General features: G+C 71.4%; 36 protein-coding genes and 1 pseudogene (1 of these 37 only partly in view). 21 read left to right on the forward strand and 16 right to left on the reverse strand.

Annotated elements, in window-relative coordinates:
* A protein-coding gene (locus OV207_RS16360) for an EamA family transporter (protein ID WP_193428430.1) crosses the window boundary here: on the forward strand, nucleotides 1-33 show its 3' end. It extends 852 nt beyond the left edge of the window; the window shows 33 of its 885 coding nt (coding positions 853-885); its start codon lies off the left edge, out of view; its stop codon occupies nucleotides 31-33.
* A gap of 17 nt (nucleotides 34-50) precedes the next feature.
* On the opposite strand, the gene OV207_RS16365 is transcribed toward OV207_RS16360, so the two are convergent.
* Nucleotides 51-680 (reverse strand): TetR/AcrR family transcriptional regulator, encoded by a 630-nt coding sequence (locus tag OV207_RS16365; protein WP_267556133.1) that lies wholly within the window; start codon nucleotides 678-680, stop codon nucleotides 51-53.
* A 68-nt stretch (nucleotides 681-748) separates the two neighbouring features.
* Here OV207_RS16365 and OV207_RS16370 point away from each other — a divergent pair, with 68 nt between their 5' ends.
* Nucleotides 749-1,177 carry a VOC family protein gene (locus OV207_RS16370; protein WP_267556134.1) on the forward strand — a complete coding sequence of 143 codons (429 nt, stop codon included), beginning with the start codon at nucleotides 749-751 and terminating at the stop codon, nucleotides 1,175-1,177.
* 14 nt (nucleotides 1,178-1,191) lie between these two features.
* Here the strand turns inward: OV207_RS16370 and OV207_RS16375 are convergent, their stop codons facing one another.
* From OV207_RS16375 to OV207_RS16385, 3 genes are all read right to left on the reverse strand, one after another.
* On the reverse strand, nucleotides 1,192-1,662 hold the full coding sequence (locus tag OV207_RS16375) for a hypothetical protein (RefSeq protein ID WP_267556135.1): 471 nt from the start codon (nucleotides 1,660-1,662) through the stop codon (nucleotides 1,192-1,194).
* Complete coding sequence (locus tag OV207_RS16380; RefSeq protein ID WP_267556136.1) at nucleotides 1,662-2,852, reverse strand: cysteine desulfurase-like protein; 1,191 nt, start codon at nucleotides 2,850-2,852, stop codon at nucleotides 1,662-1,664. Before OV207_RS16380 ends, OV207_RS16375 begins: the two co-directional genes overlap by 1 nt.
* A gap of 184 nt (nucleotides 2,853-3,036) precedes the next feature.
* The gene (locus OV207_RS16385; RefSeq protein ID WP_193428425.1) at nucleotides 3,037-3,651 is read right to left on the reverse strand and encodes a CAP domain-containing protein; all 615 of its coding nucleotides are present in this window, start codon (nucleotides 3,649-3,651) and stop codon (nucleotides 3,037-3,039) included.
* Nucleotides 3,652-3,812: 161 nt separating this feature from the next.
* On the opposite strand from OV207_RS16385, the gene OV207_RS16390 reads away from it, so the two are divergent.
* From OV207_RS16390 to OV207_RS16405, 4 genes are all read left to right on the forward strand, one after another.
* Entirely contained in the window at nucleotides 3,813-4,277 is a 465-nt protein-coding gene (locus OV207_RS16390) for a putative toxin-antitoxin system toxin component, PIN family (protein WP_267556137.1), read from the forward strand.
* A gap of 284 nt (nucleotides 4,278-4,561) precedes the next feature.
* The gene (locus tag OV207_RS16395; protein ID WP_267556138.1) at nucleotides 4,562-5,797 is read left to right on the forward strand and encodes a LysM peptidoglycan-binding domain-containing protein; all 1,236 of its coding nucleotides are present in this window, start codon (nucleotides 4,562-4,564) and stop codon (nucleotides 5,795-5,797) included.
* Nucleotides 5,798-5,812: 15 nt separating this feature from the next.
* Nucleotides 5,813-6,526, forward strand: a complete 714-nt coding sequence (gene deoD, locus OV207_RS16400; RefSeq protein ID WP_193428423.1) for a purine-nucleoside phosphorylase — start codon at nucleotides 5,813-5,815, stop codon at nucleotides 6,524-6,526.
* Nucleotides 6,527-6,535: 9 nt separating this feature from the next.
* Complete coding sequence (locus OV207_RS16405) at nucleotides 6,536-7,423, forward strand: alpha-ketoglutarate-dependent dioxygenase AlkB (RefSeq protein WP_193428422.1); 888 nt, start codon at nucleotides 6,536-6,538, stop codon at nucleotides 7,421-7,423.
* A gap of 46 nt (nucleotides 7,424-7,469) precedes the next feature.
* Here the strand turns inward: OV207_RS16405 and OV207_RS16410 are convergent, their stop codons facing one another.
* Nucleotides 7,470-10,031 carry an RIO1 family regulatory kinase/ATPase gene (locus OV207_RS16410; RefSeq protein WP_267556139.1) on the reverse strand — a complete coding sequence of 854 codons (2,562 nt, stop codon included), beginning with the start codon at nucleotides 10,029-10,031 and terminating at the stop codon, nucleotides 7,470-7,472.
* A gap of 295 nt (nucleotides 10,032-10,326) precedes the next feature.
* On the opposite strand from OV207_RS16410, the gene OV207_RS16415 reads away from it, so the two are divergent.
* Together OV207_RS16415 and OV207_RS16420 are read left to right on the forward strand one after the other, a co-directional pair.
* Nucleotides 10,327-11,058 carry a L,D-transpeptidase family protein gene (locus OV207_RS16415; protein WP_193428420.1) on the forward strand — a complete coding sequence of 244 codons (732 nt, stop codon included), beginning with the start codon at nucleotides 10,327-10,329 and terminating at the stop codon, nucleotides 11,056-11,058.
* Between the two features lie 48 nt (nucleotides 11,059-11,106).
* Nucleotides 11,107-12,606, forward strand: a complete 1,500-nt coding sequence (locus OV207_RS16420; RefSeq protein WP_267556140.1) for an amidase — start codon at nucleotides 11,107-11,109, stop codon at nucleotides 12,604-12,606.
* Between the two features lie 7 nt (nucleotides 12,607-12,613).
* Here the strand turns inward: OV207_RS16420 and OV207_RS16425 are convergent, their stop codons facing one another.
* A complete protein-coding gene (locus OV207_RS16425) occupies nucleotides 12,614-13,528 on the reverse strand; it encodes a TonB C-terminal domain-containing protein (protein WP_267556141.1) in 915 nt (304 codons plus the stop codon).
* A gap of 606 nt (nucleotides 13,529-14,134) precedes the next feature.
* On the opposite strand from OV207_RS16425, the gene OV207_RS16430 reads away from it, so the two are divergent.
* The 4 genes from OV207_RS16430 to OV207_RS16445 all read left to right on the forward strand — a co-directional run bounded on the left by OV207_RS16430 (nucleotide 14,135) and on the right by OV207_RS16445 (nucleotide 21,936).
* A complete protein-coding gene (locus tag OV207_RS16430; RefSeq protein WP_267556142.1) occupies nucleotides 14,135-17,227 on the forward strand; it encodes a tetratricopeptide repeat protein in 3,093 nt (1,030 codons plus the stop codon).
* 94 nt (nucleotides 17,228-17,321) lie between these two features.
* Nucleotides 17,322-18,188, forward strand: a complete 867-nt coding sequence (locus OV207_RS16435; protein ID WP_193428417.1) for an NAD-dependent protein deacetylase — start codon at nucleotides 17,322-17,324, stop codon at nucleotides 18,186-18,188.
* A gap of 147 nt (nucleotides 18,189-18,335) precedes the next feature.
* On the forward strand, nucleotides 18,336-20,369 hold the full coding sequence (locus OV207_RS16440) for a protein kinase domain-containing protein (protein WP_267556143.1): 2,034 nt from the start codon (nucleotides 18,336-18,338) through the stop codon (nucleotides 20,367-20,369).
* 10 nt (nucleotides 20,370-20,379) lie between these two features.
* Nucleotides 20,380-21,936 carry an adenylate/guanylate cyclase domain-containing protein gene (locus OV207_RS16445; RefSeq protein WP_267556144.1) on the forward strand — a complete coding sequence of 519 codons (1,557 nt, stop codon included), beginning with the start codon at nucleotides 20,380-20,382 and terminating at the stop codon, nucleotides 21,934-21,936.
* A 3-nt stretch (nucleotides 21,937-21,939) separates the two neighbouring features.
* Here the strand turns inward: OV207_RS16445 and OV207_RS16450 are convergent, their stop codons facing one another.
* From OV207_RS16450 to OV207_RS16480, 7 genes are all read right to left on the reverse strand, one after another.
* Nucleotides 21,940-22,620, reverse strand: a complete 681-nt coding sequence (locus tag OV207_RS16450) for a Crp/Fnr family transcriptional regulator (RefSeq protein ID WP_120540318.1) — start codon at nucleotides 22,618-22,620, stop codon at nucleotides 21,940-21,942.
* Nucleotides 22,621-23,037: 417 nt separating this feature from the next.
* Complete coding sequence (locus OV207_RS16455) at nucleotides 23,038-24,432, reverse strand: MFS transporter (protein ID WP_267556145.1); 1,395 nt, start codon at nucleotides 24,430-24,432, stop codon at nucleotides 23,038-23,040.
* Nucleotides 24,433-24,504: 72 nt separating this feature from the next.
* The gene (locus tag OV207_RS16460; RefSeq protein ID WP_267556146.1) at nucleotides 24,505-29,538 is read right to left on the reverse strand and encodes a type I polyketide synthase; all 5,034 of its coding nucleotides are present in this window, start codon (nucleotides 29,536-29,538) and stop codon (nucleotides 24,505-24,507) included.
* Between the two features lie 26 nt (nucleotides 29,539-29,564).
* A complete protein-coding gene (locus OV207_RS16465) occupies nucleotides 29,565-34,226 on the reverse strand; it encodes a type I polyketide synthase (protein WP_267556147.1) in 4,662 nt (1,553 codons plus the stop codon).
* A 37-nt stretch (nucleotides 34,227-34,263) separates the two neighbouring features.
* The gene (locus tag OV207_RS16470; RefSeq protein WP_267556148.1) at nucleotides 34,264-39,687 is read right to left on the reverse strand and encodes a non-ribosomal peptide synthetase; all 5,424 of its coding nucleotides are present in this window, start codon (nucleotides 39,685-39,687) and stop codon (nucleotides 34,264-34,266) included.
* A gap of 236 nt (nucleotides 39,688-39,923) precedes the next feature.
* Nucleotides 39,924-40,103, reverse strand: coding sequence for a hypothetical protein (locus OV207_RS16475; RefSeq protein ID WP_267556149.1), 180 nt, complete (start codon nucleotides 40,101-40,103; stop codon nucleotides 39,924-39,926).
* Entirely contained in the window at nucleotides 40,103-40,705 is a 603-nt protein-coding gene (locus tag OV207_RS16480) for a hypothetical protein (RefSeq protein ID WP_267556150.1), read from the reverse strand. The genes OV207_RS16475 and OV207_RS16480 overlap by 1 nt, the downstream gene beginning before the upstream one ends.
* 246 nt (nucleotides 40,706-40,951) lie before the next feature.
* Here OV207_RS16480 and OV207_RS16485 point away from each other — a divergent pair, with 246 nt between their 5' ends.
* Both OV207_RS16485 and OV207_RS16495 read left to right on the forward strand, forming a co-directional pair.
* Entirely contained in the window at nucleotides 40,952-41,380 is a 429-nt protein-coding gene (locus tag OV207_RS16485) for a FixH family protein (protein ID WP_267556151.1), read from the forward strand.
* A gap of 358 nt (nucleotides 41,381-41,738) precedes the next feature.
* Entirely contained in the window at nucleotides 41,739-42,536 is a 798-nt protein-coding gene (locus OV207_RS16495) for a hypothetical protein (protein ID WP_267556152.1), read from the forward strand.
* On the opposite strand, the gene OV207_RS16500 is transcribed toward OV207_RS16495, so the two are convergent.
* Nucleotides 42,479-43,647 (reverse strand): IS3 family transposase gene (locus OV207_RS16500; protein WP_267552771.1). Its coding sequence is split into 2 segments (ribosomal slippage): nucleotides 42,479-43,392 and nucleotides 43,392-43,647, totalling 1,170 coding nucleotides; the frame shifts between segments, so codons are not numbered across the junction. The genes OV207_RS16495 and OV207_RS16500 overlap by 58 nt on opposite strands.
* A gap of 316 nt (nucleotides 43,648-43,963) precedes the next feature.
* Here OV207_RS16500 and OV207_RS16505 point away from each other — a divergent pair.
* The 5 genes from OV207_RS16505 to OV207_RS16525 all read left to right on the forward strand — a co-directional run bounded on the left by OV207_RS16505 (nucleotide 43,964) and on the right by OV207_RS16525 (nucleotide 47,802).
* A complete protein-coding gene (locus OV207_RS16505) occupies nucleotides 43,964-44,701 on the forward strand; it encodes a DUF6310 domain-containing protein (RefSeq protein ID WP_324291533.1) in 738 nt (245 codons plus the stop codon).
* Nucleotides 44,698-45,453, forward strand: coding sequence for a DUF5953 family protein (locus tag OV207_RS16510; protein WP_267556160.1), 756 nt, complete (start codon nucleotides 44,698-44,700; stop codon nucleotides 45,451-45,453). The genes OV207_RS16505 and OV207_RS16510 overlap by 4 nt, the downstream gene beginning before the upstream one ends.
* Nucleotides 45,454-45,546: 93 nt before the next feature.
* Nucleotides 45,547-46,263 carry a DUF1775 domain-containing protein gene (locus OV207_RS16515; RefSeq protein ID WP_267556154.1) on the forward strand — a complete coding sequence of 239 codons (717 nt, stop codon included), beginning with the start codon at nucleotides 45,547-45,549 and terminating at the stop codon, nucleotides 46,261-46,263.
* Between the two features lie 23 nt (nucleotides 46,264-46,286).
* Nucleotides 46,287-46,490: a hypothetical protein gene (locus tag OV207_RS16520; RefSeq protein ID WP_267556155.1), complete on the forward strand. Its 204-nt coding sequence runs from the start codon at nucleotides 46,287-46,289 to the stop codon at nucleotides 46,488-46,490.
* A 169-nt stretch (nucleotides 46,491-46,659) separates the two neighbouring features.
* Nucleotides 46,660-47,802 carry a serine/threonine-protein kinase gene (locus OV207_RS16525; RefSeq protein ID WP_267556156.1) on the forward strand — a complete coding sequence of 381 codons (1,143 nt, stop codon included), beginning with the start codon at nucleotides 46,660-46,662 and terminating at the stop codon, nucleotides 47,800-47,802.
* A 9-nt stretch (nucleotides 47,803-47,811) separates the two neighbouring features.
* Here the strand turns inward: OV207_RS16525 and OV207_RS16530 are convergent, their stop codons facing one another.
* Nucleotides 47,812-48,159, reverse strand: coding sequence for a helix-turn-helix domain-containing protein (locus OV207_RS16530; RefSeq protein ID WP_267556157.1), 348 nt, complete (start codon nucleotides 48,157-48,159; stop codon nucleotides 47,812-47,814).
* 156 nt (nucleotides 48,160-48,315) lie between these two features.
* Between OV207_RS16530 and OV207_RS16535 the strand changes: the two genes are divergently transcribed.
* Together OV207_RS16535 and OV207_RS16540 are read left to right on the forward strand one after the other, a co-directional pair.
* A complete protein-coding gene (locus OV207_RS16535; protein ID WP_267556158.1) occupies nucleotides 48,316-50,139 on the forward strand; it encodes a serine/threonine protein kinase in 1,824 nt (607 codons plus the stop codon).
* Nucleotides 50,140-50,183: 44 nt separating this feature from the next.
* Nucleotides 50,184-51,083 carry a DUF2381 family protein gene (locus OV207_RS16540; RefSeq protein WP_193428403.1) on the forward strand — a complete coding sequence of 300 codons (900 nt, stop codon included), beginning with the start codon at nucleotides 50,184-50,186 and terminating at the stop codon, nucleotides 51,081-51,083.
* A 19-nt stretch (nucleotides 51,084-51,102) separates the two neighbouring features.
* On the opposite strand, the pseudogene OV207_RS16545 reads toward OV207_RS16540, so the two are convergent.
* A pseudogene (locus tag OV207_RS16545) lies at nucleotides 51,103-51,704 on the reverse strand (di-heme enzyme); the annotation flags it as partial.

Raw genomic sequence — 51,704 nt, forward strand, 5'->3', positions numbered from 1 at the left:
GCGAAGCGTCCACCCCCGCCCATCGAGGCGTGAGGCTTCAAGGCTCCACGTCAGCGGCGCCGGGCCGGGCGCGCGGGTGACGGCCCGGGCGGTGGCGTGGCGAGCCCGTCGAGGAGGGCCTTGAGCACGACGCGCCACTCCGCTGGATCCGCGCCCCCCTCAATGGCAAGCGCCGCCCGGTCGTAGGCCGCGCCCAGCAACTGGGCGGTGGCGTCGAGCGGCAGCGCGCGAAGGGCGCTCACGCGCATGGCGGCGGCCACGCCCTCGCGCAGCGTCCGTCCTCCGTGCAACGCGTCGATGGCGTCCAGCTCCCGACGTCCGAGCACGGCCGGTGCGTCGATGAGGAGCAGGCGCGTGCGGCCGGGGCTCGCCATCGCCGCGAGGAAGGCCTCGCCGCCCTGGACCAGCGCGTCGATGGGCGGGAGATCCTCCGGCGCCGCGCGTTCAATCTCCTCCGCGACGGCCTGGGACTCCGCTTCCACCACGGCCCGGAAGAGCGCCTGCTTGTCCGCGAAGTGGTGGTACAGCGCGCCCCTCGTCACCTCGGCTGCCGCGACGAGTTCGGGCGTCCCCGTCCCCGCGTACGAGTGCTCGATGAAGAGCCTGCGCGCGGCTTCGAGCAGCGCCGTGCGCGTCGTCTCCGAGCGTTCCTTGTTGGTGCGGCGTCCACCGTCTTGCATGCATACAGTCTGTATGTTACCTGTGATGCATACAGCCTGTATGTTTCTTGGATGGAGAGGAAAGACCCATGAAAACGACCAGTTACTACCCGGTCCTGATGACGAACGAGGTCGCCAGGACCGCCGCCTTCTACGTCTCCCACTTCCGCTTCCGAGCGCTCTTCGAGGCGGACTGGTACGTCCACCTCCAGTCGACCGAGGACGAGCGGGTGAACCTGGCCATCCTCGATGGGCGCCACCCCACGGTGCCGGAGGTGGCCCGGGGGCGGCAGGTGTCGGGTGTCCTCCTGAACTTCGAGGTGGAGGATCCGGATGCCGAATACGCCCGGGTAAAGGCGGCGGGGCTGCCCATCCTGTTGGAGCTGCGTGACGAGGACTTCGGGCAACGTCACTTCATCACGGCGGATCCGAACGGCGTGCTCATCGACATCATCAAGCCCATCCCGCCGTCGGCCGACTATCAGGCGCAATACGCGGAGACGGCGACGCCGAAGTAGGTGGCTCGCTGGCGTCAGTCGTGGACGACGAGGTCGAACCGGCAGCGCCGGGCCATCAGGTCCAGCAGGTCATCCAGGGGGGCGTTCAGCCGGTGTCTGTAGAGGTCCAGCCCAAGCAGGGACTGGTCCGGCTTCCGTTGATCGGACGCATCCAGCATGGGGTGCAGCCGGGTCGTGAGCCACGCCCGGGTCCAGCGTCCTTCAATTCGTTGCACGAGGGGACGCCGGTCCCGCACGACCAGCTCCACCCAGAGGTGGCCCGCCGTGGCGAGGGTGGAGCGAAAGTCCTTCATCAGGTGGCTGACCGCGTAGGTCTTCTCGCGCCAGCCGTCGGGGTGCCGCTCCATGGCGGGTGTCAGGCCAATGAACTCCAATTCCTCCCACGCGATGGGGATGGGTTGGAGGAACAGGGGGCGCAGCACGACGCCCGCCTCATCGAAGTCCACGCGCAGCGGCAGGCCGCGATGGGTGAGCGCCGTCGGCATCAGGGCAGCGAATCCAATCCCGCCATCAACCGGTCCACGTCCGCCTGCGTGTTGTAGTGCAGCAGCGAGGCCCGCACGGCGCCGTCGGGCATGAGGCCCAGCGCCTCCGCCGCGAGCGTGGCGTAGTAGTGCCCCGCCGCCACGCCCACGTCCTGTGCGGCCAGGTGCTCCGCCACCGCGCGCGGAGAAACGCCGGGCACGTTGAAGCAGAAGGTGGCCACGCGCCCCGTGGGCTCCTTCGGTCCGTAGAGCGTCACGCGGGGATGCCGGGACAGCCGCTCCAGGGTGCTCTCCAGCAGCGGCCGCTCCAACTCCTCGATGCGCTGGAAGGCACGCACCAGCCCTTCGCGCCCCGGCTGTCCTCCGCCCAGCTCCTCGCGAAGGTAGCGCAGGGAACCCAGCCATCCGGCCCACCCTTCATGGTTGGTGGTGCCCGGTTCAAACTTCTGCGGACTGTCCTCCGGGATGAACCACAGCTTGTCCGCCGGCAGCCCCGCGAGCAGCTCCCGCCGCACATACAGACAGCCCAGGTGCGGACCGAAGACCTTGTAGGGAGAGAACACCGCGAAGTCCGCACCCCAGGCCTTCACGTCCGGCAGGTGGTGCGGACTGGAGTGCACCGCGTCCACGAACACCCACGCGCCCACGCTGTGCGCCATCTCCGCCGCGGCGGCCACATCCGGCGTTGCCCCCACGGAGTTGGCGGCCGCTGTCACCGCGACCAGCCGCGTGCGAGGGGTGACGAGCGCCCGCAGGTCCGACGCCTCCAGCCGGCCTTCAGGCCAGCGCGCGCGCCAGGTCTTCACCTTCACGCCCTGCGCCTCCAGGGCCCGCCACGGGGCCGCGTTGGATTCGTGCTCCAGCTCGGAGATGACGACCTCGTCCCCCGGCTTGAAGAGACGCGACAGGGCCCGGCCCACCAGGAAGGTGAACGCGGTGGCGCTGGGGCCGAGCATGACCTCCTCGGGCTGACAGTGGAGGAACTCCGCCGTCTCCGCTCGCGCGCGGGCCTTGAGCGTGGTGGCCACCTTCGACGCGGCGTAGGGCTGGCCCACGTTGCAGCTCCCCGTGGTGAGGAACTGGCTGATGGCGTCGATGCAGTGCGAGGGCACCTGCGCCCCGGCGGCGTTGTCCAGGTAGCTGAAGCCGGACCGCAGGGCGGGGAATGACGATGCGAACGGGGAGTTCATGGGCCGCGAAGCATAGCCTTCCGCCCGGACGTTTCAGGAGCGGCTGACGGCCCTTCGGCGGCCGGCCTCCAGCCCTTCTACGCCTTCATGTCCGCGTGGCTGCCGCACCCCGCGAGCGCCACGCTGGATGGCGCCATGAGGAGCCGCCGCCCCTGAACGCGGGACGGCGGCCCGGTGCTGGTGACTACGGCGTGCCGAAGTCCTGCGTCCAGTAGGAGCGGTAGGTGCTGGACGGCCCGTTGAAGTAGCCGATGCCCACCTGCTTGAGCCCGCCATTCATGATGTTGTTGCAGTGGCCCGTGCTGGTCATCCAGCCGTTCACCACCGCCGCCGCGGTGCCGTAGCCCGCGGCGATGTTCTCCGCGGCCGAGCGGTAGGTGTAGCCGGCGGACGCCATGCGCTGCCACGGCGTGGTGCCGCCAGTGCCCGTGTGGCTGAAGAAGTTGTTGGTGCCCATGTCCTTGGAGTGCTTGCGCGACGCACAGCGCAGCTTCGTGTCGAGCGTGAGCGCCGCCACCGCCGGCTTCGCCACGCCGCCACAGGTGGCCCCCGCCGCGCGGCGCTGGTTGATGAGCGTCAGCACTTCGTTCTCCAGCGCCACCCACGCCGGGTCCCACGTCGTCACGTCATCGCAGTACGCGGCGCTCGCGGTCACCCCTTCGCTGGCAACCTCTGACTGGACGGGCGGCACGACGACGCCCTCGCCGACGGGCTCAGGGAGCTGCTCACCACCGCAGCCACCCAGCAGGGCGGCCGCGCTCAACAACGTCAGACACAGCGAACGGGGGGAGGCGTTCATGGACAGACCTTTCACCGGCAGGAACCGGCGGGGGAGGGGAACGACAGGAAACATCTTTGTCCTTTATTCCAGGTTTTCGCCATGAACGCGCCGTGTATTGTGATTGACTGCTCGGCGAGCGTGTTGAATTGGCGGCGCTGCTGGCGGAAAGTTCTGCTTCCGTGAGCACTCCTTCCGCTGGGCCTGATGTTCGTTCGGTGGTGCTGGACACCAACGTGGTGCTGGACCTGTTCGTCTACGACGACGCGTTCGCGCGACCGTTGAAGGAGGCGCTGCTCGCGGGGGCGCTGACGGCGTGGGTGGACCGGCACACGCTGCGGGAGCTGGAGCTGGTGCTGGCCTACCGTTCGTTCGCGCTGACGGCGGAGGCGCAGCAGGCGGTGCGCGAGCGGTATGGCGCGCTGACGCGGTGCTCGGAAGCAGGGGACGCGGTGGTGGAGCTGCCCGTGTGCCGGGACCGGGATGATCAGAAGTTCCTGGTGCTGGCCGCGCGCGTGGGGGCGGCGTGGCTGGTGAGCAAGGACAAGCGGGTGTTGTCCATGGGCGGTGGGCGGCGGCTGCCGTTCGACGTGCTGACGCCCCGGCGCGCTTCGCTGCTTCTGGAGAGTCCCGTTTCGCCTGGCTGAAGGGATTGGAGCAGGCAGGCAGGGGTGCGTACGCAGAGTCAAAATCGCGGTCGGCGCTTTGTGGAGTGGGCTTTCTCGGGCCATCCTTCGGCCCGGTGCGTTCCTCACTCCTGATCCTCCTGTGCTGCGTCGGCTGTGCCGCGCGTGTCGTCACCCCCGTTCCGGCGTCCGCCCCGGCTCCGACGCAGGCCGCGCCACCCGGCGAGGCTCCCTCGGCCCCGGCGCCCGCGCCCACCGGTGCGCAGGCTCCGGCCCCAGTCCCGGCGAAGGAGGGGACCCAGGTCGTGGCGCCCGCGAGCGTGTCCGCCGCGCCCACCGCGATGCCGTCCCCGGCGGAGGTCGCCGCCGTCGTCACCGACGCCGCGATGCGCGACAACCCGTGCCCCGTGGGGACGGAGGCCGAGGAGGAGGACGACGACGCTTCCGTGGCCACCGAGGACGAAGGCGTGAGCGAGGAGGGCGAGCTGCAGGCGCCGCTCGCGCCCGCCGCGCCCGCGGGGCCCCTGTACACGGCAGACCTGTCCGACGAGGCGCTGGCCGAGGCGTGGAAGAAGGACCCGGCCACGCTGGGCTCCATGTCCATTGGCTTCGTGGAGAGCGGCCGGCAGCTCAACAGCCACCGCGTCCCGGACGACAAGGACTGGATGGTGGTGTCGCCGGAGAGCGCCTGGGGCACCGAGGAGACCGTCAACTACGTGATGGCCGCCATCCGCGCGGTGCGTGAGCAGTACCCGAACGTGCCCCCGCTGCGCGTCAACCGGCTGTCCACCAAGGACGGCGGCTACATGCGTCCGCACAAGAGCCACCAGAACGGCCGGGACGTGGACCTGGGCTTCTACTACCCGACGGCGGAGCCGGTGCGGGAGCGCGAGCGCGAGCGCTACATCGACGTGGCCATGAACTGGGCGCTGGTGCGCTCGCTGGTGACGAACACCGACGTGCAGTTGATCCTCGTGGACAAGCGCGTCCAGAAGGTCCTGTACGACTACGCGCTGGGCATTGGCGAGGACAAGGCGTGGCTCGACTCGCTGTTCAACGCGGGCTTCAACTCCGTCATCAAGCACGCGCGCCGGCACCGCGACCACTTCCACGTCCGCTTCTTCAACGCGCGCGCGCAGGAGCTGGGCCGCCGGGTGGCGCCGCTGCTGGCGCTCCAGCCGGACCAGAACCTCATGATGTACCGGGTGCGCAACGGGGACACGCTGGGCGGCATCGCGCTGCGGCACAACTCCAGCGTGGTGGCCATCAAGAAGGCCAACCGGATGCGCAACACGTTCCTGAGCCTTGGCCGGCGGCTGGTGATTCCGCTCAAGGGGCCCTGCACGCACTGCCCCATTCCACCGCCCGTGCAGCTTCCGCCGCGCCGGCTGCCCCCGCAGACGCAGGCCCCCGCTTTGGTGAACACGGCGCCCGAGGCTTCAGGCAAGCTGCCCAACCCCTGTACTCCCGCCGCGCCGGCCCTCCCCACCCCGGTGGCGGGACCGACGGGCGCCCCGTCCGGTCTGTCGACCGCGCGCTGAAAGGCCTCACGCTCCATGGCAACTCCGCACATCTCCGCCTCCCCGGGTGACTTCGCCGAAGTGGTCCTCATGCCGGGAGACCCGCTGCGCGCCCGCTACATCTCCGAGCGCTTCCTGGAAGGGGCGCGCGCCGTGACGTCGGTGCGCAACATGCTGGGCTTCACCGGCACCTTCCGGGGCAAGCGGCTGTCGGTGATGGGGCACGGCATGGGCGTGCCCTCCATCTCCATCTACGCGACGGAGCTGGTGCGGACGTATGGCGCGCGCGTGCTCATCCGCGTGGGCAGCTGCGGGGCGCTGCGCACGGACGTGAAGCTGCGCGACGTCATCGTGGCGCTGGCCGCGGGCACCGACTCCAACGTGAACCGCATGCGGGCGATGGGCCACGACTTCCCGGCGGTGGCGGACTTCACGCTGGCGCGGCGCGCGGTGGAGGCGGCGGAGAAGCGCAACAAGCCCGTGCGCGTGGGGTCGGTGTTCACGTCGGACCTGTTCTACCACCCGCAGGAAGAGCTCAACGCGACGCTTGCGCGCATGGGCATCCTGGCGGTGGAGATGGAGATCGCCGGCCTGTACGGCGTGGCGGCGCAGTTCGGCGCGCGGGCGCTGGGCCTGCTCACGGTGTCGGACCACATCCTCACCAACGAGCACCTGTCCCCCGAGGACCGGCAGACGACGTTCGACGAGATGATCGAGCTGGCGCTCGACGTCGCCGTCTCCGAGGCATAAGGGACGCGCATGACCTTCACTCCCCGCAGGGGGCCGGGCTCGCCGCTGGCGCGCAAGGCGGCCCAGCGCACCCCCGGCCACCACTACAACGCGAGCTTCCTGGCGGCGGCGGACCGCGCGGAGATCCTCGGGTGGCTGGGCACGCTGCACCCGCTGTGGGAGGAGCGCTATTCGAAGCACTTCCCGCCGCCGGAGGGCCAGTCGCAGCGGCGGCTGTTGCGGCCGGTGTACTGGCTGGGCAACTGGCAGTTCGCGTGCCTGGACTACTACCGCCCGCCCAAGGGGGTGAAGGACCGCTGCGTGAAGGCGGAGCCCTTCCCGGCGGTGCTGGAGCGGCAGGTCGTGAAGGTGGAGGCGCTGGCGCGGCGGATGTTCCGGGGCCCCGACATGCCGCAGGGCTGGCACCTCAACACCTGCCTGGTGAACTTCTACGGCAGCCGGCTGGAGGACGGGCGCTGGGTGGACACGGCGCGCGTGGGTGAGCACAAGGACTTCGAGCCGGGCCCGGTGGCGTCGCTGTCGCTGGGCGAGCGCGCCCTCATCCAGTTCGTCACGTCGTCGCGGCCCGGCGAGCGCGACGGGGTGGTGCTGGAGCAGTGGTTGGATGACGGGTCGCTGCAGCTCTTCGGGGGGGCGCAGTGGAAGGAGCAGACGTTCCACCGGGTGCAGCGGGTGGACACGCGCGCCGGGCACGTCATGCCGCCGGAGCTGCCGGACTTCCGCACGCGGCGCATCAACCTGACGTTCCGCTACGTGCCGGACGCGCACGTGACGCCGTTCGCGGCGCTGGGCGCGGAGGCCCGCGAGGACGTGCGGCCGTACATGGCGACGCTCGCGAAGGGCAGCCGCTTCTTCCGCGAGGAGCTGGCGCGGGAGCCGGTGGCTCGGACGGAGTAGGCGAGGGCGGGGCGCTGAAGTGGGCGCCCCGCGCCGCCCGTCACCTTCAGGACGAGGACGACGAGCCCGTTTCGGGACCCCGGTTGGACGAAGCGGACGCGGGTGAGCGGCCCACGTAGCTGACCTGGGGAGAGGCGCCTCGCGCGGGACGTCCGGCGCCACGCTCCTGGGCCTGACGCGGCATCCGGGGCGCGTTGCCACGCCCTTCCCGGGGACCTGCCTCCGGGGCGCGTTCGTCCTGCCGCGGCGCGGCTTCCTGGCGGGGCTCCCGGTTCATCGCGGGGGCTTCGCCATCGCGCGCGCGCTGCCGGCGGTTGTCCGGGTTCTGGGCACGGCCGTTCCCGCCGCTTGGGGGCGGAGCGAAGGACGCGTCACCGGTCTCCGGGTTCTGAGGACGCTGACCCCGGGGCGGGCGACCCCCGTTGGCGCGCGGCTCGCCGTTCTGCGGGGGACGGCCGTTCATGCGCGGCTCGCCGTTCTGCGAGGGCTGTCCCTCACTCCGGGAGTCGCCATTCTGGGGTGCCCGGCCGTTCATGCGCGGCTCGCCGTTCTGCTGGCCGCCGTTTGAACGAGGCTCGCCCTGCTGCGGCCGGCCGTTCGAGCGCGGCTCGCCGTTCTGCTGGGTGCCGTTCGCCCGTGCTTCACCGTTCTGCGGGTGGCGACCGTTCGAACGCGGCGCGCCGTTCTGCTGTGGGCCGTTCGCCCGTGCTTCACCGCTCGGCGGATGGCGGCCGTTCGAGCGAGGCTCACCGTTCTGCTGCGAGCCGTTCGTCCGCGCCTCACCGCTCTGTGGATGGCGACCGTTCGAGCGCGGCTCATCGTTCTGCTGCGAGCCGTTCGTCCGTGCCTCACCGTTCTGCGGGTGGCGGCCATTCATGCGGGGCTCACCACCCTGCTGCGAGCCGTTCGTGTGGCCTTCGCCGCTCTGATGGTGGCGGCCGTTCATGCGCGGCTCACCGTTCTGCTGCGAGCCGTTGGTGTGACCTTCGCCGCTCTGGTGGTGGCGACCGTTCGAGCGCGGCTCGCCGTTCTGCTGCGGCCGCCCGTTGGCTCGGGCTTCACCATTCTGCTGCGGTCGGCCATTCATCCGGGCGTCGCCGTGCTGGGCACCGTTCGAGCGCGGCTCGCCGTTCTGCTGCCGGCCATTCGAGCGGGCATCACCATTCTGCTGGGCGCCGTTCGAGCGAGGCTCACCGTTCTGCGGCCGGCCATTCATGCGCGGCTCGCCGCTCTGCTGGGCACCGCCCATGCGCGCATCGCCGTGCGGCTGAGCCGGTGCGCCGTTCATGCGCGGCTCGCCGTTCTGCTGCCGGGGAGGTCGCCCATCGCGGCGCGGCTCGTTCGGGCCGCCTCGCGGGTTGCCATTGCGCGGCCCTCCGCCCTGCGGCGGCCGACCATTCATGCGCGCATCGCCCGATGCCGCCGGCGCTGCATTCGCGCCCTGAGCCACGGGGGCTCCGCCTCGCGGGCCTGCCTGCTGTGGCCGCCCGTTGTTCCCGCCGGGCCGGCCATTGCCGCCACCCTGCTGGGGCTTCGCCGCGGCGCCCTGCTGCGGCCCGGCGTTCCCGGGCCGGGGCGCGCTGCCCGTGCGCGGCGGCGGCTTGCCACCGAAGCCACCCCGACGGCGTCCATCGCGAGGGCTCGACGTGACGACCGGACGACCGCGCTCGCCGCCACCCTGGCGCAACACCAGCGCCTCCAGCGCGCGCAGCTCCGCCTCCTCCGCGCTCACGCCCTCCTCGAGGACCACCGGGGCCGCCACGGGCGCCGAGGCCGCGCGGAAGTCGCCGCGCCCCTCCTGCCCGAAGCGCTCCATCCGGGGGCCCGGCCGGCCCTGTGCGCCCTGGCGGCGCGGGGCCTCACGGAACGTGCCCGACGGCGTGAACTCCGGCGTCAGGTCGCGACGCACATACGCGTTCCAGATTTCGCCCGTGTCCCCCGCGCGGCTCGCCAGCCGGGGCGAGATGCCCGTCAGGAACTCCCGCACGTTGTCCAGGTCGCGGCGGAAGTAGAACTCCGCCTGGCTGTTGCGCGCCGCCGCCACCGTCTGCGGAAAGTCGATGAGCGTCGGCCCCATCCCGCTCATCAGGATGTTGTAGGGCGACAGGTCTCCGTGGATGAGGTCCGCGCACAAGGTGCGAATCACTTGGCCACGCAGGTCCAGGTAGCAGGCCTCGGCGTCCTCGGGGGTGAGGGGCGGGGCTTCCACCAGGCGGGGCGCCGGCTGGCCCTGCTCGTCCAGCACCAGCTCCATCAGGAGGATGCCTTCGTAGAACAACACGGGAGTGGGGACCCGCACGCCCTGGGCGTGCAGCTTGTACAGCGAGTCCGCCTCCGCGTTCTTCCACGCCTCTTCCGCGGCGGCCTGCCCGAAGCGGCTGCCCTTCTCCATGGCGCGGCGGGTGCGCGAGTTGCGCACCTCGCGGCCTTCCTTGTAGCCGGAGTTGTTGCGGAAGTTGCGCTCGTGGCGCTCCTTGTACAGCTTCGCGGCGACCACCTGGCCGGCGTGCTGGACAAGCCACACCTCTGCCTCCTTGCCCGTCTTCAGCTGGCCGATGACGGCGTCAATGATGCCGTCGGCGAGGAGGGTCTCGAGGGAGTCATTCATTCTTAGGCAAAAGGCCGGAACGGCACGGGGCGGGGAGCTTCAGTCGTAGCGCACACCGGCGGCCCCTGCTCGCCATGATGCACGTTGGAGATGAGAACACCGGGCAGGCCCTGATTTCCATCGCCGTCGCGCTGAACGCCATCCAGGAAACCCACGTACCGCTTGCTAGCAGCTTGGGGAGCAGGGGGCCAGGGGTGGGGCCCTCCCTGTAGCCTGTTCGCCTTCCGCCCCTGCCCATGGACCGGCTTGACGCCGGCCGGGGTCCAAGGAGCCCTCGGGAAGGAGGGGTTCGTCCATGAAGGTCCTGGTGGTGTGGGGTGTCCTGTTGGCCTCGCTGTGCGCGCACGCGAAGGACCGCGTCGCCGTGGCCCGGAAGCACCAGACGGCCGCCCTCGTCCAGGCGTTCCGGGACGCGGGGCTGTCCTGGCCGCCGGAGGAGCTCTACCTGCGGGCCTTCAAGGTGGAGCGCGAGCTGGAGGTCTGGGCCGGCCCCCGGGGCAAGCCGCTGGTGAAGGTGCGCACGTATCCCATCTGCGCCGCGTCCGGCGACGTGGGCCCCAAGCGCGCCATGGGCGACTCGCAGGTCCCGGAGGGCTTCTACACGGTGGACCTCTTCAACCCGTGGAGCGCCTACCACCTGTCGATGCGCGTGAGCTATCCGAACGCGCTCGACCGGAAGCTGGGCGCCGCGGAGCCGGGGGGCGACATCTACATCCACGGCAACTGTGTGAGCATCGGCTGCCTGGCGATGGAGGACGGGCCCATCGAGGCGCTGTACGTCCTGGTGTCCGAGGCTCGGGCCCGCATGGGGCGCGACGTGCCGGTGCACATCTTCCCCCGCAGGCTGGACGCGGCGGGGCTGGCGGCGCTGGACGCGGCGGTGGACGCCACGGATGCGCGGCGGGCCTTCTGGCGGGGCCTGGAGCCCGGCTACCGCTTCTTCGAGGAGCAGCGGCGCCCACCGCGCGTGAAGGTGGCCCCGAGCGCGACCGCCTACGTCGTGACCCCGGCCCTGCCTGCCAGGTAGTCCGGGAGCTGTTAGAAAGGGGGAGGTTGCCTGGGGGAGGGTATGCACATGAAGTCTTCCGTCACGCCGCAAGGGGCCGGGATTTCGGGTGGAGCGCCAGGGCTTGTTTCCCTCACGACGACGGAGCTGGCCGCTGCCCTCCGCGAGCGCCGCGTCAGTGCCGTGGAGGTGGTGGACGCCTTCCTGTCCCGGGCCCGCGAGCACAACCCCGCCCTCAACGCCGTGGTGACGTGGGATGAGGCCCGGGCCCGGGAGCGCGCCAAGGAGGCGGACGCGGCGCTCGCCCGTGGCGAGTCGTGGGGCCCGCTGCACGGCGTGCCCTTCACGATGAAGGACACGTTCAGCACCGCGGACGTGCGCACGACGTCCGGCCATCCGATGCTGGCGGAGTACGTGCCCGCCGAGGACGCCACCGTGGTGGCCCGGCTCAAGGCCGCGGGCGCCATCCTCCTGGGCAAGACGAACCTGCCGCCGTTCGCGGCGGACTACCAGACGCACGGGCCGCTGCTGGGGCGGGCCCACAACCCGCACGACCTGGCGCGCACGCCGGGCGGCTCCAGCGGTGGGGCGTCCGCGGCGGTCGCGGCGGGCCTCACCCCGTTCGACGTGGGCAGCGACATCGGCGGCTCCGTCCGGCTGCCGGCGCACTTCTGCGGCATCGTCAGCATCAAGCCCACGGAGCTGCGCGTCTCCAACGCGGGCCACATCCCCGACATGCCTGACGGGCCTCGCCACGTGCGCCACATGGCGTGCTCGGGGCCGCTGGCGCGCTCGGTGGCGGACCTGCGGCTCATCCTGTCCCTCATCGAAGGCGCGGACCTGCGCAACCCGGAGGTGCCGCCCGTCCCGCCGCTGGGGGCCGCGCTGCCCCGGGCGTTGAAGGGGCTGCGGCTGGCGTGGGTGGACACGCTGGGGCCGTTCCGCGCCGACCGCGAGACGCGACAGCTCTTCCAGCGCTTCGCCGACGCCGCCCGCGCGGAGGGGGTCGTCGTGGAGCAGACCGCGCCCGCGTCGCAGGACTTCGCGGACCTGCTGGAGGTGTGGGGCCTGCTGGAAGGGGGAATCGTGGGCGCGCCCCTGCCTCCGGAGCTGCGCGAGGGCTTCCGGAGCCCGTTCCGCGCGTTCCCGGACGACCTGCTGGCGAAGGCCATCCTGAAGGGCACGCACCTGGACCTGACGGGGATGGGGGAGACGCTGAGCCGGCGCGACGCGCACATCGTCAAGCTGGAGCGCTTCCTGTCCGGCTGGGACGCGTGGATGGTGCCGGTGTCGATGACCGCCGCCATCGAGCACACGCCGTTCGGGACCCCCGTGGACGTGGATGGCGTCCCCGGCAGCTACCTGGAGGTGCTGGGCGGGTTCACCAGCCTGTTCAACGCGACGGGCAACCCCGTGGTGGTCATCCCCCTGGGGCGCACGGCGTCGGGGCTGCCGGTGGGGGCGCAGCTCGTGGGGCGGCGGTGGGCGGACGGGGCGCTGCTCGACGTGGCGGAGGCGCTGCTGCCCCTGGGCGGCGGGGTGCGGTGGCCCCAGGCGTTCACGCCCTGAGCCCGGCTCAATAGACGCGCAGCAGGCGGGAGCGGCATTCGAAGTGCGGGTTGCGCACGTCGATGACGTAGACCTCACCGGTGGTCTCCTCGAACCCGCCGGCGAGCACGCCCACGGCGGCCGCGGCGGCGAGGTACGCGGTGTCCGTGCCCTTCATGTCGCGCAGCTTGCGCACGTAGACGACGCGGCCCTCCACGGCCCACAAGGTGCGGATGCCGTCCGGGTGCACGCCCATGGCGTCGTCGGGGGGCGGGGGCGTCTTGGCGAGCGCGGCGGGCACGGACTGGAGCACGTAGTCGTCGTAGGCGGGGTTGCCGCTGCGGCTCACGAGCTTCACCTCGCGCAGCGTGCCGTCGGGGCCCTGGAGCAGCTCCAGCGTGACGACCAGCTTCAGGGTGCTGACGCCGTGGGCGAAGGACTGGAGCTCGTCGCCGGCCTGGGAGAGGGCGCGCAGGCGGTCGAACTCGGGGTTGTTCCGGGCGCGCTGCGCGAGCAGCTCGCCCGGCTTGGGGGCCGCACGGGATGGGGGCACGGCGCCGGGAGAGCCCGTGGCGCCGAACTGACGGGCCTTGTCGGCCCAGGAGTACAGCAACTGCCGGGGCAGGCTGGGCATGTCGAAGAGCGGCGGTTCGTCCATCTGCCGCTCCAGCTTCGCGCGCAGCTTGCTGAAGTACGGGTGGATGCGGCCGGTCTCCACGCGGTCGCGCGCGCGGCGGTCATCGACGAAGCCCTGCACCCGCTCCGACACCCGCGCCTGTTCCTCGGCGGCGAGGGCCTGGGGCGACAGGCTTGGGTCGCCGGGCCGCAGCGTGCGGCCTCCGCCCCGTGAGTTCTCCGGCGTGGTGATGATCACCCCACCGCTCGAACCCGGAGGCGGCAGCAGGTTCGGGGGCAGGGGGCCCGGAGCCCGGGGCACGTCCATCGCGGGGCGATCCGAGCCGGGGGATGGCTCCCGCGCCACTGCGTCGGGTTCGGGCGTGCGTGGAGGCGGCTCAAGAGACGCGGGGGGCTCGCGCGTCGCGACCGGCGGAGGCGGTGCGGGCTCCGGAGGCTGAGCGGGCGAAGGTTCCCGGCTCGCCGAGGCAGCGGGAGGCCGGGGGCGCGGTTCCGAGGGCTGTGGCGGAGGGGCGGGTGGCTGGGACGCTGGCGGAGGAGGGCCAGGCGGCGGTGGCGGAAAGAAGAGCTCCACCTCCAGGGCCTTCGCGCGTGCCCGCGCGGTCCGCGACGCTGGCGCGGGGCCCGCCTTCCACAGCAGCAGCAGCACGACGACGTGCAGTGCCAGGGACAAGAGCCCGGCCCATCCGAGACGTCGAAGGCGCCGCATGCCCGGACGCTTCCAGAAACGCCCGGGGGGCTCAACCCGGGAGCGCGTGTGCGTTCGCGAACCGACGTCCCTCCCCCCGAGCAGGCAGCCCCTGAACTGGGAAAACAGTCCTGGGGGTGACTCGACGGGGGCCGTGACTCCTGGTGTGCTGCCTCCATCCCCGTGCCCTCCATGCCCCTCGCCTGCCTCGACGAACCCACGTTCATGGACCTCCTGCTCGGGACGTTGTCGCCCGCGCGGGCCTCCGTCGTGGATGAGCACCTGGACACCTGTCCCTCCTGCCGGCGCATGGTGTCCGAGGCGCTGAAGGTGCAGCCTCCCGTCACGCCCGAGGCGGCGCCGGAGGAGGACGTGCTCGGCAGCCAGATGGCGACGGTGGCCGTGGAGCCCTGGCGGGGGAGGAAGCCGCGCATGCGCCTGCCCACGCCTCCGCTCGCGCGGGGCACGGCGGTGGGGCGCTACCTCATCCTGGAGATGCTCGGCGTGGGCGGGATGAGCGTCGTGTACGCGGCGTATGATCCGGAGCTGGACCGGCGCGTCGCGCTCAAGCTGCTGCAGGTGGAGGCGCTGGGGCTAGGCGCGGAGGCTGGCCGCAACCAGGTGCTGCGTGAGGCGCAGGCCATGGCCCGCGTGTCCCATCCGCACGTCGTCTCCGTCTTCGACGTGGGGACGTTCGGCCGGCAGGTCTTCCTGGCCATGGAGCTGGTGGACGCGCACACGCTGCGCAAGTGGGAGCAGGACGGCCCGCACCCGTGGCGCCAGGTGGTGGACATCTTCGTCGCGGCGGGGCGGGGGCTCGCCGCGGCGCACGCGGTGGGTGTGGTGCACGGGGACGTGAAGCCGGAGAACATCCTCGTCGGCCAGGACAAGCGCGTGCGCGTCACCGACTTCGGCCTGTCGCGCATCATGTCCGGCGTGGTGGCCCCGCCGGTGACGCCCGGAGGCTTCGCGCGGCCCCGCGCCATGGAGGGCGGCACGCCCGCGTACATGGCCCCGGAGCAGTTCCCGCCCGAGGAGCGCACCGACGCGCTCAGCGACCAGTTCGGCTTCTGCGCCGCGCTCTACGAGGGCCTCTATGGGGAGCGCCCCTTCGCGGGCTCCACGGTGGAGGAGCTGTCCCAGGCGGTGCACGCGGGGCGGGTGAAGAACGTGCCCCGGCATTCGGGCGTGCCGCAGTGGCTGCGCCGGGTGCTGCTCAAGGGCCTGTCGGTGCGGCCCGAGGACCGGCACGCGTCCATGGAGGCCCTCATCGCGGAGCTGGAGTCCAACCCCACCGCGCGCCGGACGCGGCGGCTGCGCCTGGGCGGTGGGGCGCTGCTGCTGCTGTCGGCGGTGGCCGTCACGGGCGCGCTCCACGGCCGCAAGGCCACCGGCTGCGAGGGGGCCTCGCGCGCGCTGGAGGGGGTCTGGGACGCCCAGCGCCAGCACGCGGTGGACGTGGCCTTCATCGGCACGGAGCGCCGCTTCGCGCACGATGCCCTGCGCCACGTGCGGCGCGGGCTGGACGCGTACACCGCCGCCTGGGTGACGACGCGCACGGCGGCGTGCGAGGCCACGCGCGTGCGGGGCGAGCAGAGCGAGGCGGTGATGGCGCTGCGCATGCGCTGCCTGGACGCGCGGCTCGCGGACGTGGCCGCGCTCACGCAGCTGTTCACCCAGGCGGACGCGGACCTCGTGGAGCGCGCGCCCCGGGCGGTGGAGGGGCTGGCGCCGCTGGCGGGCTGTTCGGACGTGGAGGCGCTGACGTCCCGGGGCCACTCCAGCCCGGATGACGCCGCCGCGCGCGAGCGCACCGTCGCGCTGCTCCAGGCGCTGGTGGACGCCAGGGCCCTGCGCGCCGCCGGACGCTATTCGCAGGGCGTGGCCAGGGTGGAGCCGGTGGCCCAGGCCGCGCGCGCCGCCGGGGACTGGGCCGGCGCCGCGGACGCGCTGCTGCTGCTCGCGGAGCTGAAGGACGGGGCCGGGGACTACCGGGGCGCGGAGCAGACGGTGCGCCAGGCCGCGTGGGCCGCGGAGGCAGGCCGCAACGACGAAGCCGCCGCCCGGGCGTGGACCCTGGCCGTGCGCGTGACGGGGGAGCGGCTGGACAGGTACGTGCAGGGGCAGCAGGCCGGAGAGCGCGCCAGCGCGGCGGTGGAGCGGCTGGGCGGCAGCGGAGAGCTGAGCGGCGCGTTGGCGGCGAACCTGGGCCGCCTGTTGTCGCGCCAGGGGCGCTACCCGGAGGCCCACGAGCAGCTCACGCGCGCGCTGTCCTTCCTGGAGAAGCGCTTCGGCCCGGAGGCGCTGGAGGTCGCGGACGTGCGCGTGGAGCTGGGCACCGTGCGCCGCTCGCAGGGAAGGGCGGAGGAGGCCCTGGCGCTGTACGAGCGCGCCATCGGCACCGTGCGCGGCGCGCTGGGGCCCGAACATCCGGACGTGGCGCGCATCCGCCTGGAGCAGGCGAGCGCGCGCTGGCAGCAGGGGGACTTCGTGCAGTCGGAGCGGCTGGCCCGGGGCGCGCTGGCGCTCCTGGAGCGCTCGCTGGGGCAGGACCATCCCCAGGTGGCGGACGCGCTCAACAGCCTGGCGCTGGCGCTGCAGTACCAGGGCAGTCGCGAGGAGGCGCTGCCCCTGTACGAACGCGCGCTGCGCATCGCCGAGCGCGCCGAGGGCCGCGACAGCTCCACGGTGGCCATCATCGTCAACAACATCGGCACGCTGCTGGTGCACATGGGCCGCCTGGAGGAGGCCACGCAGCGCTTCTCCACGGCGCTCACGCAGGTGGAGCGCAGCCTGGGCCCGGACCACCCCACGCTGGCGCTGGTGCTCCGGGGCATGGGCCAGACGCTCAGCTACCGCAACCAGCCGGAGGCGGCGCTGCCGTACTTCCTGCGCGCGGCCACGCTCCAGACGTCGCTGCCGGATGACGTGAACGGCGGCTGGACGGGGGCGCTGGTGGACGTGGGGCGCACCTACATGGTGCTGGGCCGTCCGCGGGAGGCGCTGGTCCCGCTGGAGAAGGCCGTCGCGGGGTGGGAGCGCGCCCGGCCCCGGCCCGCCGAGCGCCCCGCCGCGCGGTACATGCTGGCCCGCGCGCTGTGGGAGGCGAAGGAGGACCCGCCCCGCGCCCTGCGGCTCGCGGCCGAGGCCCGCCAGGAGGCCGCCGCGCTGCCCGACGAGGAGTCCTCCGTCCCGGAGCTGCGCCAGGCGATGGACCGGTGGATTGCCCGGCTGCCAGCCTCCGCGCAGCGGACCCTCAAGGCGGCCATGGCCACGCCCAGGGACGCGGACCCCTCCGCGAAGGTGGTCGACCGTTGAGGGCCCCGGGGGCGTTGCCGGGCCGTCCCCCTCTGTTCAGCGGTGGAGGGGACGACGGGCGGGCGTGGAGGGCCCGCGTTATAGGCTGGGGCGCATGACGCTCTCCGACGCTCCGCCGGTCGCCGCCCTTCCGCCCGAAGCGGGCGTGGAAGCCCTGGCCTCGCTCCTGCGCGGGCGCCGCGTCGTCGTGCTCACCGGGGCCGGTTGCAGCACCGAGTCCGGCATCCCCGACTATCGCGGCCCGGAGACGCGCCACAAGGTGCGCAACCCCATCCAGCACCGGGAGTTCCTCCAGCGCCCGGAGGTGCGCGCGCGCTACTGGGCGCGCAGCCTGCTGGGCTGGCCGCGCTTCACCTCCGCCCGTCCCAACGACGCCCACTTCGCGCTGGCGGCGCTGGAGAGGTCGGGCGTGACGCCGGGCCTCATCACCCAGAACGTGGACGGCCTGCACCACGCGGCGGGCAGCGAGCGCGTGCTCGAACTGCACGGCGCGCTGTCGCGGGTGCGCTGTCTGGCCTGCCAGGCGCAGGAGCCCCGCGCGTCGGTGCAGGCGCGGATGCTGGGCCTCAACCCGGACTTCGCGCACACCGTCGTGGAGCTGCGGCCGGACGGTGACGCGGAGCTGCCGCCGGAGGCCGTGGCGGACTTCCGCGTCCCCGCGTGCACCCGGTGCGGTGGGACGCTGAAGCCGGACGTGGTGTTCTTCGGGGACAACGTCGCGGCGCCGCTGGTGCAGGACGCGTTCGCGCTCCTGGAGGAAGGCGACGCGCTGCTCGTGGTGGGCTCATCCCTCACGGTCTACTCCGGCTTCCGCTTCGTCACCCGCGCGGCCGAACGCCACGTGCCCATCGGCATCCTCAACCTGGGGGAGAGCCGGGGCGACAGCCTCGCGGATGTGCGCGTGGAGGCGCGGGCGGGCGACGTGCTGCCCCGACTCGTGGAGTCGTTGACGCGCGCGTGACACGGGGCATCCCTGCTCCCCGTACCCGCAGTGGAGCGAACAGGCGTGCGGGCGCAATGGTGCCGCCCGGCCCGCTCCAGGTGTGCCATCATTCCCGGCTTCGCGAGGGCGGTGGTGGCCGCTCCCGGAAACGGAGACACAGGGCCGATGGACACCGGGCGCCCGCTGGGCGGCAGGTACGCGCTGGAGCGCAGGATTGGCGGCGGTGGCATGGGTGCCATCTGGCTGGCCGTCGACCTGCAACTTCAGCGGCACGTGGCCCTCAAGCTCATCGCGTCGGAGGTCGTGGCCCGCACGCCGGAGGCCCACCGCCTCTTCGAACAGGAGGCGCAGGCCGTGGCCCGCTTGCGCCACCCGCACGTGGTGCAGGTGCATGACTCCGGCGTGGACGGCGGCGTGCCGTACATCGTCATGGAGCTGCTGGAGGGCGAGGACCTGGAGACGCGGCTGACGCAGCGCGGACGCCTGTCCCCGGCCACCGTGGCCGCGCTCGTCACGCCGGTGGCCCGCGCGCTGGCGGCGGCGCACGCGGCGGGCCTCGTGCACCGCGACCTCAAGCCCGCCAACCTCTTCCTTGCCCATGTGGACGGGGAGGAGGTGGTGAAGGTGCTCGACTTCGGGCTCGCGCGCGCCCTCGTCCGCCCCGAAGGCGCGGGGGACTCGCAGGCGGATGGGCTCACCGGCACGCTGCGCTACATGAGCCCGGAGCAGCTGCGCGCGGATCCGGACCTGGACGCCCGCGCCGACCTCTGGTCCTTCGCGGTGGTGCTCTACCGCGCCCTCACCGGCCAGTTCCCCTACGGCCCCGAATCCGTGGGAGGCCTGCTGCGCGGCGTCTTCCATCCGCCCTCCGTGGCCGTCTCCCAGCTCGTGCCGGAGCTGGGCGCGGCCGGGGACGCCTTCTTCCAGCGCGCGCTGCACCCGAAGCCGGAGCAGCGCTTCAGCTCCGCGCGCGAATTGGCCGCCTCCTTCGTCGCGCTGGTGGAGGCGGGGCGGGCCGCGCAGCCGGCCAAGGTGCTGGTGGTGGACGACGAGCCGGACGTGGAGGTGCTGATGCGCCAGCGCTTCCGCAAGCACGTGCGCGACGGCGTCTACACCTTCGTCTTCGCGCGCGATGGCGAAGAGGCGCTGGAGGTGCTGCGCGCGCACCCGGACACGCACGCGGTGCTGTGCGACATCAACATGCCGCGCATGGACGGGCTCACCTTCCTGTCGCGCGTGGGCGAGGTGGATCCGCTGGTGAAGGTGGTCATCGTCTCCGCGTACGGCGACATGCCCAACCTGCGCACGGCGATGAACCGGGGCGCGTTCGACTTCCTGGTCAAGCCGGTGGACCTGGACGACCTGGAGTCCACGCTCGCGAAGACGGTGCGCCACGTGGCGGAGCTGCGCCGCGCGGTGCGCTCCACGGAGGAGAACGCGCTTTTGCGCATGTTCGTGCACGGCGGCATCGTGGAGCGCGTGCTGCCGTTGGTGCGCGGCCCCGGCGCGCTCGCGGGCGAGCAGGTGGACGCCACGGTGGCCTTCCTGGACGTGGCGGGCTTCACCGCCATCACCCGCCAGCACCCCGCGGAGTCCGCGCTGCGAAGGCTCAACGCCAACTTCGAGGTCATCCTCCCGGAGCTGGAGACGCGCGGCGGCGTGGTGGACAAGTTCCTGGGCGACGCGGTGATGGCCGTCTTCCAGGGGGAGGCGCACGTGGCGCGCGCGCTGGACGCCTGCCTCGCGGTGAAGCAGCGGCTCCAGGCGCTCGCGTGGAGCGGGGGGGACACGTCCCCGTACGCGCACGGCGTCTGCATGGGCGTGGACACCGGCCCGGTGGTGTCCGGCAACGTGGGCGCCACGGGCCGCGGCCGGTTGGACCACACGGTGCTGGGCGACGTGGTGAACACCGCCGCCCGGCTGGCCACCGTGGCCACGCGCGACCAGGTGCTGGTGAGTGAGGCGCTGGCCACGCGGCTCGCCGCCGCCTTCGACTGCCGCCCCGCGGGGGAGCGGCGCATGCCGGGCCCGGACGCGGCGATGCTCGTCGTGCGCGAGGTGGTGGCCCGGTACGGCAGCGCGTCCGCGTCGTCCTCGGCCGGCACCGCCCAGCAGGTGGCCCCCTCCGTGCTGGAGTCACCCTCGCCCAGGCCGGAGGCCTTCACGGCCAAGGGGCCCTCCTGGTCCACGTCCTCCTGAGCGGCAGCGCATGCGCCTCATCCTCAACCCAGGACAGGTGGATGAACGGGTGGTGATGTTGCCGGAGGGCACCACCACCATCGGCCGCACGGAAGAGAACGGCATCCGCGTGCCGCACCCCAGCCTGTCGCGGCGCCACGCGCGCCTGGAGCGGCGGGGCGGGCGCGTGGTGCTGGTGGACCTGGAGAGCAAGAACGGCAGCTTCGTGGGCCCGCACCGGGTGACGCGCCAGGAGCTGGGCCACGGCCAGTCCTTCCGCTGCGGCGAGGTGTGGTTCCGGCTCGTCTCCCCGGACACGCCGCTGCCGGACGGGTGGGGGCCGCTGCGCACCCAGCCGCTGGAGACGCGCTTCTCCGGGGGCGGCATGGAGTCGCTGCTCGAAACGCGCTCCCCGGACCGCACCCGCGACAAGCTCCAGGTGCTGCTCAAGGTGGGGCAGATCCTCGCGTCGCCGGGCCCGGTGGACGGGCTGCTGGAGCGCGTCGTCCAGCTCGTCTTCCAGATATGGGCGGTGGACCGGGCGGCGGTGCTGCTGGTGGACCGCGACACCGGGGAGCTGGTGCCGCGCGTGGCCCGGGGCGTGCGGGGCGGGGCGCTGCCGGAGCGCTTCTACAGCCAGCACATCGTGGACTACGTGCACTCGCGCGGCGTGGCGGCGCTCTTCACCGACGCCCGCGACGACGCGCGCCTCCAGGCCTCCGACTCCGTCTTCCGCCAGTCCATCCGCGCCTCGCTGTGCGTGCCCCTGCGCACCCGCGACACCGTGCTGGGCGTGCTGTACCTGGACAGCCTCAAGCAGGGCGGCCTCTTCACCGACGAGGACCTGGAGTTCCTCACCGCCTTCGCCAACCAGGCCGCCATCGCCCTGGACCATGCGCACCTGGCCCGGCGGCTGGAGGAGGAGGCGGTGCTGCGAAACGCCTACCAGCGCTTCTTCCCGCCCGACGTCGTGCGCCAGCTCAAGGCCCTGAGGGGCGTTCCCCTGGACGTGCGCGAGGCGGACGTCACCATCCTCTTCTCCGACATCACCGGCTTCACCGCCATGTCCTCCCGCCTCCAGCCCCGGCAGGTGGTGGACATGCTCAACGCGTACTTCCCGGTGATGGCGGACATCGTCTTCCGCCACGAGGGCACGCTGGAGAAGTACATCGGCGACGCGCTGATGGCGGTGTGGGGCGCCCCCTTCGCCCGGCCGGACGACGCGGAGCGGGCCGTGCGCGCGGCGGTGGAGATGCAGCGCGCGCTGGCGGACCTCAACGCGCGCTGGCGCGCCGAGGGCGTGCCTGAAATCCACGTCCACATCGGCCTCAACTCGGGGCCGGTGGCCGCGGGCAACATCGGCTCGGAGCGCTACCTCCAGTACGCCACCGTGGGGGACGCCACCAACGTCGCCAGCCGCGTGTGCGGCGTCGCGCGCCCGGACGAGGTGCTCCTCACGGACGCCACGCGCGCCCTGCTGGACGCGGACGCCTTCGCGCTGGAGCCCCTGGCCCCCGTGACGGTGAAGGGGCGCGAGGAGCCGCTGTCCCTCTTCCGCGTGCGGTGGGAGCCGGCCGGGGGAGGGTGACGGCTACTCCGCGTCCTGGCCCAGCCGCTCCGGCTGGAGCAGGACGATCTGCCCGCCCTCGAAGGACAGCATCCCCTCGCGCACGTAGTAGCGCAGCCACTTGTTGACGCTCTCGCGCGTGACGCCGCAGAGGTTGGCGAGCTCCGACTGCGTGAGCTTCGGGGTGATGACCAGCCCCTCCGGGCCCTGGCGTCCCTGCGTCTTCGCCAGCTCCAGCAGCACCCGCACCAGCCGCGAGCGCGCATCCAGGAAGGCCGAGTCGTACACGAGCTGCGTCGTGCGCCGCACCAGCCGGCTCATGTTCGCCAGCAGCGCCAGGCTCACCTGCGGGCGCGTCTCCAGGTAGCGGCGGAAGTCGTCGCGCTGGAGCGTCAGGAGATGGGCCTCCTCGCGCGCCATCGCGTCGGTGGAGCGCGACTCGCCGTCCAGCAGCGACAGCTCTCCGAAGGCGTCCCCCCGGTCCAGCAGCGCCAGGGTGATCTCCCGCCCCTCGCTGGAGGAGAGCCGGATGGCCACCTGTCCGCGCCGGATGATGAACAGCGCGGTCCCCACGTCCCCCCGGTGGAAGATGACCTCCCCCCGCGCGAAGCGGCGGGGCTGGAGGAGCGACGACATGGTCTCCAGGTCCTCCCGGCCGAGGCTTTCAAACATCGGGATCTCGGCCAGCAGCTGCGCGTAGGACATGGGGGGGCGCCATTGTGCCCGGATTCCCTGGATGCAGGTAGGGAAGGCTCCCATCCAGGCGGGGCGGAGAAGTCCGGCGGGTGTGAACGCCTTCACACTCAGGCTGTGGGCCGCTTCACAGCCTGGGAAGAGGGGTCCCGGTACTGTCTCTTCATCGCAGCACGGGAAGCAGGGGGGCCCGCTCGAGCGACACGGTGAGTCAAAGGAGTCGGGGGACTTCTTTAGCCCACCAGGGGACGCGCGGGAAACGGGGGGGAGACAGCAGGGGTCGGCATGTAGAAGGGGGAAGCGTTGAGTTTCTGAGGGGGAACTCGACGCGAACACGAATGCCGGCTCCCGCTGGAGCCAGAAGCAACGAACCCGGGCCAGGAGGCCCGTCGCTCCGGGGGGAGTGACGGCCTTCTCGTCCGGGTTGTTTTATTTCGCGAGTGCGGTCGGCGCGTCCGGGGCCACGTCCCGCGGCGGGCTGGCGGGCAGGTCGGGAAGGGCGTCCGGAACCTCCCGGTCCAGGTAGCGCACGCGCGGGTTCAGCCAGGCCACCACGACGTTGGCGATGGTCAGCAGCCCCAGGACGATGAAGATGACCGCGATGCCGCGCCCCGGGCCCACGCCCAGCAGGCGCCCCATGGTGCTGGCGAGCGCTCCACCGGGCGCCATGGCTGGCTCGAAGAGGCCGTCCGCGAGCGGCCCGGCCAGCAGGGCCGCGATGGGCGGAGTGCACAGGATCACCATGCGCTTCACCGCGGACGCGCGACCCTGGAGGTCCGCCGGAATCTTGCGCTGCCAGAAGGCCTGACTGCCCGCCATCACCGGCGGCATGGTGAACAGGTAGAGCGCGGCGGCGGTGGCCACCAGCGGGACGCTGGGCACGGGCGCGGCCATGAACAGCACCACGCCCGACAGCAGGCTGAAGCCGAGCACGCCGACGAGCGCGTTCTTCGGGCCGCCCCACACGCCCATGGTGATGGCGCCCACCAGCGCGCCCGAGCCCGCCACCGACGCGATGATGCCCAGCGTGGAGATGTCCGTGAACCCCAGCACCAGCGGGGTGATGAGCAGCATCACCAGGGACACGCACAGCGAGGCCATGGCGGTGAAGCCCAGCAGGCCCAGCAGGCCCGGGCGCGCGCGGATGAAGGTCCAGCCCTGCAGCATCTCCTTCAGCAGCGACCCCTTGCCGCGCTGCCCTTCCGCGGACACGGTGGGACGGGGGAAGCGGACGATGAGCAGCGTGAGGACGGCGAAGGAGAAGCTGATGACGTCCACCGTCAGCACGCCGATGAGGCCCACGGCTTCGATGAGCGCGCCCGCGACGATGGGGGACAAAATCTGGCTGGCGCCGTTGGCCACCTCCGCCATCGCGTTGGCGCGGCCCAGGTGCTGCTTGGGCACGAGCATCGTCACCGTGGCGAAGAAGGCCGGCCAGCGGAAGGCGCCGAAGCACGCCCCCAGGGCCACGGGCAGGTAGAAGTGCCAGGGCTCCAGCGTGAACATGCCCCGGTTGCTGGCGAGCACCATGCCGAAGATGATCAGGGTGCTGAAGCCGTTGCCCAGGTCCGCCAGCAGCATCGCGCGGCGGCGATCCCAGCGGTCCACCAGCGCGCCCGCGAACGGGGACAGCAGCACCATGGGGGCGAACGCGAAGAAGGACAGCAGCGCGTACTGCGTGGTGGACCGCGTGTCCATGAACACCTTCGCCCCCACGCCGAACGCGGTGAGCCCGGAGCCGATGAGCGAGATGAGCTGACCGAACCAGGTGATCCAGAAGACCCGCATGGGCTGGGTGATGCTCAGGCGTTGGGACAGGCTCATTCCACGTCTCATCGGGCAGGAGTGTTCAGGGACCCGCGCACGGTACTACGGAGGGGTGCGCCGACAGCCGGGTCATGCGGCTTCCTCGTCGCTACTGCTACTCCCCGTGTCTGCGTCCGTGGCCTCCAGCACCGCGAGCAGCTCCGCCACCTGTTCGTCCGACAGGTGCTCCATGCTCTCCAGCAACTTCTCCGCCTCCGCGGCGGTCACCTGCTTCTTCGCGGTGGCGGTGTCCTGTGGGCGGGAAGACTCGTTCGCGGAGTCCAACGACGGCAGGCCCTCCTCGATGCGCTGTGGAGCCGTCAGCCGGTTCAGCTCCACCAGCAGGTGCTGCGACAGCTCCGGGATGGACGGGTGCGCCTGCACTTCGCGCGCGGAGAGCTGGAGCTTGAAGTCCTGCCGCAGGGCTTGTTCCAGCTTCGCGCCTGGTGCGTGCAGGTCGTGGTCCGCGAGGCTTCCGTTCGCGGGCAGTCGCGCCGGGGGGATGCCCAGCCCCTCGGCGATGTGGTGGCGCAGGTAGTCCGCCATCAAGGCGGGGCGCTCGGTGGGGAAGGCGGTGCGCAGGCGCTCCGCGATGGGCTTCTCCGTGGAGGCCGCGCGCGTGCTGCGCTCCTGCTCCACGCCTCTTGCGACACCGGCCACGGTGGGCGTCTCGAACAGGCCGCGCAGGGACAGGTCCACCTGGAGCACCGTGTGGAGGTGGTTGCGCAGCTGCGAGGCCAGCATCGAGTGCCCGCCCAGCTCGAAGAAGTTGTCGTGGAGGCCGATGCCCTGGATGCCCATGACCTGCTCCCAGATGCCCGCGACGGTCTTCTCCAGCTCCGTGTCCGGCGCCACGTAGGGCGTGAGGAGGGGGGGCCGTGCGTGCTTGCCATGCGCGGGCTCCTTGTTGCTCGGGGACGCGCTCACGCTCGGGGTGCTCAGCCCCTGGCGGAGGCGCTCGGCCAGGTCTCCGGTGGAGACGACGAGCTGCCCTCCCTCACCCTGCGACAGCGCGCGACGCAACGCTTCAAGGCCTTCCGCGGGCTGCATGGCGAACCGCGACAGCACGGGGCTCGACTCCGACACGGTGGGCGCGTCCGCGAGCTGCCACGCGTCCATGTCCACGCTGAGCCAAGGATAGGCGGATGTCTCGCTGTGTCCTTCCGCGAAGGCATCCATGAAGGCGCTGGCGGAGGCTCGCGCCACCTGGCCCGGGCCGCCCAGCACCGACGACAGTGAGGCGACGAGGAGGCAGAAGGCGGGACCTTCCACGGGCAGCACCTGCTGCAATACCCGCACGCCGTGCACCTGGGAGCGGAAGTGTCCTTCGCGCTCAGTCGGCCCGGTCTCCGCGATAGTGCTCGGCGTGGCGCCCTGCATGCCGCCCGCTGCGTGGATGACGCCGTCGATGCGACCGAAGCGCGCCATCGTCGTGTCCACCACGCCGCGCATGGCCTCCATGTCGGTGAGGTTCGCGGAGAGCACCAACAGCTCCGCACCCGCGCGCTCCAGGGCCTGCGCACGCTGGATGCGACGGGTGACGGCATCCGCCACGCCGTGCCGCTCCACCCACGCGGCCCACTGGTCCCGGCCGGGCAGGTCCGCCGTCTCCACCAGCGCCAGCTTCGCGTGGTGCACCGTCGCCAGCTCGGAAGCGAGCGCATGGCCGATGCCGGTGAGGCCGCCGGTGATGAGGTACACGCCGCCGTCGCGAAGCCCCCCAGGGACGCCAGCCTCCAGGCGCACGGGCTCGTAGGTCCGCACCCAACGCTGCCGGCCACGGAGCGCCACCACCGCGTCACCCGACCGCGCGCGCAGCTCCGCCGCCAGCCGCTCGGCCACCGCGCCAGCGTCCCCGGGAACCACGTCCACGAAGCGGCAGGAGAGGTGCGGGTATTCCTGCGGCAGCACGCGCGTCGGGCCCACCAGCAATGCCTGCTCCGGCAACCGCACGTCGGCCCGTTCCACGCGCGCCGCGCGGCTCGTCACCACGGACCACGTCAGGGGCTCCAGAAGGCCCACTTCGCCCAGCGCGCGCGCCAGGAAGCGCTGGCTGTGGAAGCCCAGGTCCAGCGCCGCGCCCAGTGCCAGGGGTTCGCGCGACAAGCTCCACAGGTGCACCACGTTCGCGAACGCGCGGCCCTGCCGCTTCAGTGACTCCAGCAGCGAGCCGTAGTCCTCACGACGCCTCGGATCCACCGTGTACGTGCCGTCCGGCCGTTGCTCGAACCGTGCACCGGCGCTCACCCGGAGGACGGTGCCGCCCAGCTTCGGCGCGAGCGCGTCCGCCACGCCGGTGTCGTCCGCGAACACCAGCCAGCCCGCGCCTGCTTCTTCCCCCGCCTTCGCACGAGGCAGGGGCGCGAGCTTCCATGACGGGGCGTAGAACCAGTCCGCCACGTCCGTGCGCTTCACCAGCGACGCGGGCGCGTCCGTGTGCGCTCCTGCGGTGATGGTCCCGAGGGGCTTCGGTTCAATCCAGTAGCGCTCGCGCTGGAACGGGTAGGTGGGCAGCGGCACGCGGCGGCGCTGCTCGTGCGCGGCGAAGCCCTTCCAGTCCACCGACACGCCGCCCAGCCACAACCGGCCCAGTGCGCCCAGCAGCACCTGGAGGTCCGACGCCTGCTCGCGTGGATGGCGCGTGGAGCTGATCAGGACACGGCCTTCCACGCCCGGATGCTGCTTCGCGAGCGTCGTCAGCACCGTACCCGGGCCGACCTCCAGGAAGGCCGCCTGCGGCCACTTGCGAGACACCTCCTGCAAGCCCGCGGAGAAGCGCACCGCCTGCCGCAGGTGCGTGGCCCAGTAGCCAGGGTCGGTTGCCTGCGCGGCGTCGATCCATGTGCCCGTCACGTTGGACAGGAAGGGCAGGGTGGGAGCGTTGAGCTTCACCTGCCGCACGCGCTCGGTGAAGGGCGCGAGGACGGGCTCCATCATCGCGGAGTGGAACGCGTGTGACGTGTGCAGGCGCGACACCTCCACGCCCCGAGCCTCCAGCTTCGCCTGGAGCGCATCCACCGCGTCGGTGGGGCCCGCGACGACGGTGAAGCCCGGCGCGTTCACCGCCGCCACGGAGAGCCCACCCGTCAGCAGCGGCATCAGCGCGGACTCCTCCTCGCGCACGGACAGCATGGCGCCCGCGGGCACCCCCTGCATCAGCTTGCCGCGCGCGGCGACCAGCGTTAGCGCGTCGTCCAGCGAGAACACGCCCGCGAGGCACGCGGCCACGTACTCACCGATGCTGTGTCCCAGCATCGCGGAGGGCTTCACGCCCCAGGCCATCCACAGCTTCGCGAGCGCATACTCGACGACGAAGAGCGCGGGCTGGGTCAGCTCCGTGCGGGACAGCGCCTGGGCCGCGGCCTCCTCCTTCGCGGCCTCCGGGAAGAGCACCGTGCGCAGGTCCAGGCCCAGGTGCGGCGTCAGCTTCTCCGCGCATGCATCCAGGTGCTTCTTGAACGTGGGCTCGGACGCGTACAGGTCGCGCGCCATGCCCACGTACTGGGAACCCTGCCCGGGGAACAGGAACACCACCGGCCGCTCCTGCACGTCCGGCGCCTGCGTCCACAGGCGGGGGCTGCCCTCCACTTCCAGCGCGGCCAGGGCGTCGTCCCGGTCGCGGCACACCAGCACGCGGCGCCGTCCCATCGCCTGCCGGCCCGTCTGGAGCGTGAAGGCCGCATCCGCCAGCGGCTGCGCGGGGTGCGCCTTCAGGTGGGCGGCGAGGTTCCGCGTCGCCGCGTCCAGCGCCGCGTCGCTCTTCGCGGACAGCACCAGCACCTGCATGGCTCGCGAGGCACCGGACGGGGGAAGGGTGGGCGCCTCCTCCAGCACGACGTGCGCGTTGGTGCCGCCCACGCCGAACGAGCTGACGCCCGCGCGGCGCGGGTGCTGGGGGTTCGCCTGCCAGTCGGTGAGCTTCGTGTTGACGAAGAAGGGGCCGCCCGCGAACGGAATCTCCGGGTTCACCTCCATGACGTGGAGGCTGGGCGGAATCTGGCGGTGCTCCAGCGTCAGCACGGCCTTGATGAGGCTGGAGACGCCGGCCGCGTTGGCCAGGTGCCCGATGTTGCTCTTGAGCGAGCCCACCGGAATCCTCGGCGGATTCGCCCTGGCCGAGGCGGAGCGGAACTTGAAGGCCTTGTTGAGCGCGCGCACCTCGATGGGGTCCCCCATCTTCGTGCCGGTGCCGTGCGCCTCCAGGTAGCCGATGCTCTCCGGCGGCACGCCCGCGGCGCCCAGGGCCTCGCGGATGACGGAGGCCTGTCCCTCCACGCTGGGGGCGGTGAAGCCCACCTTCAGCGCGCCGTCGTTGTTGACGGCCGAGCCCTTGATGACGGCGTGGATGTGGTCGCCGTCCTCGATGGCGTCCACCAGCCGCTTGAGCACGACCACGCCCACGCCGCTGCCGAACACCGTGCCCTCCGCCTTCGCGTCGAACGCGCGGCAGTGGCCGTCCGGGGACACGATGCCGCCGGGCACGAAGGCGTAGCCCTCCGGGTGCTTCACGTTCACCGACACACCGCCCGCGAGCGCGATGTCGCACTCTTCATCAAGCAGGCTCTGGCAGGCGGCGTGCGTGGCCACGAGCGACGTGGAGCACGCGCTGGTGATGGAGTAGCTGGGCCCGCGCAGGTTGAGCTTGTACGCCACGCGCGTGGCGAGGAAGTCCCCGCCATTGCTCACGTCCACCTGCACCGGGTCCATGCCGCCGAGCCGGTCAAGGTGGGGGACCAGATTGAACACCAGGTACGTGTTGGTGGAGGCGCCGGCGAACACGCCGATGGCGCCGTCGAAGCCCTCCGGCGTGTGGCCCGCCTTCTCCAGCGCCTCCCACGCGCACTCCAGGAAGACGCGGTGCTGCGGATCCATCAGCTCCGCCTCGCGGGGCGTGAAACCGAAGAAGCCCGCGTCGAACAGCTCCATGCCCTCCAGCGCGGCGCTGACCTTCACGTGGCGCGGGTCCGTGCGCAGGGAAGGCTCCGCGTCCGACACAGGGCGAATGGACTCCACGCCCTCGCGCAGGTTCTTCCAGAAGGTGTCCAGGTCGGGCGCGCCAGGGAACCTCCCGGCCATGCCCACGATGGCGATGGCCTGCGCGTCGATGTTCGGGTCAGCGGACATGGGGCGTGCTCTTCAGCGAAAGGGGACTACGGCTCCTCGTCGGGGGCGTCGTCACCCCGGCGGTTCGCGCGGCGGGCACGGCGGCGCTCACCACGGCTGAGCGCTTCGGTGTCTTCGGGGGCGGCATCCCCGGTATCGCTGGCGGCCTGGAGCAGCTTCGCCAGCGCGCCCACGGTGGGGCCCTCGTAGAGCGTGACGGCCGGCAGCGCGACGCCGAACTGTTCACGCACGAGCGCGATCAGCTTCACGCCCACCAGCGAGTTGCCCCCCAGCTCGAAGAAGTTGTCGTGCACGCCCACCTGCGCGATGCCGAGCGTCGTCTCCCAAAGGTGGGCCAGCCGCTCCTCCAGCGGGTCGCGAGGCGGCACGTACGCGTTCTGGAGCGTGGGCCGGGGCGTGGTGCCTGGAATGGCCCCCACGTCCTGCTTCGCCGCTGGCTCCCGCGCGGACGCCGACTGAGACCACTTGCTCGCACGGGCGCGCAGGTCGCTCGTGGACACGGCGACATGGGGCACGGGGCCCAACTGGAAGAGCCGCTCGAACGCGTCCTCGCCCTCGGAGAGGGTGATGGCCAGCGCGCCGAACGGGCTCTGCGTGCCTCCGGCGCGGGACTCGAACTTCCACGCGTCCCAGCCCACGCTCATCCACGGCACCGGCGTCATCTGGGACTGCTTCGTGGCGAAGGCGTCCATGAAGGACGTGGCCGCCGCGTACGACGCCAGCCCCAGGCCCCCGAGCACCGCCGCCAGCGATGACGACAGCAGGCAGAAGTCCAGCGGACGTCCGCGCAGCGCCTCCTCCAGCGCGTACAGCCCGCGCACGCGGCCGTGGAAGGTGTCGCGCACGTCCTCCGGCCGGGTGTCCGGGATGGCCCGGAAGAGGGCAGGGCCCACGTCACCCGCCGCGAACACCACGCCGTGCAGCGCGCCGAAGCGCGACTCGGCGGCCTCCACCGCTGCCTGCACCTGGACCTTGTTGGCCGCGTCCAGGCAGACCGTGAGGACCTCCGCGCCCAGCGCCTCCAGGGAGAGCACCTGGAGGATGCGGCGGGCCACGGCGTCGTCCTCGGGATTCGCCGCGAGGTGCCCGTCCCATTGCGCGCGCTCCGGCAGGGCCGTGCGGCCCGCGAGCACCAGCTTCGCCTTCTTCACCCGCTTCGCCAGCGACCGCGCATGCGTGAAGCCCAGGGTGCCAAAGCCGCCGATGATCAGGTACACGCCCCCGTCACGCAGCGGAACCTGCGCGGCGCGAGGCGCATCCGCCGGGAGGGGCTCGTACGTCCGCACCCAGCGCGCGCCGCCACGGTAGGCGATGACGTCCTCCTGCCGGGACGGCGTGGCGGCCTCCGACAGCAGGGCCTCCACGAGCGCCGTCTCCTGCCAGCTCCCCGGCATCGGCAGGCGCAGGTCCACGGCCTTGGCGGATAGGTGGCCGTACTCCTGCGGAATCACGCGCACCGGGCCCAGCACCGTGGCCAGCTCCGGGCTCGGCGCCTCCTCGCCCAGCGCCTGCATGCGGTTCGTGACCGCGACCAGCGACACCGGCCGCGCGCCGGGCTGAAGGCCCAGGGCCCGCGCGATCCCCATCAACCCCAGGAAGCCCTTGCCCAGCGCGGACTCGAAGTCCGCCTCACCCCGTGGCTCGCCCACGCCCAGCGTCCCCAGGTGCAGGACGTGGTCTGGCGCGGCGAGCGCCTCCAGCAGCGCGCCCTCGCCGCCCAGCGCCAGCGTCCAGTGGTGCTCGGCGTGCTTCGCGGTGACGGAGCCTGGGGTGATGCGCAGCACGTCCTGTCCCGCCTCTTCCAGTCTCCGCGCGAGCCGCGCACCCAGGCCTTCGCTGGTCGCACCGGATGCCTCGTCGGGGAGGAACAGCCACCAGGAGGACTTCTTCTCGCTCCACGCGCTCTTTGGAAGCGGCAGCGAGCGCTGCCAGGACGGCAGGTAGAACCAGCGGGCCACGGGCTGCTTCTGATCCGCGGACACCCCCTCGGCGCGCTCGCCGTCGGAGGCGGTGGTCGCCTTGCGCGGCTCCACCCAGTGGCGCTGACGCTCGAAAGGAGCCGTGGGCAGCGCGACGCGGCGGCGGCGCTCCTCGCCCCGGAAGCCATCCCAGTCCGCCTCCACGCCCTCCAGCCACAGCCGGCCCAGCGTTCCCAGCACGGTGTCCAGGTCCGCGTGCTGCTCCTTCGGATGGCGCAGCGAGTGGAGGAACGCGTGCCGCGCGCCCTTGTCCGGATGCTGCCGCGCCAGGGCGGTCAGCGTGTTGCCGGGGCCGACCTCCAGCAGGATGGCGTCCGACTCCTTCAGCAGCTCCGCCACGCCGTCCGCGAAGCGCACCGCGCCGCGCAGGTGCTTCGCCCAGTACTCGGGGCTCGTGGCCTCCTCGGGCGTCACCCAGGTGCCGGTGACGTTGGACAGGTAGGGCTTCTTCGGCGCCTGCCGCGCCACCTTGCGCACCGCCTCGCGGAAGGCGTCCAGGATGGGGTCCATCATCGCGGAGTGGAACGCGTGCGACGTGTGCAGCCGCGAGCCGTGGAGGCCCTGTGACTGGAGCTGCTGCTCGAACGCGTCCACCTGCGCGGTGGGGCCCGCGACGACGCAGGTGGTGGGGCTGTTCACCGCCGCCACGGACAGGCCCTCCGGCAGCAGCGGCGTCACCTGCGCCACGGGCAGCGGCACCGCGAGCATCGAGCCCGCGGGCAGCGACTGCATGAGCCGGCCTCGCGCGGCGACCAGCGCCAGCGCGTCGTCCAGGGTGAAGACGCCCGCGAGGCACGCGGCCACGAACTCACCGATGCTGTGGCCCACCATCGCGTGCGGCGTCACGCCCCATGACGCCCACAGCTTCGCGAGCGCGTACTCGATGACGAACAGCGCTGGTTGCGCGAGGCCCGTCTGCTTGAGGCGCTCCGAGGCCAGCTCGCGCGACGCCTCGGGCGGGTACAGCACGGTGCGCAGGTCCAGGCCCAGGTGCGGCTTGAGCTTCTCCGCGCAGGTGTCCACCTGGGCGCGGAAGGCGGGCTCCTGCTCATACAGGTCCCTTCCCATGTCCACGTACTGCGAGCCCTGCCCGGAGAACATGAACATCACCGGGCGGCCGGCGTTCTCCGCGGCGCCGCTGAACACACGGCCCGGCGTGCGCTCCTCCAGCGCCGTGGCAAGCTCCGCTGAGGTGCGCGCCACCACCGCGCGCCGCTTGCCGAAGCGCTTGCGGCCCAGTTGCAGCGTGTGCGCCACGTCCGCCAGCTCCGTCCCCGGGTGCTCGCGCAGGTGCGCGGCCAGCCGGTCCGTGGCCACCTCCAGCGACGCCTCCGTGCGCGCCGACAGCAGCACCAACTGCGCGGGACGCCGGGGCGTGTCGGTGGTGGGCGGCTCCGGCGCTTCCTCCAGGATGACGTGCGCGTTGGTGCCGCCCATGCCCAGCGACGTGACGCCCGCGCGGCGCGGCGTGGCGCCCTTCGGGAAGTCGCGCAGCTCCGTGTTCACGTAGAACGGGCTGTTGGGGAAGTCGCACGCCGGGTTGGGCGTCTTGAAGTGGAGGCTGGGGACCAGCTTCTTGTGGTGCAGCGACAACACCGCCTTGATGAAGCCCACCGCGCCCGCCGCCGAGTCCAGGTGCCCGATGTTGCTCTTCACCGACCCCAGCGCGCAGAAGTTCTTCTTGTCCGTGCCCTGGCGGAACGCCTGCGTGAGCGCCGCCACCTCGATGGGGTCCCCCACCTTCGTCGCGGTGCCGTGGGCCTCCACGTAGCCGACGGTGTCCGGCTCCACGTTCGCCACCGCCTGCGCCAGCGCGATGACCTCCGCCTGCCCCGCGACGGCGGGGGCCATGTAGCTGACCTTGCGCGAGCCGTCGTTGTTCACCGCCGAGCCGCGCACGACGGCGTAGACGGTGTCCCCGTCCTTGAGCGCGTCCGACAGGCGCTTGAGCGTCACCACCGCCGCGCCGTGGCCGGCGACGAAGCCCTGGGCCTCCGCGTCGAAGGTGTGACAGCGGCCGTCCGGCGCCGTGGTGCCACCCTCGTGGTAGAGGGAGCCCGCCTTCTCCGGGAAGTGGATGGACACGCCTCCGGCCAGGGCCATGTCGCACTCGAACGACAGCAGGCTCTGGCAGGCGTAGTGGATGCAGGTGAGCGACGTGGAGGACGAGGACTGCACCGTGACGGCGGGGCCCGTCAGGTCCATCCGGTACGCGACCTCCGTCGTCAGGCTGTCCTTGTCGTTGCCGATGGACGCCTGGAGGCTCTCCACCGACGCGACGTGCGTCAGGTGCGAGTACAGGTTGGAGAGCAGGTACGTGTTCATGCTCATGCCGCCGAACACGCCCACGCGGCCGGGCTGCCGCTCCGGGCTGTAGCCCGAGTGCTCCATCGCCTCCCACGCGCACTCCAGGAACAGGCGGTGCTGGGGATCCATCAGCGCGGCCTCGCGCGGGTTCATGCCGAAGAAGGCCGCGTCGAACTGGTCCGTGTCGCCCAGCGTGCCGCGCGCCTTCACGTAGTGGGGGGCGCGCACCAGGGCCGGGTCCGTCCCTTCCGCGATGAGCTCCTCGTCGGTGAAGAAGGTGATGCTGTCCACGCCGCCCGTGAGGTTCTTCCAGAACTCGGCGAGGGTCTTCGCGCCGGGCAGGCGTCCGCCCATGCCGATGACCGCGATGCCTTCCACTTCGGTGGGGGTGTCAGTGCTCATGAAGCCGTCCTTCAAAATCGGGGTCCTGGGAGGGGCGCTACCTGCCACGGCCGCGCGTCTGCTGCCGCCGGACCTGGGCGGCCCTGCGACGCTCCGCCTCGTCCTTGAGCTTCTGGGAGGCCGCGCCAGAGTCCTCGCCCTTGTTCGCCAACTGCTGGGCCAGCGCGCTCACGGTGGTGAACTTGAACATGTCCACCAGCGAGAGGTCCGCGCCCAGCTCCTCGCGCATCCGCCGGTGTGCCTGCGCGATGAGCAGCGAGTTGCCGCCCAGCTCGAAGAAGTTGTCGTGCAAACCCACGCGGTCCACCTTCAGCACCGACTGCCAGATGGCGGCCACGCCGCGCTCCACCGCGCTCTGGGGCGGAGCGTAGGCCACGGCGGACTCAAGCCGAGCCCCTTCCGGAGCGGGCAGCGCCTTCGGATCCACCTTGCCGTGGGGGGACAGGGGCAGCGCGGCCAGCGGCACGTACGCGGACGGCAGCATGTACGGCGGCAGCGTCTGGGCCAGGAAGGTGCCCAGCTCCGTGTGCGTGGGCGCGGGCTCCGACAGCACCAGGTATGCCACCAGCCGCTTGTCGCCCGGGGCATCCTCGCGCGCCATCAGGAACGCGTCGCGCACGGCGGGGTGGCGGCGCAGCGCGGCCTCCACCTCGCCCAGTTCGATGCGGAAGCCGCGCAGCTTCACCTGCTCATCCGCGCGGGACAGGAACGTCAGCACGCCGTCCGGCAGCCAGCGCGCGCGGTCGCCCGTGCGGTAGAGCCGCTCGCCCGGCTGGAACGGGTGGGTGACGAAGCGTTCGGAGGTCAGCTCCGGGCGGCGCCAGTAGCCGCGCGCCAGGCCCCGACCGCCCACGTACAGCTCGCCGGCCGCGCCCACGGGCAGCAGGTTGCGCTCCGCGTCCAGCACGTACACGTCCGTGTTGATGATGGGCCGGCCGATGGGCACCCACGCGTGGCCCTGGAGGTCCGCCACCGTCATGCGGTGGTAGGTCGTGCAGACGGTCGTCTCCGTCAGGCCGTAGCCGTTCACCACCGGCGTCGTGGTGAGCAGCTTCTCCACGTCGCTGGCCACCAGCGCCTCGCCGCCGGAGAGCACCAGCCGCAGCGGCGGCAGCTCCTCCAGGCGCGCGTTGAGCCCCGCGATGACCGCGGGCACGGTGCTCACCAGCGTGACGGTGTGGCGGGTGATGAGCTGGAAGAGCTTCTCCTGGTCGAGTATCTCCTCCTCGGTGGGCAGCACCAGCGCGCCGCCCGTGCACAGCAGCGGGAGGATCTCACCCACGAAGCTGGCGGACGCCACCGACGTGAGCGGCAGCATCCGGTCCTTCGCCGTGGGCGCGTACGACTCCACGAACGAGCGCACCAGGTTCGCCAGGCCCCCGTGCTCCAGCATCACGCCCTTGGGCTGGCCGGTGGAGCCGGAGGTGTAGACGAGGCACGCCAGGTCGTCCGCGCTCACCGGCGCGGGAAGCTCCGGGGCCAGCGCGCCGTCCAGCGGCAGGTCCACGCACAGCATGCGCGCGGAGGTGCCGGTGGGCAGCGTGCGCTGGAGCCAGGACTGGGTGAGGAGCACCGGGGCCCGCGTGTCGGACAGGATGAAGGCCGCGCGCTCGGCGGGGTAGGCGGGGTCGATGGGGACGTAGCACGCGCCCGTGGCCATCACGGCCAGCACGGACACCAGCGTCTCCACGGAGCGCTCCAGGCAGAGGCCGACGACGTCTCCCGGCTTCACCCCCAACGCGCGCAGCCACCCGGCGAGCTGGCCCGAGCGCACCTCCAGCTCACGGTAGGTGAGCCGGGTGTCCTGGAAGAAGACCGCGACGTGGTCCGGCGTGCGCGCCACCTGCGCCGCGAACAGCGCGGGCAGCATGTCCGCGTCGGTGAGGGGCACGCGCGGGCCGCGCCAGCCTTCGAGCAGCTGGTGCTGCTCCTCCGGGGGGAGCAGCGGCAGGCGGGAGAGGGCGCGGCGGGGCTGCGCGGCGACGCCGGCCAGCAGCGTGCGCAGGTGCCCGCCCATGCGCTCGATGGTGCCGGTGTCGAAGAGGTCGGTGTTGTATTCGAAGGAGGCGGCCAGCTCGCCCTCCACCTCGCCCAGGGTGAGCGTGAGGTCGAACTGCGCGCCGCCGTGCGACAGCACCAGCGATTCGATGGGCAGGCCCGCGACGGTGGCGCGCGCGCCCGGGACGTCCAGGGCGAAGGGCGTGAGGCCGCGCTCATCCAGCCGGGCCGCGCGCTGGTAGACGAACATCACCTGGAACAACGGCGAGCGGCTCTGGTCGCGCACCGGCTGCAACCGGTCCACCAGCGCGCTGAATGGATAGTCCTGGTGCTCCAGCGCGCCCAGCACCGTCTGGCGCGTCTGGGCCAGGTAGTCCGTGAAGGACATGGAGGGGGAAGGCCGCGTGCGCACCACCAGCGGGTTGACGAAGTAGCCGGTGACGCCCGCCAGCTCCGCGCGCCCCCGGCCCGCGCTCACCACGCCGAGCGTGAAGTCCTGCTGTCCGGTGTAGCGGTGCAGCAGGGCCTGGAAGGCCGTCTGGAGCACCATGGCGGGCGTGGCGCCGTGATCGCGCGCCAGCGATTTCACCGCCGCCGTGATGCCCGCGTCCAGGCGCGTGGTGTGGACGCGGCCGTTGAAGGTCTGCGCCGGGGGACGCGGGCGGTCCGTGGCCAGGTCCAGCACCGGCAGCGTCCCGGAGAGCTGCTCGCGCCAGTACTTCTCCAGCGCCCGTCCGCGAGGCCCGGCGAGCAGCTCCGCCTGCCAGCGCGCATGGTCCGCGATGGTGCGCTCGGGCACCGCGAGCGTGGGATGCTGCCCCAGCCGCAGCGCCGGGTAGAGGACGTCCAGCTCCTCCGCCATCACCGCCAGGGACCAGAAGTCGGTGACGACGTGGTGCATGGCGATGAGCAGCGCGTGGTCGTCCGCCGCGCGCGACACGAGGCGCACCCTGAGCAGCGGCCCCTGCTCCAGGTCGAACGGGCGGCGGGCCTCCGCGGACAGGTGCTCCAGGACCTGTGCGTCGCTCCAGCCCGTCGCGTCGGTGACGGCGAAGTCCGGAGGCATGCCCGCGTGCACGCGCTGCACGGGGCCCGTGGCCGCCATGACGAACGTGGTGCGCAGGGCGGGATGCCGGGCCACCAGCGCTTCAAAGGCGGCCCGCAGGGCCTTCGCATCCACCGCCGAGCGCACGCGCACCGCGACGGGGACATGGTAGGCGGCGCTGTCCGGCGCGAGCTGGTGCATGAACCACAGCGCCTGCTGGCCGCCGGACAGGGGCGCATCCTCCGTGCTGGGATACGCGGCCACCGGGCCCGCGGACGGCTCCAGGCGGGGCGCCGACAGCAGCCGCGACACGGTCTCCGCCAACTGGGTGAGCGGCACGCCCTGGAGCACGTCCGACAGCGGCAGGTCCAGGCCCAGCCCCGCGTCCACGGCGCTCTTGAAGTCCACCGCCATCAGCGAGTCCACGCCGTAGGCATGCAGCGGCTTCTCCACGTCCACCAACGACGTGGGCAGCCGCAGCACCTGCGCCGCCTGCTCCCGGAGGAACTCCGTGACCTGCGCGCGGCGGGTGGAGGGGGACTGCTCGCCCGCGAACCTCGGGTTCCTCCGGCGGGCGTCGGGCTCCCTTTGCGCGGCGGACGTGGCTCCCGTCAGCTCCGGCGTCACGGATGCGGGCGCGGCGAGGACGCTCGCGTGCAGCGCGTCCAGCGTGTCCGTGACGTACTCCGCGCGGGCGGCGAAGCGCTGGAGCTTCCCGCTGGACGTCTTGGGGATGGCGCCCGGCCCCAGCAGCACGACGCCCCGGGCCTGGAGGTCGTGTCCCGCCGCCACGGCCTGACGGATGCCCTGCGCCAGGGACTCCAGGTCCACGCCCGCCGTCTCCACCGCGCGGCGGTCCACCTCCGTCACGATGATGAGGCGCTCCTCGTCCTCCAACTCGATGGAGAACGCCGCGGTGCAGCCCGGACGGATGGCGGGGTGGCTGGACTCCACCGTGCGCTCGATGTCCTGCGGGTAGTGGTTGCGCCCGCGGATGATGATCAGGTCCTTCAGGCGCCCGGTGACGAACAGCTCGCCGTCGTCCAGGAAGCCCAGGTCGCCCGTGCGCAGGAAGGGCGTCGCGTCGTCGGTGCCGGTGAGCGGCTGATGGAACGTGACGTCCGTCTGCTCCGGGCGGCCCCAGTAGCCCTGGGCGATGCTGGGCCCGGCGACGCGGATCTCCCCCACCTGTCCCGACGCCAGCGGCCGGCCCGTCTCCGGGTGCGCGATGATCAGCCTCTGGTCGGTGAGGTTCCGGCCGGCGCCCACCAGCGTCCGGGCTGCCGGGTTCGTGGGCCCGGTGGCCACCACGCGGTGCTCCTTCAGCGCGTCCGCGTCCACGGTGCGCTGCACGGGCAACTGGCGCTTGTCACCGCCGGAGGCGATGAGCGTGCCCTCGGCCAGGCCGTAGCACGGGTAGATGGCCTCCGAGCGGAACCCCTGGGGACCGAAGGCCTCCGCGAAGCGCCGGAGCGTGTCCGGCATGAGGGGCTCCGCGCCGTTGAACGCGAGGTCCCAGTGGCTCAGGTCCAGCTTCGCGCGCTCCTCGGGCGTGGACTTGCGCACGCACAGGTCGAACGCGAAGTTGGGCCCGCCGCTCGTCGTGGCCTTGACGCGGGAGATGGCCTCCAGCCAGCGCAGGGGGCGCTTGAGGAAGTCCACCGGCGAGAACAGCGTCACCGGAAAACCCCCGTACAGCGGCTGGAGGATGCCGCCGATGAGGCCCATGTCGTGGTACGGCGGCAGCCAGATGACGCCCTGGCTCTGGGGGGAGTGCCCGAAGCACGCATGGATGAGCTTCGAGTTGTGCAGCAGGTTGCCGTGCGTGAGCACCACGCCCTTGGGCGACGACGTGGAGCCGGAGGTGTACTGGAGGAACCCCCGCGTGTCGGCGGTCACGCCCGGGTCCCGCCAGCCTTCGGCGACCTCCGCGTCCAGCGTGTCGGTGGCCAGCCAGTGCAGCTCGCGCAGCTCCGGCGCCTGTTCGAAGAGCAGCTCCCCCATGCCATGGATGAGGTCGGTGGTGAGCACGAGGGTGGCCTGCGCGTCCTGGCTGATGGACAGCAGACGCGGCAGCGTGCGCGCCAGCCGCAGCGGGTCCGGCGGGTAGATGGGCACCGCGATGACGCCCGCGTACAGACAGCCGAAGAACCCGGCGATGTAGTCCAGCCCGGGCGGATACAGCAGCAGCGCGCGCTCACCCTGGGCGCCGCGCGCCTGGAGCACCGCCGCGATGGCCCGCGCCTTCCGGTCCAGCGCCGCGTACGTCAGGTGCTCCTCGTCCGTCTCCCCGTCCTGCAGGAACGTGAAGCCGCGGAGGTCCGCCTGGTCCCGGGCGCGGACGCGCAGCAGGTGCACCAGCGTGGAGAACGAAGGGTCGGGGGCTGGAGAAGCACCGGACGGCGCGCCGCTGCGCATGGACTCGACTCCTGGGATGTGCGGGGGAGACCGTGTGGCTGGCGGAGGTCAGCCGTCGAAACGTGACACATCGAATCGTGCCACGGGAACACGCGGCGGGTACGGGTCGCCGTGCGGATCCGCCCGGTGGGGCGCCCGCGCAGGGAACTCCTGGCTCCATTCCGGAATTATCAGCTGTGTATGGACTCCTTCGGGGCGTGCCCGCGCTCTTTGCCACGGGAGGGGGCTTCGGGGCCTCAGTCCCCTGCGCGCGCCAGCGCCGCCGCGTCCTGGAGCAGGGCCTCCAGGACGCCCTCTCCGTCCGTGACCTTGTAGTCGCCACGAAGCTGTCCCTGGGCATTCACGAGCACGAAGTGCTCGCCATGGAAGACGCTGAAGAAGTCGTCGTCGCCCGCGTCGGCGTCGCGGCCCATCATCAGGAAGGGGGCACGGAGAAGGGACCACAGGCGCGCAGGCAGCGCGTGTCCTCCACGAGGCGTTCGGCGGTCTGTTCGTCACGGCCCGGGCCATAGACGCCGCGCATGCCGCCAAGCTGATCCACCAGCACCACCGCGTTCCAGGGGCGCCCCCTGGATTCGGCGTCATCCGGCAGGGCCTTCTGGCCCAGTTCCCGAGTCGCCGCCGTCAGCCCGTCGCCGTCCCAGACCCTCCACCATCCCTGGGGCATGGCCTGGCGTTCAGCAGCAGGTGACGCTGGCGACATCACGATGACGACCTGGACCGGGATCTCCATGGCCTTCAGCCGCTCCTGGATCCGCCGCAGGAAATCAAGGCGGCGCGCATCCGGGTTCGATGAGAACTGGACCAGGGTGAGCCGTCCGTGGAGCTGCCGGGAGCCAAGGGGGCGACCCTGCTCATCGCGGAGTTCGAAGGAGGGGAGCAGGCCGTACATCGGCGGCGGTACAAGGAGGTCCTGCGAGGAGTTGCTGTCGGTGGGGCCCGACCACGCGAAGTCCAGCACCACCACCAGCGCGGCGCATGCCAGCGCGGACACGGAGAGCCCCAGGGCTCCCAGCAACGCAAACATCCATGCGCGCGCTGAAGGCTTCTTTCGAGGCCGCGTGGGGTCGGGTGGAGGAGGACGCATGTGGCGTGCACCCTGTTCCAACGAGGCGCCACGAGCGATGCGACACCTTGTCGCAGACCTCATCAGGCCGCTGTCCGCGCTTGCTCCTTCCCGCGACAACGTGTCGCGCGTCCGCTCTGGAGACTTCCACTACAGGGATGGGGAACCGGCGCGCGCTCGCGCCCTGAGGAAGGCTGAATGATGACACTGCTGGTGTGGATGATGCTGTTGGGCGCGCTACCTCCGGCCGGCCCGTCCGCGGGGAATGACGCGGGGACTGTTGGCACCGTGGCCGCAGTGGCGACGGTGACCAGCGCTTCGGGCCGGCTCCGCGTGGAGCTCCGCTCCGCGTCCGTGCCCCTGCGCAGGGGCGTCCAGGTGTTCCAGGTGCGCATCTCCGACGCGGCATCTGGAAGGCCGGTGCCCGGAGTCATTCTGACCGTCCAGCCCTGGATGCCCTCCATGGGGCACGGCATCTCTGAAACCCCGCGCATCACCGAGCGCGAGCCAGGGGTCTTCGAGGTGTCGGAACTGGACCTGTTCATGCCAGGCGCCTGGGAGATGCGCTTCACGCTGAAGGGGACGGTGGAGGACACGGCGACCGTGGCCCTCAAGCTGGGGCGGTAGTCGCGCGCGGCGGATCGACGCGCGGCAAATCGCCGCATCGGAGGGGGTTGGGAGGGCCCTGGCATGAGTGCCGGCCCATGTCCCCAACCTTCCGTCCGTGAGCTGGATGTGGTCAACGCCGACTTCCGCACGGTCAACCTGGGCTTCGCCGCCCCGGCCACCGTCATCACCCCACTGCGTGAAGCCGCGCACGAACGGACTCTGGAGCGGACTTGTCTGCCCTCCATTCGAGGCCCGCGCCTGGCCGCCCGCCGCGGAGTGGTCCAACACTCGGAGAGCGTCTCCAGGCTGCCGTCGCGCATGTAGGGTGCGGTGACGGGATTGTCATGTCGCGGCGAGCCGCGAGAAGGACGGGAACATGCCGGGACTGCGACGTGGTGGGACAGGGCGGTGGTGGCTGGTGGCCCTGCTGGTGGGGGCGTGGGGCTGTTCGGGGACCGAAGGGCCGGGAAACGCGGATGCGGGCGTCGTGGACGCGGGTGTGGACCCGGGGCCGGACGAGCTGCCGTGTGACGTGAAGGCCGTGGTGGCGGAGCACTGCGCGTCTTGTCACACCACGCCGCTGAAGGGGAACGCACCCCTGGCGCTGCTCGCGCGCTCTGACTTCCAGCGGTCCTCCCCGGTCCATGCCCAGCAGAGCGTGGGACAGCGCAGCCTGGAGCGGATGGGCAATGCGGCGGCGCCAATGCCTCCGGAGTCGGAGCCGCCCCTGCCGGACGAAGCGCGCGCGGTGCTCACGCAGTGGCTGGAGGCAGGGATGCCCGCGGGCTCGTGCGGCAGCCTCCCGTCGGGGCCCGCGCCGACGACGTGCGCGAGCGACAGCTTCTGGAGCGAGGCGAGCGGCACGGGGGCCAGGATGGCGCCCGGCTACGCGTGCCGGAGCTGTCATCTGCAGCAGTCGCCCAACAATGCGTACTTCTTCATGGGCACGGTGTTCCCGTCGCTGCACGTGGCGGATGGGTGCGACCCCCGGCTGGGCTCGCCATCCAACGTGAAGGTGGAGATCCTGGATGCGCAAGGGGAGGTGCGGCTCACGCTGGTGCCCAACGAAGCGGGCAACTTCATGTTGAGCTTGCCCGGTTTTCGTGGACAGGTGGGTTACGCAGCCAACGGCACCTGTGAGGCGGCCTTCTCGAACTCGACGGGGCTGACGTAGCCGAGCGAGGAGTGCCGCCGCTTGCGGTTGTAGAACACCTCGATGAACTCGAACAAGGCGGACTTCGCGGACTCGCGCGTCAGGAAGTCTACCTCGTGCACCAACTCCGTCTTCAGGGTGGAGAAGAAGCTCTCCGCCACGGCGTTGTCCCAGCAGTTGCCTTTGCGACTCATGCTGCACTGGATGCCGCGGGCGGCGAGGGCTCGCTGGTAGTCTTCACTGGCGTATTGGCTGCCGCGATCCGAGTGGTGCAACAGCCCCTTGGGGGGACGGCGGCCCTTGAGCGCCATGTCGAGGGCCGAGAGCACCAGGTGCCGGTCGATGCATCGGTCCATGGCCCAGCCGATGACGCGCCGACTGAAGAGGTCCAGCACGACGGCCAGGTACAACCAGCCCTCTCGCGTGGGCACGTAGGTGATGTCCGTCACCCAAGCCCGGTCGGGCTTGGATGGATTGAAGTCGCGAGCGAGCACGTTGGGTGCCACCGGCAGGCCGTGCTTGGAGTCCGTGGTGTGCACGAAGCGCCGGCGCCGACGGGCCCGCAGCCCGGCCTCGCGCATCAGCCGGGCCACGCGATGCCGGCCTACGTGCTGCCCCTGCGCCTTCAGCTCGGCGCGCACACGCGGGCTGCCGTAGGTGCGGCGGCTGTCCTGGTGCACCTGCTGGATTCGCTCCGCCAGCGCCGCATTGGCCTTCTGGCGGGCGGACGCCTCCCGCCCCTCCCAGGCGTAGTAGCCCGCTCGCGACACCTCCAGCACACGACACAGCAGGGCTACCGGGTAGCTCGCCTTCTTCTCCTGGATGGCCGCGAACCTCACGTGCTCTCCCTGGCGAAGAAGGCCGCCGCGTTTTTTAGGATTTCACGCTCCATCCGCAGCTGGCGTACCTCGCGGCGCAGCTGGGCGAGTTCTTCCTTCTCACCCGTCGTCAGCGCCCCGGACGGCCCCTGGCCTGCATCGGTTCGTGCCTGCCTCACCCAGGTTTCCAGGGCGCTGCGCGTCAGGTCCAGGTCCTTGGCCACCTGCGCCCGGGACTTGCCCTCCTCCAGCACCTGCTTCACCACCCGGGCCTTGAACTCCGGCGTGTACTTCCTTCGCTCTCGTCTCGGCATCATCGTGGACATCCTTCGGTCACCTCATCTCGGGTGTCCACAAAACCCGGGGAGGCTCACAGGCCCTCAAAGGAGGCAGGCTGCAAGGCGGACGCGTCTTGATCCGCCGCGCACGCTTGATTGAAGGGACGTCTCCATGCATCCCCGCACCTGTTTCACGCTCCTGCTGGTCCTCTCGGCTTGCGCTACGTCGACACCGGACCCAAGAGCGAGCGTGGCCTGGAATGCAAGGGTCGCCAACCTCCAGAGAGCGTCGAAGTTGCCCTGGCGTGATGGGGGCCGGTGCGTCGCCCAAGAGGCCGTCCGGCCTTGGTCCGTGGTGGTGGAGCGCTGCTTCGAGGCTCTCGACCATGACCGGATCCGGTTTCACGATCCGACGGGAAGATGCACGGTCGCCTCCATGGGTGCGGCGACCCTGGGACTTGGAGTCTGTGTGCTGGCGGCTCCTGAGATTGTTGTGGGCGCCGTGATCATTGTCGGGGTGGTGGTGGTCGCCGCCACCATCAAGGAAGCGCTGGATGCGCATGAGCTTCGACAGCTCTATCCCGAGGAGGCAGGGACCGCGAGAGCAACGCAGACGGCTCCCCGGGAGGTCATGGCGAAACGGAAGCCCAGGTTGGAACCGGAACCTGCTGGGAAGGACTGGCAGCCCCCAATGCCTCCCGGTCCCTTGGACCGGACGCGCCACGCCAGATGCGAGCCTGTCCCGGTGAAGCACCGAGGTGGAGACGACGCACATAATCAGTGCGCCGACAGGGTTCCGCCCAACCGCTTCCCTGGGATGGACGTGCTGGTGGACGGCAAGCACTTTGATGCGCTGCAGGTCGGCGTGCGAGTGCTATGGGAGATCAAGACCGACCAGTTTGACACGTACAGCGTTTTCCTCAGGACTCAGGTGGTCGAGGATCAGGTGGAAGAACTCAAGGAAGAGCGCGAGATCGCGCGAGCCTGCGGATATGGATTTGTCGTCGGCGTGAGCAGCGAGGCGCACAAAGCCGCGTTGAAGCAACGAGATCCATCCCTTGAGGTCGTCGTTACGGGGTGCAGGCGATGACCGCTTCAAGTCGTCTCGTCCTGACCGTCTACGCCCCAACGCTCAGGGGCCGCGAAGGCCGTATGCTCGCTGCCATCCAGGGAATGGAAAGGGCTCTCCCGGGGCTGCGCATGGAATGGGAAATCTCCAGACAAGGGGCGCCAATTGCATTGCCGAAGCGTGATGCATGGTTTGCTGAGTCAGAGGCCCGCGGGAAGTTCCCGCTCGTCTGCAATGGTGATGAGCGATATCCGGTCACGATTGGCGGATTGACTACACCTTCGGGTCAGTCTCCGGGCGGCCAGCCCCTGCTGGATGTCCAGGCGGAGTTGCCGCTCGACGCGGCAGTCATCGCGGCGGCAGCGGAGATGTTGGTGCAGGTCGCGGAAGGCGTTCGAGCCCTGTGGGGCCACATGACTCCGGCCGCCATGATGCAGGACATCGCGGACCAAACAGGCCCGAAGTCGTATGGGCCTGGAAAGCCGCCACGCGGGCTGCCCGCGCTCAAGTTTCCAGAGGCCATCTCCGTGCCGGAGATTCCACGGTGCCTGGGGTGGCTGAACTACTGGTCGGACGCTGCCGCACGAGCCATTGGCTTCCCGGACCCGGCACATGACGCGGAACTGCTTGCGCGCTCGCGGCGCACCGCGACAGGTGGATGGGTGGTTCGGCTCACGGAGGCGCCCATGGACCTGGACGAAGCCGCCCACCTGGACACGCTCCTGAGGACCTATGAGCGCTTCCCGGAGATCGGCGGACGCTCCATGCCTTGAGCCCCCCGACTCCAGTGCTGCGACAATCGACCGCATCCGAGAGCAAGGGGAGGGCTGCTATTCGGGAGGCTCCCTTCCTCCTGGAGTCGCCCGATGAAGCTTCCCCTGGGTCCACTGTGTGCTGTCGCGGGTTCGCTCTTCTCCACCGCTGCCTTCGCGCACGCAGCGGTCGCGGGCCCCACGCCTCCGTACGCGGGCGTTTCCTTCGATGCCGATTTCACCGTGAGCCACGGGTGTGATGGCGCGGACACCTACCGGGTGAAGGTGACGATCCCGGCGGGCGTCACGGGCGTGCGTCCGGTGGACTCCACGTTCGGCAAGGCGGAGGTGGAGAAGGATGGCGCGGGCAACGTGACGGCGGTGACGTGGACCCGGGAGGGCGGCGTGCGTGCGGCGGACACGCACTACTTCCACCTGGGCCTGCGCGCGCGGTTGCCCGCGAAGCCGTTCACCACGGTGTTCTTCCCCACCGAGCAGACGTGCCGTACGCCCGCGGGCGTGGAGACGACGGTGGCGTGGACGGACACGAGCGGTGGCGGACACCACCACGACCCGGACGCGGGGACGACCGCCTCGGATCACCCGGCCCCGTCCCTGTTCCTGCTGCCCACGCGGCTCCCGGGCTGGAACCAGTACACGGTGGAGGAGCACGTGCATGACCTGACCGTGTTCAAGGACGCGCTCATTGTCTGGTCCGGCACGCAGGCCTACAGCTTCAACCCCGTCACGCAGGCGCTCATCGAGAAGGAGCCGGGCACGCAGCCGCTCACGCAGATCCATCCGGGCACGGTCATCTGGGTGAAGTACTAACGCGGCCCCGGGACACAGCGACCATGCGCCACTGGCTCTTCGTGATGGTTGTCGGGGTTCTCACCGCCTGTTCGGACAAGCCCCCGGTTTCGTCTCCGCCCACCCCCGACGCGGGCTCCTCCGAGACTGACGCGGGCATCCCTGTCTCCGGGGTGGAGCGGCCCGGGACATTGGAGCGCCCGCCGGGGGACCGGCTGCCGGAGGACCTGAAGCCGCCCTCCCAGTGAAGGCCACGGTGGTTTCCACCCTCAAGCGGGAACGGTAAGGCGCGAGTGCTTCGGTCGGCCTTGATTGAGGTCCATCATCGAGTAGACTTGAGAGGTCTATAGCGAAAGGCATGGCTTCCTGCCCACCATCGACCCTCGCGGCACTCCCCACCCGGATGACACGGCTCCCTTGCTGGATCGCCTTGATGTCGCGTCCGAACGGAAGCACTTCCTCTTCCAAATCGCGGAGACCCGCTACGACTTCGTGCGCACCGTGGACCGCCGGCCCAACGGCGAGGTGCTGATGCTGGCCGAGCGCCACGAACCGCGCGGGCTTCCGGGCCCCGTCTTCATCAAGAGGTTGCACACCCCTGGCACGCGCGCGCGGCGCCAAAGGCTCAGGGAGGAGGTGCAACTGGCCTACCGGCTGCGCCACCCGGCCATCGCCCAGGTGCACCACTTCAAGGTCCGGGAGCGCAAGCCGTACGTCGTCATGGAGTACGTCGATGGTCCCTCGCTGGACCTGGTGTTGTGCCTGATGGCGCTTCGCGGACGTCCCGTGTCCGTGGCCTTTGCCTTGTTCGTGGGGGCGGAGCTGGCGGACGCGCTCGAGCATGCCCATTCGCTCACCGACGACGCGGGGCGTCCCCTGGGGCTGGTGCACCGGGATGTCAGCCCGCGCAACGTGCGGGTGGCACGGGACGGGATGGTGAAGTTGACGCACTTCGGTGCCGCCTACTCGCAGCTGGTGGGCCGCGTGGAGACGCAAGGCCTGCTGCGCAAGGGGGACGTGGCCTATGCCTCGCCGGAGTACCTGGCCCTGGAACCGCTGACGCCCGCCTCGGACCTCTTCTCCCTGGGGCTTTCGTTGCTGGAACTGGCCACCGGTCGCCACCTCTTCCAGGCGGCGCTGGACGGCGGCGCGACCGACGCGGACCATGGCGTTCGGGTGGAGGAGGAGCCGTCCCTGCCGCTGACCTGCATGCTGGCGGAGGTGCGGCGCTACACCCCCGAGGACGTGGCCCACGCGGTGTCGGAGCTGCCCGAGGCATTCGGCGCCGCGCTCCAGCGGGCCCTGCGGCGCGAGCCTGAATCACGGCAGGCCTCCGCGGGCGCGCTGCGCGATGCGCTGCGCGACGCCCTGGCCCTGGAGCAGCAACGCAACGGTGGCCGGCTGTATGGACGCAAGGAGGTGGCGGAGGAACTGGCGCGCCTCATTTCCGACACCAGCGCCGTCCGCGATCAGGTGGAACTGGAGGATGAGGACCTGTTTCCCCTGGGAGTGGGGCCCCCTGCGCTGTCGCATCCGTCGGGCTGTGGGCCCCGGGGATAGGACGGGAGCTCAGCGGGACAGCGCGCGGGCCATGGCGACGAGGGCTTCCAACTTCTCTTCTTCCAACTCGCGCGCGAGGGTCACCAGCCGTCGCAGCGTGGGGGGCTCCTTCTGGGCCTCGCGGCGGGCTTCCGTGTCCGGACGGGCCAGTCCCAGCAGTTCGTCCGTCGTGACCCGCAGGGCCATGCTCAGCTTGCACAGCATCGTCGCGCTGGGAACCATCTTCCCGCGCTCCACACGGCTGTAGACCATGGCGTTCATCCCCACGGTGGCGGCGACCTCCGCCTGCGTCAGGCCCAGCCTCGCGCGGGCTTCGCGCGCGGCCTTGCCTACCTTCTTCCCCAGTTGTTCATCCATGCGTGGGTGCGGAGCCTAGTGGAAAAAGCGCCCGGGCCTGTCCTGGAACAGGACTCGACTTGAGAAGTCTTACCGGTATTAGACTCCAATTCCTCCAGGTGTCGCCATGCCCCGGCGGGGTGACACGGGGGGCTTCCAGGAGCAGAGGGCGGACGCGTGAACGGCCAGCACTTCGCGAACCTGTCGCCGGGCACGGACGTCGGCGGGTTCATCGTGGAGATGCTGCTGGGCCAGGGGGCCAGTGGCGCGGTGTACCGGGCCCGGCGTGGAGGCGAGTCCTTCGCGTTGAAGCTCCAGGCGCATGGAGGCATGGGCGGGTGGGCGGAGCGGGAGGTGGCCATCCTGATGCGCCTGGACCACCCGAACGTGGTGGGCTTCCGCCACTGCGGGCTGCATCCGGAGCGACAGCCGAAGTGGTTCTACCTGGCCATGGAGTTGGTCGAAGGCCGCACGCTGTACCGGTGGGTGCGCGAGGAGAATCCCAGCGCCCGGCGCGTGGTGGCGCTGATGCGGGACCTCGCGCGGGGGCTGGAGGCACTGCATGACGGGCTCGCGCTGCACCGGGACATCAAGGAGTCCAACATCCAGGTGCGCGAGGCGACCGGGCAGGCGGTGCTGCTGGACGTGGGTGTGGGCCATTACGCGGGAGCGCCCCGGCTGACCCAGGGCATCCTGCCGCCCGGCACGCCGCAGTACCGCAGCCCGGAGTCCCTGGCCTTCCGGCGGGACCATGGGCGGGACGAGGACGCGCACTATGAGGCCACGCGCGCGGATGACCTCTATGCGCTGGGCGTGGTGCTCTACTGGATGCTCACGGACCGGCGTCCCTTCGGGTCGCCGGACACAGCTACGGAGCTCCACGCCGTCATCCACGTGCTTCCGGTGCCGCCGCACGAGCGCAACGCGCGCGTCCCGGAGGTGCTGAGCCTGCTGTGTCTGCGATTGCTCGCGAAGGCGCCTGAAGCGCGGGGGGAGGGGGCCCGGGCGTTGGACGAAGCCCTGGCCGCGCTGGTGATGGATGGAGGCTGGGACGTTCCGCTGTTCCCGGACGTGGCGGAGGTGCCGCGGGCGCTCGTGGCCCTGGAGGGCGTCGAGGCGGACGAGGCCTGGATGGAACACGGTGAGGCGTCGGGGCCGCCTCGCCGGGGGCGGTTCCCCGTGCCTCCGGCCATGCCCTGGCCTGTGCCCGCGCCGCTTTCCGCGCCTCCTCGTTTCGTGCGTGGAGCAGGAGGGGGCTGGCAGCGGTGGGGGCTGCTCGTGTCGGTGATGGTGGTGCTGGTCGTGACGTGGGGTGGCTTTCAGGGAAGCCGACTCGCTTCCCTTTCGGAGCGGGACCCGGAAGTAGCGTCCGCCGTGGCTCCACCGGAAACTGACCGGGCCGCAGTCCTACCTCCGTGGGGGGCCGTTCCCCCTGTGGCCGTCGCCTCCGAGGTGGCGCATTCGTGGAAAGAAGAAATACCCGTGACGCTGACCCCTCCCGTTTCTCTCAAGCCACTTCGAACCCGGAAGGCGGTGTCCCGCGCCCTGCTCGCCGCTGCCACCTGCTCCTCCCTGGCCTGCCCCAGCGGCCCCCAGGTGCGCCCCTCGCCACCTCCCGAGGAGTGCCCTGCCGGGGCCATGGAGGCCATGCGGAAGCTGGGCATTCACACGGGCCTCACGATTGATGGGTCCTTCGTTTTCGACGGGGGACTGAGGCCCTTCGAGATCCGGGAAGGGCAGGCCCCCCGCCTCCGAATGGTGGATGCCATGGGCGAACTCCCGCGAGGAACCTTGGTGTTCGGACGCATCTTCCGGGGGGAATACATCTACGGGCGATTCACCGAAGTCCGCACGAGTACGGGGGCGCGCTACCCTGTCTGCCTGGAGATTCTCGATGGGTGGGGAGTCAATCGCGGCATGCCCCTCTTGAGCGGCAGTACGGAGGAGACCGCGATCATCAAGAGCACCGTCTACCTGCGAGCCGTGGACCATTTCGAGTGATCTGCTTCTCTCTTGCCCGACGTGGCTCCGACGCAGTCGCTCCCGTGTCCTTGAAAGCCATTCTGGTGGTGGCCTTGGCGATGGCCTCCGTGGCGAAGGCCGAGGAGTCCATTCCTCTGGTCGAGGAGCGCGTGGGTCGCATTGAACTGTCCGCTGATCAAGTGGGGACCTCGCAGGAACTGCACATCAGCCCGGGACTGGCGACCCTGCTGTTGTGCGATGCGCCCGTGGCACGCTGGGAACTGTCGGGCCGGGAGAATTTCCGCCGCGTCGTGGAAGGTACGGACACCCTCACCCTGCTGCCCTTGGACACTTTGAAGGAGGGCGCCCGGCTGAAGCTGACGCTTGTCTTCACGGATGGTGCGGCTCCCTCGCGCGTGGACTTGATGCTGGTGGTTCATCCTGCTCTGGCACAGCGTCAGGTGGAGCTGTACCGCCACGCGCGCGCCCTGGAGTCGTACCAGCAGGAAGTCCGGCAACTGCGCGCGGAGGTCGGACGCTCCCAGGCGGAGGTGGAGCGACTGCGTGCGGCGCAATCGCGGCCCGACGGCCTGGCCGGTCTTTTGGCCTCGGGTGTCATGGGGCAGGAGGGCGTGGTCTTCCTCGCCTCGGTGGCCGACCCGCAGCCCATGCAACGAGCGGCGATCTGGGTGACGCGGGTGATCACCATTCGCTCCGCAAGGAGGGTAGCGGTTCAGGCCAAACTCGAAAGCCAGCTGGAAGTGTCCTGGAGATTCACGGGCGCGGCGCTGGTGGATGGGGCGGGGGGCACCGTGCAGGCTCTGGTCGTCTGGCCGCAAGAGCCCATCGCGGCCAGGGAAAGCGCCATGGGCATCATGGAGTTCGAACTGCCGACCCTTCCAACGCGCGGCCCCTACACCCTGAAGCTGTGGGCCGAGGGCGGAACGCAGGCCGTCACGGTGCGCAACATCACCTTCCCGTGAGGAGTCCCAGCTCCCCGCCTCACGGCACGACAGCGGGGTCCGCGAAGCGCGGGTCGTTGAGGAACTCCGTGTCCGTCAGCGACTCCAGGAAGGCGATGACGTCCGCCTTCTCCCCGGGCGTCAGCGTGAAGCCGCGCACGAAAGGACTCTGGAGCGGACTGGCCGCCCCTCCATTCGCGGCCCGCGCCAGGCCGCCCGCCGCGTAGTGGTCCAACACGTCGGAGAGCGTCTCCAGGCTGCCGTCATGCATGTAGGGCGCGGTGACGGCCACGTTGCGCAGGGATGGCGCCCGGAAGCGCCCCATGTCCTCCGCCCGACCCGTCAGCTCGATGAGGCCTGGATCCGTGGCCGGGTACGCGCCCTGGCCGTCCTCGTTGTAGAGGCCTGTGTTGTGGTACGGCAGGATGGGCTCCGGCGTGGCGTCGTGCACGGTCGCGTCCTGGAAGTTGAAGCCGGAGTGGCAGTGGTCGCACTCCAGCCGCTCGGACAGGAACAGCTCCATCCCACGCTTGGCGGCGGGGCTCAGCGCCTCCACCGCGCCCCCATACAGGTAGCGGTCATACGGCGCCGTGCCGGAGATCAGCGCGCGCTGGAACGCGGACAGCGAGCGCGTCAGCGTGG

It is taken from the genome of Corallococcus sp. BB11-1, assembly GCF_026626625.1.
Classification (GTDB): domain Bacteria; phylum Myxococcota; class Myxococcia; order Myxococcales; family Myxococcaceae; genus Corallococcus; species Corallococcus soli.

What these genes read in the sequence shown, in the direction of transcription:
- OV207_RS16375 (WP_267556135.1), bottom strand. Translation starts at nt 1,662, where the DNA reads ATGCCGACGGCGCTCACCCATCGCGGCCTGCCGCTGCGCGTGGACTTC.
- OV207_RS16455 (WP_267556145.1), bottom strand. Translation starts at nt 24,432, where the DNA reads ATGAGCCTGTCCCAACGCCTGAGCATCACCCAGCCCATGCGGGTCTTC.
- OV207_RS16445 (WP_267556144.1), top strand. Translation starts at nt 20,380, where the DNA reads ATGCGCCTCATCCTCAACCCAGGACAGGTGGATGAACGGGTGGTGATG.
- OV207_RS16465 (WP_267556147.1), bottom strand. Translation starts at nt 34,226, where the DNA reads ATGAGCACTGACACCCCCACCGAAGTGGAAGGCATCGCGGTCATCGGC.
- OV207_RS16495 (WP_267556152.1), top strand. Translation starts at nt 41,739, where the DNA reads ATGCCGGGACTGCGACGTGGTGGGACAGGGCGGTGGTGGCTGGTGGCC.
- OV207_RS16405 (WP_193428422.1), top strand. Translation starts at nt 6,536, where the DNA reads ATGACCTTCACTCCCCGCAGGGGGCCGGGCTCGCCGCTGGCGCGCAAG.
- OV207_RS16435 (WP_193428417.1), top strand. Translation starts at nt 17,322, where the DNA reads ATGACGCTCTCCGACGCTCCGCCGGTCGCCGCCCTTCCGCCCGAAGCG.
- OV207_RS16415 (WP_193428420.1), top strand. Translation starts at nt 10,327, where the DNA reads ATGAAGGTCCTGGTGGTGTGGGGTGTCCTGTTGGCCTCGCTGTGCGCG.
- OV207_RS16370 (WP_267556134.1), top strand. Translation starts at nt 749, where the DNA reads ATGAAAACGACCAGTTACTACCCGGTCCTGATGACGAACGAGGTCGCC.
- OV207_RS16530 (WP_267556157.1), bottom strand. Translation starts at nt 48,159, where the DNA reads ATGGATGAACAACTGGGGAAGAAGGTAGGCAAGGCCGCGCGCGAAGCC.
- OV207_RS16425 (WP_267556141.1), bottom strand. Translation starts at nt 13,528, where the DNA reads ATGGACGTGCCCCGGGCTCCGGGCCCCCTGCCCCCGAACCTGCTGCCG.
- OV207_RS16410 (WP_267556139.1), bottom strand. Translation starts at nt 10,031, where the DNA reads ATGAATGACTCCCTCGAGACCCTCCTCGCCGACGGCATCATTGACGCC.
- OV207_RS16450 (WP_120540318.1), bottom strand. Translation starts at nt 22,620, where the DNA reads ATGTCCTACGCGCAGCTGCTGGCCGAGATCCCGATGTTTGAAAGCCTC.
- OV207_RS16510 (WP_267556160.1), top strand. Translation starts at nt 44,698, where the DNA reads ATGACCGCTTCAAGTCGTCTCGTCCTGACCGTCTACGCCCCAACGCTC.
- OV207_RS16385 (WP_193428425.1), bottom strand. Translation starts at nt 3,651, where the DNA reads ATGAACGCCTCCCCCCGTTCGCTGTGTCTGACGTTGTTGAGCGCGGCC.
- OV207_RS16485 (WP_267556151.1), top strand. Translation starts at nt 40,952, where the DNA reads ATGATGACACTGCTGGTGTGGATGATGCTGTTGGGCGCGCTACCTCCG.
- OV207_RS16470 (WP_267556148.1), bottom strand. Translation starts at nt 39,687, where the DNA reads ATGCGCAGCGGCGCGCCGTCCGGTGCTTCTCCAGCCCCCGACCCTTCG.
- OV207_RS16365 (WP_267556133.1), bottom strand. Translation starts at nt 680, where the DNA reads ATGCAAGACGGTGGACGCCGCACCAACAAGGAACGCTCGGAGACGACG.
- deoD (WP_193428423.1), top strand. Translation starts at nt 5,813, where the DNA reads ATGGCAACTCCGCACATCTCCGCCTCCCCGGGTGACTTCGCCGAAGTG.
- OV207_RS16460 (WP_267556146.1), bottom strand. Translation starts at nt 29,538, where the DNA reads ATGTCCGCTGACCCGAACATCGACGCGCAGGCCATCGCCATCGTGGGC.
- OV207_RS16520 (WP_267556155.1), top strand. Translation starts at nt 46,287, where the DNA reads ATGCGCCACTGGCTCTTCGTGATGGTTGTCGGGGTTCTCACCGCCTGT.
- OV207_RS16475 (WP_267556149.1), bottom strand. Translation starts at nt 40,103, where the DNA reads ATGATGGGCCGCGACGCCGACGCGGGCGACGACGACTTCTTCAGCGTC.
- OV207_RS16430 (WP_267556142.1), top strand. Translation starts at nt 14,135, where the DNA reads ATGGACCTCCTGCTCGGGACGTTGTCGCCCGCGCGGGCCTCCGTCGTG.
- OV207_RS16515 (WP_267556154.1), top strand. Translation starts at nt 45,547, where the DNA reads ATGAAGCTTCCCCTGGGTCCACTGTGTGCTGTCGCGGGTTCGCTCTTC.
- OV207_RS16440 (WP_267556143.1), top strand. Translation starts at nt 18,336, where the DNA reads ATGGACACCGGGCGCCCGCTGGGCGGCAGGTACGCGCTGGAGCGCAGG.
- OV207_RS16420 (WP_267556140.1), top strand. Translation starts at nt 11,107, where the DNA reads ATGAAGTCTTCCGTCACGCCGCAAGGGGCCGGGATTTCGGGTGGAGCG.
- OV207_RS16380 (WP_267556136.1), bottom strand. Translation starts at nt 2,852, where the DNA reads ATGAACTCCCCGTTCGCATCGTCATTCCCCGCCCTGCGGTCCGGCTTC.